Raw genomic sequence first — 57,671 nt, forward strand, 5'->3', positions numbered from 1 at the left:
GGCGCGTCGGTGCTGGCGGTGCTGGCCGCGGGTGCGGGGCTGGCGCTGCTGGGTGGCGTGCTGAGGCGTCGTCGCCCGTCCGGCCGTCACCTGTCGTGACGCCGCGCGCGTGAGGTCGCCGGACCGGTCCTTCTCGCGGGCCGGTCCGGCGGCCGTCCTTCGCCCGTTCCCGTGTGGTTCCTGTGCCGTATGGGGACGGGCCTTCGCGTATCCGGGCCCGTCCGCCCCGTCATCGGGAGCGCCATGCTCGTCACGCGGACCGTGCATTGCGCGGATCATCCGTCACACGGACCGTGCGTCGCATGGGCCGCGGCATCCGGAATCGGTTTGGTTTCAACGTTTTCGGACTCCGCGGCCCGCGTGACGCCCGGTCCGCGTGACGCTCCGTACGCCCCACGTGACGTCCCCGCCCGTGCGCGACGCGGTCCGCCCGTCCCGCGTCCCGTTCGTTCGTCACCGGGAGCGTCATGCCCGTCACGGGGAGCGTCCGCTCCGCGTGACGCGATGCCTGGGATCGGCTTGATTCCGCGGTTTTTGTCCCCTGCGTCACCGGGAGCGTCCGCTCCGCGTGACGCGTCCCACCTTCCCTGATCCGCTCAACCTGTCCCGCAACGTCCTGCAGCTCATTATCTATGGAAAAATGCGCTACAATACATTTTTATCTACATAAAAATGCACTTCATGCCATTTTTCCATAGATAACAGGATCGTGGTGCGTCGCACGGCACATCAGGCAGACACATCGAGCGAACGCATCACGCAGGAACCGAATCGAGGCCAGGAATGCACCGGAACATACTCGCCCGCCTGCAGGAATGGGCCGCATCGCGCGACCGCAAGCCGTTGCTGCTGTACGGTGCGCGGCAGACGGGCAAGACCTATCTGCTTGCGGAACTCGCACGGACCGTCTTCCCCGACAACAGCGTCCGGTTCGATCTGGAACGCGACGACCGCGCGCGCAGGGCGTTCGACGCGGACCTCGACGCGGCCACGCTGGTGCGTCGCCTCGAACAGGTCTCGGGGCAACGCATCGACCCCGGTCGCACCCTGCTGATCCTCGACGAGATCCAGGCGTCCAATCGCGCGCTGGCCGCCCTGAAGTACTTCCGCGAGGACATGCCGCAGCTGCACGTGGCCGCGGCCGGCAGTCTGCTGGGCTTCAGCATGCCCGTGGGCAAGGTGGAGACGCTCACTCTGCATCCGATGGGCTTCGACGAGTTCCTCGACGCCGTAGGGGACGGCGCCATGGTTCCGGAGATCCGCTCATGCTACGAAGGCGCGGAGTCGTGCTATCTCCATGACGCGATGATGGAACGGTTCTGGCAGTACCTGATGGTCGGCGGCATGCCGGAGGCCGTGGCGCGGTTCGCGCGGGACGGCGACTACGCCGCGGTGCGGGACGTCCAGAACACCATCGCCGACCTCTACGTCGCCGACATGGCCAAGTACGCCACACCTACGGAGACCGCGCGCATCCGCGACACGTGGAACAGCGTCCCCGCCCAGCTCGCCAAGGAGAACCACAAGTTCCAGTACAAGCTGGTGCGCAGCGGGGGACGCGCCTCGACGTACGCCGCCGCCATATCCTGGCTGCTCGCGGCGGGGCTGGTGGACCGCTGCGCCTGCGTCTCCAGCGGTCAGCTGCCACTGGCCGTGCATGAGGACGCCTCCGCGTTCAAGATCTACATGGCGGACACGGGTCTGCTCGCGGCGCGCAGCGAGCTGGACGCCGGCATGGTGCTGGATCCGGGGCGCCGCGGCCGTCTCGATCTGGGCGGCATCGTGGAGAACGCCGTCGCGCAGGCGCTGACCGTGAACGACGTGCCGCTGCGCTACTGGACGAGCGGCAACACCGCGGAGGTCGACTTCGTCATGCAGTCCGCGGACATGACGGTCGGTATGCCGATCGAGGTCAAATCGTCGCTCAACACGCGCTCGCGCAGCCTCGCGGTCTACCGCGGCAAGTATGGCCCGGAGACGGCGATGCGTCTGTCGCCCAAGAACTTCGGCACGGACAACGGCACCCGCAGCGTGCCGCTCTACGCCGCGTTCTGCATTGGACGGTGACGCGGGACGGTATGCGTGACGCTCCGCGTCGGTCTTGCGCGGCGTGTTTTCGTCACTGGGCGTCCCGTTCGTTCGTCACCGGGAGCGCCATGCCCGTCACGGGGAGCGTTCGCTCCGCGTGACGCGATGCCTGAGATCGGCTTGATTCCGCGGTTTTGTCCCCTGCGTCACCAGGAGCGTCCGCTCCGCGTGACGTCCTGTCCGCTCCCTGCGACGCACCCCGCGCTCCGCGTGACGACGCAGGGCGTGATGTCCCCGGGGCCGGTGGCGAGACCGCGCAGGCATGAAGAAAGGCTCCCGAACCGGCGGAAGGGGACGGCCGGTCGGGAGCCTTATGGTCGCCGCGCCGCTTGTTGAAGGGGAGGTCTGCGGCTCGGCGGATGGGTACAGGGGTACGTCTGTAGTCGTCGGGGTATCCCACGCGTCGTATGGCGACGCTTCGGACGGCCGACATGCGGTTATAGGACTATGCGGTGTGCACCGCGGTTATGCGCCCGTGGCGCGTCTGCATGATCGAATCGGCAACCCCCGAACGACATCACTGTCGCGCGGACCCGGCCGGATGCGGAACCTCGTGCATCCCGTCGTCGCCGATCCGCTTCCAGTGTAGCGCGGAACCGCCCGTGCCGCGCCCACATATCGCGTGCCGCACCTCAGTCGCGCACCACCTTGCCATCGCCGCGCCCCACGCTCCGCTCCGCGTCCCGCTCCCGTCCCGTCACGCGCCCGCCGCGCCTCGCGCCCCGCGCCCGCCGCGCCTCGCGCCCCGCGCCCGCCGCGCCTCGCGCCCTGCGCCGCGCACGCAAAAGGCCGGCCGGCCCGCCCGCGGAAAACGTCGCGGACGGAACCGACCGGCCCAATGGGGAACGGAACGGAAAGGAACGGATTGATTTGCCTCGCCTTGACTACTGCGCCTTGGCCTACTTCGCCTCGGCGCGCTTCGCCTTGAGCACGGCCACGTTGGAGTCGACGCGCTTCTTGTTGAGCGGGTAGAGGAAAATCAGGATCAGCACGCCGATGAACAGCGTGACGGCCGGGATCATGGTGCTGAAGTTGTAGATGTTGTTGCGCACGGCGTCGGTCTGCACGGCGGTGGCGCCGGACTGGTAGCCCACCCAGGCGAGCGCGTTGCCGGAGATCCAGCCCGCGATGGCCTGGCCCACCTTGCGGCCGAACGAGTACACGGAGTACACGGTGGCGTCCTCGCGCATGTTCTGCGTGACCTCGATGTCGTCGATGGTGTCCGTGGCCATGGCGTAGCAGACCATGTTGCTCAGGCCCACGCCCAGGAAGATGAGCACGTAGCCCACGGTGAACACGATCGGCTGGTCGGTGTGCAGCACGAACAGCAGCGCCACGATGCAGCACGCGAACGCCTGACCGAGCACGGCGCAGCCCTTGTGGCCGATCCTGCGCGAGAGCGGCTTGGCGATGGGCGCGCAGGCGAGCATCGCCAGCGAGCCGCACATCACGGTCAGGGAGATCATGGCCGCGGAGCCGAAGTAGTCGGCGTAGATGTAGTTGACCATCTGCATGAGGAACAGCATGGCGATGGTGGCGGAGAGGGACATGAGGATCAGACCCCACAGGGAGCGGCTCTTCAGCGCGTTGCCGATCATGCCCAGCGTGGACTTGCGCTCGTCGGCTGCGGAGGCGCCGGCCACGTGGTGGTTCTCCGGCTTGACGCGCTCGGTGCACAGCTTGTAGCAGGCGAAGAAGCACAGGATCGCGAGCACCGCGAACACGCCGGAGACGAACGCGAAGACCTGCGTGCCCTCGCCGCCGCGGATGATCTGGTTGCCGTTCTCGTCGGCGGTGTAGATGATGATCGGGGCCACCACGCCGATCACCAGGCTGGCGCAGGTGGAGCCCACGGTGCGGAACGTGGACAGCGACGTGCGGTCCTCCGGCTCGGCGGAGATCAGCGACGCCATGGAGCTGTAGGGGATGTTCACGCAGGAGTACAGGATACCCCAGATGATGTACGTGACGTACATGTAGACGATCTTGAGCCACATCGGGGAGCCGATGGCGAACGTCTGGTACATGAGGAACGAGAAGATGACGACGGGCGGGGCCATCTTCATCATGACCGGACGGTACTTGCCGCCCTTGCCGGCGGGCAGCTTGTCCACTACCACGCCCACGGTCACGTCCGCGAACGCGTCAATGATGCGCGCGATGAGGAACATGGTGCCCACGATGCCGCCGTTGATGCCCATGACCTTGGTGTAGAAGATCAGCAGGAACGAGCTGGCGAACGTGAACATGAAGTCGTTGCCGAAGTCGCCGAACAGGTAGCCGAGCTTGTCGGACATGCCGAACGGCTTGACCTGCTCGCCCTTTCCGGACTCGATGGGGGTTTGCACTGCGGAAGTCATCTCTCTACTCTCCTTCGAATAGCCGCAACATTGTGGTTGGTTCCAATGTACGTGGGCGTGCGCACGCACGATTTTGTTTCACGGGTTTTCATCCGGGGCGGTCCGGCGTTGCTGCGTCCCGGCGACGGCTGCCGCCGCGGGCGCGCAACGGCCCGTTCGTTCGCTGCGATGCGCCCGTCTGCCGTGTGCCGCATCCGATCCGCTCATTCCGTGCGCGCGGAATCATGGAATGAGCAGATCCGATGCCTGAGGGGGCTCAAATCGGTTGTCCGGCATCGGATCTGCTCATTGTGTGGTTGATTGGCATCCGATCCGCTCATTCCATGCGTGTGAGGTCACGGAATGAGCGGATCCGATGCGGGGCGGCCGTTGCGTGACGGCCATCGCGCATTCGTCACGCGCATTCGTCACGCGCATCCGTCGCGCGTACCGCCGTCGCGTATGCGCGATCGCGTCATCGCGCGCCGCGCACTACTCGGCGTCGGCCGCCTTGGCGATCTTCTGCAGCTCGGCGTTGGCGTACGCGAGGCGCTTGGCCATCTCGTCCGGGTCGACCGGCTTGCCGGACATGCCGCCCATCTTGGCGAACAGCTCCTGGACGGTGGAGGTGCCCATCATGCCGAACATGCTGGCCTTGAGGCGCATGCCGGAAAGGCTGGACGCCACGTTCGCGAGGATGCGAGAGGCCTCCTTGTTCTCCAGCACGTCGTTGATGACGTCATTCACCGAGTACTTCGTCGGGTCGATCGGCGCCTCCTCGTCCACGGCGTCCAGGTTCACGTCGTCGAACCAGTTGGCCACGCCCGCGCCGCCGTCCGGATCCACGAAGGTGTACGGCGCGTACGGCTCGGCCACCTTGGTGAACGTCGCGGAGTCGGCCAGCGCAGTGCCGTCGGAGCCGGTGGCGCGCGCCTCGATCACGGTCGCGCCCTCATGCAGCGGCACGTCCCTGAACTCGAACACGCGGTGCGCGGCGAGGGACGCGAACGGCTTGCCGTCCACGAGCAGCTCCACGGAGTCGGCGTTGGAGTAGACCTTGACGCTGATCGTGTCCGCGGCGCGCAGGGCGTAGCGCTTGGAGGCGATGTGGATCATCGGATCCTTGGACCAGTAGGCCTGGTAGACGTAGAACGAGTCCTTCTTCACCGCGCGGTCGATGGTCATGAGGCCCTTGTTGTTGCGGCCCTTCACGCCGCCCTCGTCGCGCGAATCGCAGCCGAAGTCGAACATGTTCCACACGTGCGTGGCCCACAGCCACGGGCGCTCCTCGATGATCCGCGCCATGTGCTCGTGGTACAGCGCCTGGTACTCCTCGGAGTAGTCGCCGCACTGCGGATTGTCGGAGTGGTAGCTGATGATGCCCTCGCAGCCGTACTCCGAGATGCCGGTGGCGCGGTCCGGGTGCATGGCGTGGAACTCGTCCAGCCACTCCTCGTTGTCCTCCAGCTTGCCGCCGTACCAGCCGAAGTAGTGGTTGTAGCTGAGGATGTCGGTGATCTGGTTGTGCTCGGAGTCCTTGGGCGTGTTGGAGACCTGCGCCATGGTGGTGACGCGCGTGGGGTCGAGCTGGTGGCACAGCTCGTTGAGATCCCTGAGGTTCGCGACGAGCTGCGGGCTGTCCCCGCCGATGAGGATCTCGTTGGAGATGCCCCACGTCACGATCGAGGCGTGGTTGAAGCTCTGCACGATGAGCTCGGTCATCTGCTGGCGGCAGTCCTGGTGTGCGGCCGGATCCTCGTTCATGCGCGAGATGAACGGGATCTCCGCCCAGACGATCAGGCCCAGCACGTCGCACAGGTCGTAGAACTCCTGCGCCTGCTGGTAGTGCGCCAGACGCACGGTGTTGGCGCCGAGCTCCCTGATGAGGTAGGCGTCCTCGATGTGGTCGTCCATGCTCAGCGCGTTGCCCTTGCCGAGGCGGTCCTGATGGCGCGAGACGCCGCGCAGCGGGGTGAGCACGCCGTTGAGGAAGAAGCCCTGCTGCGGGTCCATGCGGAACTCGCGCACGCCGTGGTGGATCTCCACCTCGTCGAGCACCTCATTGTGGCGGATGATCGAGGCGACCACGGTGTACAGGTACGGGTCGTCCACGCCCTGCCACAGGTGCGCGTCCGGCAGCTCGATCGTCACGCGCACGCGCTCCGCGGCCACGGTGCCGGCGCCGGCCACCTCCGTGCCGTCCTCGTCGAGCACCTGGAAGTTCACGATGTCGCCCTCCTGCGCGCCCGCCACCCAGGCGCGGGCGTCGATGGTCGCGGCGCCGTCGCCGCCATCGGACGCGAGGTGCGGCTTGGAGGACACGGTGACGCCCGGGCCCACGAAGTAGTCCAGGTCGAAGTGCGTGGGGTTCACGGTGAGCAGCTCCACCGGGCGGTACAGGCCGCCGTAGAACGTGAAGTCGGCCATCTGCGGGTACACGTCGGAGCGCTCCTCGTTGCTCACGCGCACGGCGAGCACGTTCTCGCCGGGGATGAGCATGGAGGTCACGTCCGTGCGGAACGTGGAGAAGCCGCCCTTGTGCTCGGTGGCCTTCACGCCGTTCACGTACACCTCGGCCACGTTGGCGGCGCCGTGGAACTGCAGGTAGGTGAGGGTGCCGGGGGCCTGCTCGCCCACGGTCAGGCGGCGCACGTACCAGCAGGCGCCGCGGTGGTAGTCGGAGCCGCCGTCCTGGCCGTCGAATTTGTTCCAGGTGTGCGGCACGGTGACCTCGGTCCAGCCGGCGCCCGGCGCGTAGGCGGGCACGCCGTCCTGCTCGTCCTTGGTGAACAGCCAGCCGTCGCTCAGGGTGGTGATGGTGCGCATGGTCTTCCTTTCGTCGGAATCCTTCGTGGACTCGGGTCGCGGGTTTTTCTGGTCTGGCGCTGCGGGGCGGGAACGTCACTGTCTCCCGTTATCCCGTGCGGATGGTCTCAGGCTACCGGGTGCGGCGGCGGCGCGGTTTTGTTTCAGGGGTTTTCCATCGCGCCCATCGCGTCCCATCGCGTGGCGTGTCCGCGGCACGGCGGTGCTGCGGCACGGCGGTGCTGCGGCACGACGGAGGACGGACGTCGGACGTCTCCGCGGCTACAGTGGTGCGCATGGCGAAGGTGACGATACGCGACGTGGCCGCTGCGGCCGGGGTGTCCGCGGCGACGGTCTCGCGCGCGCTCAGCCAGCCGGGGCGCGTCACGCTGGAGACGGCGCAGCGGGTGCGGCGCATCGCCGACGAACTCGGCTACCGCGCGCGTGCCGTGGACGTCGATCCGCTCGACGTGCAGCTGGTGGGGGAGATCGGCGCGCTGGTGCCGGACCTACGCTATCCGATCTTCGCGGACTATCTGCACGGCATGCAGGGACAGTGCGACGCGCGCGACTTCGTGCTCACGATCAGCTCCACGCGCGACTCGGGCGAGGTGGAGCGCGCGCTCATCGACCGGGCGATCAGGCGCGTGGACGGGCTGATCCTCGTGGCTCCGCGCGTGCCGGACACCACCATCCGCCGGGCCGCGGGCGTCAGGCCGGTGGTGGTGGTCAACCGTCTGGTGCGCGGCGTGCGGTCCGTGATCGCCGACGACCGTCCGAGCATCGACGAGATGGTGCGCGCGCTGGCGCGGCTGGGGCACCGGTCCGTGGCGTACGTGCCGGGCGGCACGTCGTCGTGGCAGAACGGGCTGCGATGGCAGGGGCTGCTCACCGCGTGCCAGCGCGAGGGGATCCGACTGCGCAGGCTGGAGTGTCCGTACGATTCCGGTCGCGCCGGCACGGACGCCTCGGCCCTGCTGGACGGCACGGTGATCGACAGCTTCCTGGAGCGTCCCGCCACGGCGCTCGTGGCCTACAACGACGCCATCGCGTGCGCGTGCATGCGCGCGCTCGCCTCGCGCGGGGTGCGCGTGCCGGGCGACGTCTCGGTGGTCGGCTTCGACGACACGCAGGAGGGCCGCATGAGCGCGCCGCGGCTCGCCACGGTGGGCGTGGATCGCGAACGCATGGGCGAGCTGGCCGCGGCGAGGCTCATCGAACGCGTGCTGCACGTGGGCGACGCGGTGGACGCGCCCGTGGTGGAGACGGCGCGGTTCATGCCTGCCGCGAGCCTGGGCGCCGCACCCGTGCGCTGAGCGCGTGCCCGCGTCCGCGCGCGGCTGGTGGCACAATGGTGGGCGTGTCCGTGTTCCAGTCCATCAAAGGCATCTTCCAGACCCATGCCGCAGGCGAGCGCGCGTTCGTGATGCCCGAGCGCCTGAACGCGCCGCAGGGGTTCGCGCAGATCAGTCTGCGCCCCATCACCGAGGACGACCAGCAGGAGTGGAACGACGTGCGCTGGGGCAACCGCGACTGGCTGGCGCCGTGGGAGTCCGGCGACCCGATGAGCGGCAGGCTGCTCTCGTTCAACGAGTGGGTGCGTCGGCTGCGTGCGGGGGAGGAGGCCGGCACCGGCGCCGTGTTCCTCATCGAATACCAGATGCGCATCGTGGGGCAGATCTCCATCGGCGCCATCAGCTACGGGTCGCTGCGCACCGGGATGATCGGCTACTGGGTGGCGCGCGACTGCGCCGGACGCGGGTTCGCGCCGCTCGCCGTGGCGATGCTCGCCGACTGGGCGTTCCGCGATCCCACCGGTCCGCGCCTGCACCGCATCGAGATCGCCATCCTGCCGGAGAACGAGCGTTCGCGGCGCGTGGTGGCCAAGCTGGGGCTCACGTACGAGGGGATCCGCCGCCGGTACATGTTCATCGGCGGGCAGTGGCGCGACCACGAGACCTACAGCCTCCTGTCCACCGACCAGCCCGGCAGCCTCACCGCCCGCCTGCGCTAGCCGGCGCCCGCGCTCGCGTCCGCGTCCGTTGATCGCAACGTTGCGGTGATCGGCCATGTTGTGGGCGTGCGGGTGACGCTTCGGTGGTCGCTGATCGCAATGTTGCGATGATCGACCATGTTGGGAGCGTGCGGGTGGTGCCTTGATGGTCGTTGGCCGCAATGCTGTGATGATCGGCCATGTTGGGAAGGTTCGGATGGTGCTTCGGTGGTCGCTGATCGCAACGTTGCGATGTTCGGCCAAATTGGAGCGGTTCGGATGACTCCCCGGTGGTCGTTGGCCGCAATGCTGTAATGATCGACCAAATTGGGAAGGTTCGGATGGTGCTTCGGTGGTCGCTGATCGCAATGTTGCGATGTTCGGCCAAGTTGGAGGTGTGTGGGTAGCGCTTCGGTGGTCGCTGATCGCAACGTTGCGATGATCGACCATGTTGGGGGCGTGCGGGTGGTGCCTTGATGGTCGTTGGCCGCAACGTTGTGATGATCGACCAAATTGGAGCGGTTCGGATGACTCCCCGGTGGTCGTTTACCGCAACGTTGCGGTGATCGGCCATGTTGTGGGCGCGCGGGTGACGCTTCGGTGGTCGCTGATCGCAATGTTGCGACGATGTGACGGGCGGGGGCGACACGCGTCGGGAAACGGCGGGTAATTTATCGTGTCCGCGGCTATGGTTGTCCCTATGGGTTACGAGTCGTTGAGCAGCGTTGTGCTGGTCGCGATCGCCGCTCTGCTGATGTTCGTCTGGGCGCCGCGCAAGGCCCGCAAAGGCATGAAACGGGCCAGCGAGCATCGGTCGGATCGGTTCTCGGCCTCGCTGCACCTCGTGGACGAGTCAGGCGTCACGCGATTCAACGACACGACACCCCCCATTACGAAAGGCTTACTGATGCAGGCAGAACAGCAGCGCAAGGCGTCCAGGCTCACTCCGCAGCGAATCGCGCGGGTCCGCGAGCTGCGCAGGGCGGCGATCCGTCGTCGCCGCATCGTGGTGTGCGCGCTGTTCGTGGCGACCGTCGTGGTGCTCGCCCTCGCCCTGACGCTGCGCTTCAGCCCGCTGTTCGCGCTGATCCCGTTCGTCCTGATGGTCACGGTGCTCGGATTCGGCGCCCACGCCTCCGCGCAGGCGCGTGCGTGGGAGGCCGAGGTGGCCGCCGTGGCCAAGCGCGGCGCCGGCGCCTCGCAGATCCTGCCGCAGACCGTGGGCAAGGCCGCGCGTCCGGTGAGCGCCGCCGCGAAGCCCAATAAGGCCGTCAAGTCCGCCAAGCCGGCACAGTCTGCCGCCGCGGCGCAGCCCGCCGCCAAGCCGTCCGCCGGTGCGGACACGGACGTGATGATGACCAGCGAGATCCGCGCCGTGCTCGATCAGGCACGCGCCGAGCAGGCCGTGGCCAAGGCCGAGCGCGCCGCCGCCCGGGCCGATGCCGCCAAGACCGATGCCGCCCGTGCCGCCGCCGAGCCCGCATCCGCCGCTCCCGCCCAGTCCGCCCAGTCCGCCCAGTCCGCCCAGTCCGCCGAGCCGGATCCCGCCGCCGACGCCGCGGACGTGGCCCGTCAGGCCGCCGCCGTGGCCGCCGAGCCGTCGGACGCCACCAACGAGCTGCAGCGCATCTCGCCCTCGCACGTGCTGGACGCGTTCGAGCTGGCGTCGTCGCAGGACCTCATCTCCTTCACGCTCGGCGCGCCGCGTTCCGGCAAGCCGGTGGCGCAGGCCGAACCGGAGAGCATGGAGATCAAGTCCACCCGTCAGGTCGCCAAGGCCGTGCCGCCCGAGCAGCAGCAGCCGCAGACTCAGGCCCAGTCCCAGTCCGCCCAGTCCGCCGCGCAGGCCCCCGAGTCCGTCACCCTCGCCGCCTCCGCCGCGGAGCCGGTGGAGGTGGAGGCGCCGGAGGTGTCCGCCGAGTCGCTCGGCGTGGACGTGGACGCGGTCATCGCGCGCCGCGGGCACTGAGCCGCATCGCGGAGCGCATCGCATTGCGCCCCGCGAGGAGCGTCGCACGCCGCCCCGCGCGTTTCTCCCACAGCGTTAGCACTCGAGTTGGCAGAGTGCTAAATTCGCGCTACCATGAACCGTAGCGCGTGAGGGTTCGGCTCAAGTGATCGTCAGCCTCTTAGCCCAGGCCTTGGCGCGGGAACTATTGGTTTTCTGTTGCATGAGGAGGCACACAGTGTCCATCGCACTTACGCCGTTGGAAGACAAGATCATCATCAAGCAGGCCGCTGCCGAGACCCAGACCGCTTCCGGCCTGTACATCCCGGACAACGCCAAGGAGAAGCCGCAGCAGGGCGAGGTCCTGGCCGTGGGCCCGGGCCGCCGCGACGACAAGGGCGAGCGCATCCCGATGGACGTCAAGGTGGGCGACAAGGTCCTGTACTCCAAGTACGGCGGCACCGAGGTGCACTACCAGGGCGAGGACTACCTGATCGTCGGCGCCCGCGACGTGCTCGCCATCCTCGGCTGATTCGGTTCGGCTGATTCGGTTCGGCTGATCGCGCGAAGAGCGTTGCGTACGACCCCGGTCGTCTCCTGTGGGAGGCGCCGGGGTCGTCGCGTATGTATGTCGCGTATGTGCGCCGGGCGACGTGCCGCGCGCGTCGTGCGGCGCGCGCTACGCCCGTGGAGAAGACGACCGCGGCGTCCGGGGTGCGCGACGTGGGCGGGCGGTACACTGGGCTCAGGCCTACAGGGGGAGAACGATGATGTCCGAGCAGCCCGACCGAACCGTATCCGCATCCGTTTCCGGCGCCGCATCGACGGCGCCGTCCGCGTCGCCCGCGCCGTCCGTGCCGAGCGTGCAGGACGCCGCGCGCACCGTCAACGCCGTCATCAACGCGCTGGACGGGACGCTCTCCTGCGGGCGCGAGCCCATCGAACTGGCCGTCACCACGCTGGTGGCCGGCGGGCATCTGCTGCTGGAGGATCTGCCCGGCGTGGGCAAGACCACGCTGGCGCGCGCCCTGGGTACGGTGATCCGCGGCGACGTGCACCGCGTGCAGTTCACGCCGGACATGCTGCCTAGCGACCTGACCGGCGTGAGCGTCTACAACCAGTCCACGCACGAGTTCGACTTCCATCCCGGCCCGCTGTTCGCCAACATCGTCATCGCCGACGAGATCAACCGCGCCAACCCCAAGACCCAGTCCGCCATGCTCGAGGCCATGGCCGAGGGGCAGGTGAGCGTGGACGGCGTCACGTACCGGCTGCCGGACCCGTACGTGGTGATCGCCACGCAGAACCCCATCGAGCTGGAGGGCACGTTCCCGCTGCCGGAGGCGCAGATCGACCGCTTCATGACCTGCACGTCGCTCGGCTACCCCAGCGCGTACGCGGAGATCGCCACGCTCACCAGCGCCTACTCCAAGCGTCCGCTCGACCGGCTCAGGCCCGTGTGCTCCACCGACGACATCCGCGGCGTGCGCGCCGCCGCCGATCTGGTGCACCTGAGCGACCCGGTGGCCTCGTACATCGTGGCCATCACCACCGCCACTCGCCGGCGCGACGACGTGCGCTACGGTGCCTCGCCGCGAGCCAGCCTGTTCCTGGCGGCCATGGCCAAGGCACGCGCGCTGGTGGCCGGGCGTGGATTCGTGCTGCCGGACGACGTGAGGACGCTGGCCTCCCCGGTGCTGGCGCATCGTCTGGTGCTGCCGGACACCGCGTTCGGCACGGGCGACTCGGCGGGCGGCAGGGCCGTGATCGCCGACGTGCTCGAGCACGTGCCGGTGCCGCACGTGAACGGAGACTGACATGGGCGGGCGCGCAGACGGGAGTGCACGCAAAGTCCCGCGCAAGGGCCGGCGCAAGGGCTCGCACGAGGGACGCTGGCACCGCCACGGCCTGATGCGCCCCACCGTCGCCGGCCTGCTGGTGCTGGCGATCTGCGCCGGCTGCTGCTTCCTCGCCCTGCTGCTGGACGACCGCGCGCTGAGCGCCGCCACGCTGGCCCTGCTCGTCGTCACCGCCTGCTCGTGGATCGTCGTCGGCGTGCAGCGCCGCATGATGGGCGCGCCGCTGGCGCGTGCGGTGATCGAGTCGAGCACGCTGCCGCGCACGCGCGAAGGCTTCATAGGCTACGTGCCCGCACACGGATGGCGCCGGTTCGTGCTGCCGCACAGCATGACCGTGGCCGTGCAGTGGGAGCGGCTGGACCAGCACGGCGACGTCGTCGACCGCGGTTCGGGCGCCATCCCGCATAAGCGCGGCCGGTACCGCCACCGCGCGCTCGCGGCCACGTGGTCGGACCCGTTCGGCCTGGTGCGCCAGCGCCTGCTGATCCGCGACGACGGCGAGACGCTGATGCTGCCGGCGCCCGATTCCGGCGCGCATGGCGGCCAGTCGCTCGCCGCCGACGCCCGGCTGCAGGACCAGTCAGCCAACGAGGGCGCCAGCGGCATCCGCGAATACGCGCCCGGCGATTCGCCGCGCATGATCTCGTGGCGCCACACCGCGCACCACGGCGAGCTCATGACCCGCGAATCCGACCGCGACGTGCAGGCCATGACGCTGATCGTGGTGGACACCGCGGCCGCGTCCGGCACCGATCTGGACGCCGCGGCGGCGGACGTGATGCGCCGGCTGCGCGCGCTGCAGGGGCGTGGCGCGCCGATCGCGGCGGGCGACGGCACGCGCTTCCACGGCGACCGCCTCGCCATCGCGCGGTTCCTGGCGGCCATGCGCCCGGACGCGCGGGAAGGGCAGGAGACCGATCCGGCGTCCATGGCGGGCCGCACGGCCCGGTTCGCCGCCGCGCAGCATCATCCGCTCACGGTCACGCTCGTCACCGCGGAGACCGGCGGCGCGCTGGAGCGCGCGCTCAGGTCCACGCCGGTGGGTGCCGCACTCGTGGTCCGCGCGGTGGGGCACGCATCGGGATATGCGGCGGATCATGCCCCGGATCGTGCCGCGCGGGACGACGCGTCCCCGTCGCTGCCCGTCGAACCGCTGCCGCTGCCCGCCGCGCACCGCGCCTCCGGCGTCTCCAACGGCTCCAACGGCTCGCCCACGCGCGACCCGTCCGCGGAACGTGGGGCCGCGGCGCTCGCCCCCGAACCGTGGCACCACCCGTGGAGGCGGCATCTGCGCCTCGCGCGCATCGTCACCGTGGCGGCGCTTGCGGTGCTGTACGTCTGCACGCTCGTCGCGCTCAACCCGCTGGTGGGCGTGAGCGGCACGTGGTGGCCGTTCCTGCTGGCGGGGCTCGTTGTGGCCAGCGCCGAGGCCATCCTGCTGCCGCCGAGCACGGCATGGCGTTCCGCGCTGCGCACGCTTGTCGGGGCGCTCGCCGCCGCGCTCGTCGCGTTCGCGCTGATCGTGTTCGCGATCCATGACGCCGCCCGCACCTGGCCGTTCGGATCGGTCACCTCCGTCGTCACGGACGCCTCGGGCGTGGAGACCACGGTCACGCGCTCGAACCTGCGCCTGTTCGCCACCGCCTTCGAGATGGGATTCGACGAGCTGTACGCGCAGCTGCCGCCGGTCACGGTGGGACGGTGGTCGAACGTGGTGCTCATCGCGCTGGCCGCGGCGTTGATCGTGCTGATGCGCTGCCTGCTCACCCAGCCGCTCGCCGTGCCCGTGGTGGCCACGATCCCCGTGGCCGTGATGGGCCTCGCGTTCGCGTTCGTGGGCGCGGTGCCCTCGTTCCCGCTGGTGGGGTTCACCGTGCTCGCCGCGCTCGTGCTGCTGTGGTCGGTGCGTCCGGTGCGCGCGCTCGCGCCGCTGCCGCTGGGCGCGTCCGCGCTGGCCACCGCGCTGGTGCTGGCCCTCACGCCGTCCGCGCAGAGCTTCGCGGTGAGCGTGCCGATCGCCGTGGGCACGCCCGGCGGCCTGTTCACCACCAGCACCGTCAACCCGCTCGTGGATCTCAAGCGCGGACTCAACTCCGGCTCCAGCTCCATCGTGTTCACCTATTCCAGCGCCTCGGGTTCCCCGTACTACTTCCGCATGGCCACGCTCGACGACTTCAACGGCGACACGTGGCGCTACGACCCGCAGCTCGCCACCGACGGCGGCCTCTACGGCGGCCACGTGAACCTGCTGGGGCGTCCGCAGTCCGACGACACCACGGAGACCGGGCAGGGGCGCCGCCTCCAGGGTCGGCTTTCGGTGCTGGGGCTCATGGACGACGACGCGGTGCGCCGCGCCAGCCCCTACGCGCGCACCATCCGCGCGGTGCAGCTGCTGGGGCGGTCGAGCAGCTTCTCCTCGGGATCGCAGTACTACGGCGGCCCGTACTCCGACGGTTCGGGCTACTACGGCGACTATTCCAGCCGGGCCACGTCGCGCGGCACCGGCATCGGCACCGGCTCGGCGGACGGCGCGGGAACGTCCGGCACCTCGTCCGGCACGACCGGCGGCCTGCAGATCAGCGACCTGTTCCAGACGTACGGCATGACCTCGAACACCGGCGTCACCATCCGCACGCTCGGCTCGCGCTTCCTGCCCCTGCCCGGCGAGACGCTGAGCCTGGTCGGGGACGTCTCCGGCGACGGGTGGTACCGCGCGGACGACGGCACGGTCTTCTCCACCGGTCAGCTCACCCGTCAGGACATGGACTACACGAGCGTCGGCGTCTACCTCGCCCCGATCACCTCGGAGGACCAGTTCGGCCGGCTCGACGCCATCGACCAGCTGCGCGAGGCCGCGACCGCGGAGCTCGACTCACGCGTCGTCACGCCGCAGACGCAGGAGGAGGCGCGCCGGGCCTACGCCGAGCAGGGACTCGGCACCGTGGACGGCGACTGGCTGATCGTGCCGCTCCACCTCGAGACGCGGACCGACTACTCCGGTCGCGCGCAGTACCTCGTCTCCGATGCGTCCGGCAGCGCCGTCTCGGACCAGGACTACCCGTTGGTCTCCGGCGGCACCATGGCCATCGAGTTCAACGACGACTTCCGCAACCGCCTGCGCATCGAGGACGGCGAGCTCTACGCGGTCGGCTACGGACGCGACCACACGTTCACGCTCGCGCTCAGGCTCACCGGATTCGACGAGTACGGCGCCGACGCTGCCGACTCCGACTCCGGATCCGCGAGCGACGAGCCCACCGGCACCGGCGACGACCTGAACGGCGACGGCACCGAGGACACGACCGTCTCCGCGGACGCCGCGCGCCGCCGCGCCGCACGCATCGAGGAGCTGGCCCGGCAGCGGGACGAGCTCTTCGACCGCCGCGGCGTGGACACGTCCGACGGCGTGACGATCGGCGCCGTGCGGAGCGACGACACGGACTGGGACGCCGCCGCCGTCAAGGAGCTGAAGGCGAGCGACCTGACCAGCACAGGCACCGGCCTTGCGCTGCGCTCGCGCTACGGCGGACTGCCCTCGCGCCTGCCCGAGCACGTGCAGGCCGTGATCGACCAGGCCAAGGCGGAGGGCGTGCCCACGGACGGGGCGAGCGAGCAGTCGCAGACCGCGGCGATGCGCTGGCTCGTGCGCTACTTCACCCAGCCCGACTTCGTGTATTCGCTGAGCCAGCCGGACGGCAACGGGCGCAACAACCTCGAGGTGGTGGACGACTTCCTCGTGGACCGCTCCGGCTACTGCACGCACTACGCCACCGCGCTGGCCGTGCTGGCGCGCGGGCTGGGGCTGTCCAGCCGCATCGTGCTCGGCTACGGCGACAACGCGCGGCTCACCGGCGCCGACTCCGGATCGTCCTCGTCCGGCTCGCAGGGCTCGTCCGGCACGGACCCCGGCTTCGGCCTCTCCAACGGCGCCATGTACAACGTGATGGCCAAGCAGCTGCACTCGTGGACGGAGGTGTACGTCGACAACATCGGCTGGGTGCCGTTCGACGTGACGCCCGCCGCCGATTACACCACCGCCTCGTCCGGCGCCGACGACTCGTCCACGGCCTCCGCCTCGGCGAGCGCCTCGGACACCGCGTCGTCCTCGGATTCCGCCTCGGCGAGCGCCTCCTCCTCGAACGACGCCTCGGACGAACCCACGGACGAGTCCACGGATGCGACCGAGGATTCTCAGGCCGGGACGGCCGTGCAGCGCCCGGGCGTCACGGCATCGTGGCCCGACTGGGCGGTGGTCGCGCTGCGCGTCGCCGCCGCGCTGCTGGCGTGCGCCGCCGCGCTGCTCGCGCCGTGGGGCGTGCGGCGCCGGCGCAGGACGCGGCGTCTGCGGCTCGTCGACCAGGCGATCGCGGTGGGCGACGACGCGGCGCTGAACCGCCGGGCGTGGACCGCCGCGTGGGCGGAGATGACGGACACGGCGCGCGACGCCGGCGTGGAGTGGCCCGCCACGGCCACGGACGTGCAGATCGGCGAGGCCGTCGAGACCGCCGCGGTCACATGGAACGTCGAAGCGCCGGGGTCGGCGCCGGAACGCGAGGATGTGCACGCGATCGCCGCCAACGCGATGGCCGCCGCATGGGGCGGGCCGGACGCCGGGCCCGAACCGCTCGACGCCGCCGTGCCCCGCGCGCTCGGCCTGCTGCGGGCGCACGTCACGCGCGCACGGCGCCTCCTCCCGCCTTCGCTGTTCGGACATGGGAGGAGACGCGGGCGCGGCTAGCGGACCGGGAACCCGGCCTCGGCCAGCGCGTGGTCGATGTCGCGGATCAGGTCGTCCGTGTCCTCCAGTCCCACGGCCAGACGGAAGAAGCCGCGATGGAACTCGGGCGGGTACAGGTACTGGCGCTCGTCGTCCTCGCCGAGGAACACGATCAGGCTTTCGTCGTGCCCCAGCGACACGGCGGACGTGATGACGTTGAGCTTGGAGACGAAGCGGTTGTGCCCGTCGTGGTCCGCGTCCAGCCCGAACGCGAGCACGCCGCCGAATCCCGCGTCGTCGCGTGCCAGCTGCGAGGCGGCCACGGCGTGCCCCGGATGCGACTCCAGCCCCGGGTAGCTCACGAACCGCACCGCCGGCAGCGACTCCAGATGCCGCGCGATGGCCAGCGCGGACGCGTTGTGCTGCCGCATGCGCAGCGGCAGCGTCACCGAGCCGCGGTTGATGAGCCACGCGTTGAACGGCGAGATGATGCCGCCGTAGTTCACCTGCGCGGTGAAGCGGATCTGGTCGGTGCGCGCCTTGGTGGTGGCGATCGCGCCGCCCAGCGCGTCGCCGTGGCCGTTGATGTACTTGGTGAGCGATTCGATGACGACGTCCGCGCCCAGATCGAGCGGACGCACGTTGAACGGCGAGTTGAACGTGTTGTCCACGCTCACCAGCACGGGGTTGCCGGTCTTCTCGCCGTGCTCGTGCGCCAATGCGGCGATGGCATGGATGTCCGACACCTTGAGCGTGGGGTTGGCCGGTGTCTCGATGTGCACGAGCTTTGTGTTGGGACGCAGCGCGTCCGCCACGTTCCGCGGGGCGGACGTGTCGACGATCGACGTCTCGATGCCGTACTTCTCCGGCAGGATCTGGTTGAGCAGACGGTAGGCCGCGATGTACGTGGTGTCGGAGAAGATCGCGTGGTCGCCGCGATTGAGGAACGTGGTGAACGTGGCCGCCAGCGCCGCGACGCCCGAGGCGAGCACCACCGCGTCCTCGGCGCCTTCGAGGTTGGCGAGCTTCGCCTCCAGATAGCGCTGGTTCGGATGCCCGTTGCGGGTGTACAGGTTGACGTCCGAGCTGGACCAGTTGATGTCGCTCGGGTCGTAGGGCAGCGCGTAGGCGTTGGCCAGCGTGATCGGACGGCGGATCGCGCCCGTCTCCGCGTCCACGCCGTTGCCGAGGTGGATCGACTTGGTGGCGAAGCCCAGCGGCTTGCCGTCGAAGGATTGTCCGTGATGCACGAGATCTGAGGTCATGGCCCAACTGTCGCATGCCCCGCCGTGCGGCGCAACGGGCCGCGGGACGCGAAGAACGGCGGAACCGCAACGTTTTGCAGCCGCGCATAAGACATTGGTATAGCGAATCGCGTCTCGATGTCAACAATGGGCAATTGTTGCCATGAAAGTTTTCCACTGTGCCACAGTGGACCATAGACGCACAGTGCGCCGTCACCATGGACGGCGACGACGATGTATGGAGGATCACGTCATGACTGCAACGACTGCAGGACTGCTGTTCGACGGACGCAACGCCGCGCCCGTCATCGTGGACGCGGCATACCGGGGGGACCGTTTCGCCGAACGCGCCCATCGGCAGGTGCTGCGTGCCGTCACCGATCTGCGTCAGGATCTGGCGATGGTGACCGGCGCGATCGACTGGCGCGCGGTGCAGCGCGCCTTCGTGGATTCCACGGCCGATCGCGAGGCGAGGCTCGCCGAGGCCTCGGACCCCGCGCGATCCGGCGCGGACGCCGCCGCGCGCGTGCCCCGGCTCGCGGTCGCCGAATCCGCCGCGCCGGAACGCGTGCGCGAGGCGCTCGGCGCCGCGTCGGACGTGACCGCGGACGCCGCCGTGCCCTTCGCCGTGATCGTGGGCGTGCTCGGCATGAGCCCGCTCGTCGACGCCATCGCCGCCTCCGGACGCCTTCCCGGCGCCGACCGCATCCGCGGCCGCTGGGAGGCCACCGCCACCGCCGTGGTGGACGATCCGCTCCCCGGCTCCGGCATCGCCTCCGCGCTCGTCATCGCCGGTTCGGACGCCCGCGGCGCCATCTACGGCGTCTACGCGCTCTCCCAGGCCGCCGGCGTCTCCCCGTGGTACTGGTACGCGGACGCGCCCGTCGCCACGCTCGCCCCCGGCGCCGTGCTGGACGCGCGCGCCCTGTTCCCCGAGCCCGTGGTGGACGAGGGCCCGGCCGTGCGCTACCGCGGCATCTTCATCAACGACGAGGAGCGCACCATCGAATGGTGCGAGCGCAAGTTTCCCGCCAGCCCCTCCGCGCACAAGGCGCCCAACGTGGACTTCTACCGCCACGTCTTCGAGCTCATGCTGCGCCTGAGGCTCAACGCCATCTGGCCGGCCATGCACCCCGGCACCGCCGCGTTCAACGAGGCGATCGCCCCGGACGGCACGCCGATCAACGCCGAGGAGGCCGCCCGCTACGGCGTGGTCGTGTCCGCGTCGCACTGCGAGATGATGCTGCGCAACAACGTGGGCGAATGGAGGCCGTGGTTCGAGGCGCACCGGGACGACTACGACTGGAAGGGCGACGACGCCGTGGCCGCCTTCGACTACACGCGCCACAAGGACGCGATCCTCGACTACTGGCGCGGCGCGCTGGAACGCAACCGCGAGTACGAGAACATCTACCCGCTGGGCATCCGCGGCATCCACGACGGCGCCTACCGCTGCGCGGACCTGAGCGAGACGTTCGGCACCGAGGTAGCGATGATGGCGGACGTGATCCGCGAGCAGCGCCGGCTCATCGCCGAGGTGTTCGGCGCCGAGGACGCGGTGGCGCAGGTGTTCGTGCCGTACAAGGAGATCGGCGAGCTGTACAACCACGGGCTCAAGGAGCACGTGCCGGACGACGTGATCCTGATGTGGGCGGAGGACAACTACGGCTACGTGCGCCAGATCCCCACCGCCGAGGAGCGCGAACGCTCCGGCGGCTCCGGCGTCTACTACCACAACTCGTACTGGGGCTACCCCAAGAGCTGGCTGTGGCTCAACTCCATCCAGTACGCGCTCATGGCCGAGGAGCTGCGCCGCTCGTACCTCACCGGCGCCACCGGCTTCTGGATCCTCAACGTGGGCGACATCACGCCCGGACAGATCGGGATGGAGCTGTACGCGCGCATCGCGTGGGACCCCGAGTCCGTGACCGCCGCGCGTCTGCCCGAGCTGTACGCGGCCCACGCGCGCCGCGACTTCCGCGCCACCCCCGCGCAGGCCCGGCGCATCGGGCGCGTCATCGGCGAGTTCTCCCGGCTCAACGGCACCAAGCGCGCCGAGTTCTTCGGCGTGGCCAACCCGGTCTCCACGCAGTCCGTGGGCTTCAACCGCGCGTGGGAATACCCGTTCTCCCCGGTGGCGGACGGCGACGAGGCGCTGCGGCTGGTGCGCCGCTGCGACGCGATCGCCGCGGAGCTGGACGCCGTGTCCGAGACGCTGCCCGAGCCTGCGCGCGACGCGCTGTACCTGGAGCTCGGCCACCACGTGCACAGCTACGCCGCGGTGGCGCGCGAATACGCCTACTTCTGGAAGCATCGCCTCGCGGCCGCGCAGGGGCGCGCCAACAGCGCCGCCGCCTACCGCGAGCTGTCGCTGAAGGCCGCGCGGGAGATCGACGAGCTGGAGCACCGGTTCTGGGCGGTGAACGGCGGCAAGTGGGACCACGCCATCGGCCACGCGCACCCCGTGTCCGGGGATCCGTACAACAGCAACGAGGGCATCCTGGTGCTCGACGCCTCCAAGTTCGCGCCCGTGGAGCCCCTGCCCGCCGGTGCTCCGGCCGCGCTGCGCCTCGGCGCCTCGGCGGAGGGCTCGTGGGGCGCCGGCTCGGGCACGCTGCGCTTCGCGGCGCAGGACGCCGAACCCATGCCGCGCTACTTCGACGTGTTCAACCGCGGCGCCGAACCGGTGGCGTGGCGCGCCGAGGCCGACCCGTGGATCGTGCTCTCGAGCGAGGGCGGCACGGTGCGCGGCGAGCGCCGCGTGGCCGTGGGCGTGGACTTCGGCGCCGACGCGCTCGCCGGGGCGGAGGTTCCGGTCACGGGTGCGATCCGCGTGTACGCCGTGGGCGGCGCGGACGGCGATGCGGCGGGCGACGTGCAGGTCGCGCGCTTCGACGTGACGGCCGACCCGCGCCGCGTGACGTTCGACGGCCTGTCCTTCGCGGAGGCGAATGGGCGCGTGGTCATCGATGCGGCGCACGTGAGCGCCGTGTCGGCGGGCGAGGACGGCTCCACGTGGGCGCCCGTGCCGGGTCTGGGGCCGCGCGGCGGCGCGCTCAAGGCGTATCCGGACACCGCGGCGCGCGTGGATCCCGCCGACTTCGCCGGCACGGCCAGGGCCGTGTACCGCGTGCACTTCACGTCCTCCGGACGCTTCCGCGGCGTGTTCACGCGTATCCCCACGCTCAACGAGGGCCCCGACTGCGACGCCTACGTGAAGGTGGGCGACTACGAGTACGAGGAGGAGCCGCCGTTCACGTGCCGCACCGCCATCGGGCTCGACGGCGCGGTCCCGGATCGCGCGCAGCTCGAGGGCGAGTACCGCTGGCGCGGACCGCGGTGGGCGAGCAACATCATGCGCATGGTGGAGCCGATCGAGTTCACCATCGACGTGCCCACGCCCGGCTGGCACGACCTGACCGTCTACCGTTCCGACGCCTCGATCGCGTTCACGTCCATCATGATCGAGACGGTCCCCGGCGCGCTCGGCGACGGGCTGGTGGGGCCGGAGGAGTCGCCCAATTCGTTCGGCGCCGGCGCGGAGGTCGCCGCCGATCCCGGCGCGTTCGGGGACGACGGCCCGCTCGGCGGCGGCTATGCGCCCGCGTCGACGCCCGAGGAGTGCCGGTGACGTCTGCGCCGTCCATGGTCACGGCCGGTTCCGCATTGCGCGGGCCGGCCGTTCGTCGATAGCATGGGGAGACGCAGAGGACAGAGGAGGTGCCGGTGACGATGAGCGCGGGCGAGGACGGGGAGGAGCGTGCCGTCAGCAAGGCCGAGCGCGCGTATGCGTTCCTGCGGCGGCGCATCGTGTTCTGCGAGGCGCGCCCTGGCGATCTGGTGGACGAGAAGGCCATCGCCGCGGATCTGGGATTCAGCCGCACCCCGGTGCACGAGGCCATCGCCCGGCTCGCGGAGGAGGGGCTGCTGCGCGTCTACCCGCGCCGGGGGATCGTGGTGACGCCCATCTCCGTGGCGGGCATCGACGACATGCTCGACGCGCGTCTGGTGATCGAACCCGCGTCCGTGCGCGCCGCGCTGGCGCGGGGGAGCGTCGACCGCGCCGTGCTGCTCACGTTCCGCGACGACATGGAACGCCGCATCGCCGGGGGCGGCGGCCAGTCCGACACCATCGAGGACGACTTCGACTTCCGCTTCCACATGTACTTCGCGCAGGCCGCCGGCAACCGGTACCTGACCGAGCTCATGGCGCGGCTCATGGCCGTGAGCCAGCGCATCCGCTTCTTCTCCGCGCTGGCGCCGGACCGCATCCTCGCCTCGTACCGCGAGCACGTGGCGATCATCGACGCGGTGCTCTCCGGCGACGCGGACGCCGCCGAGGCCGCGCTCAGGGCGCATCTGGACGCCACGCGCGAGGGGTATCTGGCGATCGCCGATTCGCGCGCGGACTTCTTCGCCGAATAGGCACCGAGGCGCCACGCAAGCAAGTCGTGGCAACGCATGAAACGGCGGCGGTCGCCGCGTCTATCATCTGATATATCAGTTGATATATCAGACATGGAATCCCAAGGAGGGGATCGTCATGACCGCCACCATCGCCGCACCCACCTTCACCGCGCCGCCCGAACCCGAATCCGGGCCTGACGCCGACGCCCTCGACCCGTTCGCCATGCAGGCGCCGGAGGACGCGGACGCCCGTCGCCGCTACGACCCGGCGAAGCTGCGCGAACTCGTCGCCGGCATCATGGGCGCATGGGGCTACACGCGCGAGGAGGGGCTCGTCGTGGCCGACGTGCTCGGCTTCGCGGACCTGCACGGCATCGACTCGCACGGCCTGCAGCGCTTCCAGCTGTATGCCTCCCAGATGGGCGGCAAGATCGACCCCGCCGCCCGCGCCGAGACCGTGCTCGACACCCCGGTCTCGCGCATCATCGACGGCCACCGCCGCATGGGCCAGCTCAACGGCGTGGACGCCATGAACGCCTGCATCGCCAAGGCCAGGACCACCGGCATCGGCATCGCCGCCGTGCGCCGCTCCTGCCACTACGGCGCCGCCGGCTACTACGCGCACATGGCCGCCGAGCAGGGGCTCATCGGCATGTCCATGACCAACACCGAGCCGATCGTGCTGCCGCTGTACGCCAGCCGCCCGTTCCTCGGCACCAACCCCATCGCCGTGGCCATCCCCGCGGACCCGCACCCCTTCTTCTTCGACGCCTCCACCTCCGTGGTGGCCTACGGCAAGGTGGAGCTCTACGCCAAGCAGGGCAGACGCCTGCCGGCCACGTGGGTGGTGGACCCGGACAACGAGCCGATGAACGACTCGGCGGACGCGCTCGCGCATCTGCTGCGCTACAACGACGAGGCCGGCATCGTGCCGGTGGGCGGCAACGCCGAGTGCACGGGCGGACACAAGGGATACGGCTTCTCCATGCTCGTGGAGTTCTTCTCCGCCATCGTCTCCGGCGGCGCCACCACCGACTCCACGGCCAAGGGCGACCCGGTCAACGGCATCTGCCACGCCTTCGTGGCCATCGACCCCCGGATCTACGGCGACCCCGAGGCGATCCGCGCCCGCTTCTCCGCCTATCTGGACGAGATCCGCGCGCTGCCCTCGGTCCCCGGCCGCCGCGTGCTGGTCCACGGCGACAAGGAGGCCGCGGCCTACGAGGACCGTCTCGAGCGCGGCGTTCCGCTGTACCGCAAGACCGTCTCCGAGCTGAAGGCCATCGCCGAGGGCGTCGGCGTGGACTGGAGGGACGCGCTGGGCTGAGGCCCCGCCGGCGTTCCCGTCGGCGCCCGGCCGTGGCGTTCGGCCGCGGCGCCCGGCGCTCCTCCGACGTCTCCGCCGTGTACGCTGTGCTGGTACGGGGCCGGCGAACCGGCCCAACGGACGACGTCGAAGGAGCCGCGAATCATGGCACGCCGCGCACGCGTGAACCTCACGGATGTGGCCAGGGCCGCGGGAGTGTCCGTGGCCACGGCATCGAAGGCGCTCAACGACGCCCCGCAGGTGCGCGCCTCCACGCGAGAGCGCGTGATCCGCTGCGCGCAGGCGCTCGGCTTCGAGCCGCGCAACGCCTCCGCCGCCGCGGTGGCCGGCGTGCGCCCCATCGGCATGGTGGCCTCCGACCGCATGGGCCTCATGGCCATGCCGGTGCTGGCCGGCGCCGAACGCTACTTCAGTTCGCGCGGCGTGCCCGTCTTCTTCGCCAACGCGTACGGCGACCCCGAGCTGCGCAACCGGTACGTGGACTCGCTGGTGCGCTACGGCGTGCGCGGCCTGCTGATGATGGGCGACAACGCGAACCCCAGCGAGCCCTCGGTGGACTGTCCGGTGCCGGTGGTGTACGCGCGCCGGCGTTCCACGGACCCGAACGACTTCGCCGTGCTGCACGACGACTGCGGCGTGGGCGCGATGCAGGTGGACCATCTGGTGGAACGCGGCTGCACGTCCGTGGGCATCGTGGTGGGCGATCTGACGCGCCGGTCCGCCGTCGAGCGGCTCAGGGGCGCGCGCGACCGCCTGCGCGAGCTGGGGCTCTCCCCGGCCTTCGTCTCCGTGGGGGAGACATGGCGCGAGGAGGGCGGCCGGCGCGCGGTGGCGGACGCGATGGCGCGCGGCGCCGCGTTCGACGGGCTGGCGTGCGGCAACGACGAGCTGGCCCGCGGCGCCCTGGACGCCCTGCGCGAGCGCGGCGTGCGCGTGCCGGACGAGGTGCAGGTGATCGGCGTGGACAACCGCGAGACCGAGGTGCGCAACGCGCGCCCCACGCTCACCAGCGTGGACCTGCGGCTCGTGGAGCTGGGCGCCTTGGCCGCGCAGCGGCTGGTGGAGCTCATCGACGGCGCGGGGCACCGCGGCGTGGAGCGCTTCGGCGGCACGGTGGTGCAGCGGTCCTCCACGCGCGGTGTCTGACCGCCCGATCGTCCGGTCAGACGGTCGCCTGGCGCTCCGCGACCTCGCCGAACACCTCCTTGACCGCGTCGTACGCCATCTTCGGGCGGCGGAACTCGTCCACGATGCCCTTGTCGTTGCGGCGCTTGGCGCGCACGCGCCACCATTCGCGGTCCACGCGCACGTCGCAGAACTGCCAGATGAACACGCCGGTCACCGCGGGCTCATCGAACGCCTCCGTGAGCTGCTTGCGCAGCGTGTTCGCCTGGTACTCCTCGGTCCAGATCTCCTCGTCGCGGTTGCGGAAGCCGTAGATCGCGCCGGCGCCGATCTCCGAGATGATGAGCGGCTTGCCCGCCCCGCCGTGCTCGCGCGTGTAGGCGAGCTGGTCGGTGATCATCCGCGTGGCGCTCTTGGCCTCGTACCAGTACGGATAGATGTTCCACGAGACCACGTCGGGCAGGTCGAGGCACATGTCGTCGCGCATGTGGCAGGTGGCGGAGGTGACGGGGCGCGAGACGTCGAGCTCGCGGATGAGCGCGTACTGGCGCTCGTAGCATTCGCGGCCGTACGCGGTGTTGCTGGCGCACTCGTTGAGGATGCCCCAGATCACGATGGACGGGTGGTTGTAGTGCGTCTCGATCATCTCGCGGATCACCTGCGCCGCCTGCGCCTGGAAGTGCGGGTTGCGCATGTGCTCCTCGTCCATGCCGCGCGCGTGGTTCTCCTCCCACACCAGCAGGCCGCGCTCGTCGCACATGTCCAGGAAGCGCTCGTCGTTGGGGTAGTGGCTGGTGCGCACCGCGTTGCCGTGCATGTCCTCGATGAGGTCGAGGTCGACCTGCATGGCCTGCGGGGGCAGCGCGTTGCCGAACGCGGGGTGGTCCTCGTGGCGGCAGAAGCCTCGGATGACGATCGGTTTGCCGTTGAGCTCGATGCGGTCGCCGTTCACGCGCACGGTGCGGAAGCCCACGCGGTCGATGAGGTCGTCCGCCGGCCTGCCGTTGACGAGCAGCGTGGCGGTGACCGGGTACAGCGCCGGGTCTTCGCAGGTCCACGGGCGGACGCCGGGGCACTCCACGGTGGTGGCCAGCGCCAGGTACTCGTACTCGCCTTCGCAGGGCGTCACGTCGGCCTCGACGGTCTGACCCGCCAGCTCCACGCGCAGCGCCATGCGGGTGCCGGCGCGCGGCTTGCGCAGGGTGCGGCACCAGACCTCCACGTGCGCCTTCCAGACGCCCTCGCCGTCGCCGTTCCCGTTGCCGTCGCCGTGCGCGGGCGTGACGGGCGTGACGTGGACGCGTTCGATGGACGTGTCCGGCACGAGGTCGAGCGCCACCGGGCGCGAGATGCCGCCGTACGACATGTAGTCGTTGGGGAAGTTGAGCGCGTAGTCCTCGCGGAAGGCGTTGTCCACCGTCACGTCGAGCCGGTGCTCGCCGGCGGCGAGCGCGGGGACCGCGAAGACGAAGGGGGTGTAGGCGTTGTAGTGCTCGCCGAGGAGCCTGCCGTCCAGCTCCACGCGCGCGAAGTGGCTCACGCCCTTGAACTCGAGGCGCACGTTGCCCTCGGCCTCGAACGTGGTGGAGTAGCGCGCGCGGCCGCGGTAGTTCTCCAGGCCGGGGTAGGTCTGCCAGCAGGAGGGGACGGTGACCTTGCGCGATGCGGCGGGCGCGGGTTCGGATGCGGCGGGTTCGGTGGCGCCTTCCGCTGGTTCCTCGGGCAGGACGGTGAAATCCCACAGGCCGCCCAGTTCGGTGGTGCGGCGGATGCGGTGGGTGTCGAAGGTGCGGAGCATGGGGACCTCGGTTTCTTGGGGTTCGGGCGGCGTCGGCGCGGCGCTGCGTCGGGTGGGGTGGTCCGCGTCGGCTCCGGCGTGCCGTGCCGTCGTCCTCGGCGAACCTCATGACCGCAACGCTACCGGGGCTTCCGGGGGTCCGCATCGGGGCGTCGGCGCATGCCCGGCGGCGTGTCGCCTTGGGACGACGCCGATTCGCACGCCGACCGAAAAATTTCGGTATGTCTTTCGCGAATCGTGTGTTTCGCGGCGCGGGGCGCGATGCGCGGACGACCGGAAAGCCAAGCGCCGCAACGGTTCTCGGGCCGTTGCGGCGCGCGTCGCGGAGACGTGCGGCGCGATCGCGGGGCCGTCGCGCGACTGCCGCGTGCCGCCGACCTTCCGTCCGACCGCATCGGCGCGGTCCGGCCGAAGGAACGATGGCGTGAGATCCGCGTCGTTCCAAGGGTTTCGCGGCATGGCGACCGCCGCGCGCCGCGTCCCGTGAGGCTCCGTCGGCCCCGGCCCGCGCCGCGTCGCCGCGCGCCTCGGACTCCGTCTCCGGGACCGTCGCGCAGCCGTTACGATGACAGCCATCAGAACGCCGCACGGTCGCTGCATCGATCCCGCATCGCATCGATTCCGTGCACGGCGTCATCTGAGACATTTCAAGGAAGAAAGGTCACGATCATGAACAACCATGTCAGGAAGGCCATCGCCGTGGCGGCGATCGGCGCGATGTCCGTCTCCCTCGCCGCATGCGGCGGCGGGTCCTCGAACGGCTCGTCCGATTCCGGCAAGCTCACCATCGCGTGGTGGGGCAACCAGACGCGCAACGAGCGCCAGCGCAAGGTGGACGACCTGTTCGCCGGCAAGCACGACGGGCTGACCATCGACGGCCAGTTCTCCCAGTACAACGACTACTGGCAGAAGATGGCCACCAACGCCGCCGGCAAGACCCTGCCGGACATCATCCAGATGGACTTCTCCTACCTGAGCCAGTACATCGACAACAAGCTGCTCGAGCCGCTGGACGACTACGTCTCCTCCGGCAAGATCGACCTTTCGGACGTGGACGACAACACCGTGTCCTCCGGCCGCGGCACCGACGGCAAGCTGTACGCGCTGCCCAGCGCCGTCAACGCGCCCACCATGGTCTACAACAAGACCCTGCTCGACTCGCTCGGCATCACGATCCCGGACAACTGGACGCTCGACGACTTCCAGAACATCGCCCGCGAGGTGTACGCCAAGGCCGGCGTGCGCACCCACTTCGGCTACATGGGCGACGCCTACAACCTCGAGTACAACCTGCGCGCCCACGACGTCTCGCTGTTCGACGGCGACGCCCTCGGCACCACCGATCCCAAGTACTACGAGGAGTACTTCAAGGTCTTCGAGAACGGCTACAAGGAAGGCTGGCACCTGACCGCCGAGTTCTACACCGGCATCACGCTCAACTCGCAGGAGCAGTCCCCGCTGGTCAACTACTCGTCGCCGGACACGCAGTCCTGGGTCTCGCTGTCCTGGTCCAACCAGATCGTCTCCTTCGCCAACGTCAGCGACAAGAACGAGCTCGCCCTCGCCCCGTGGCCCAGCGCGAACGTGAAGAAGTCGAACTACGTGCACCCGAGCCAGTACTGGGCCATCTCCAGGACCTCCAAGAACAAGGACCTGGCCGCCGACTTCATCAACTTCTACACCAATGACGCCGAGGCCGCCAAGATCATGCTCACCGACCGCGGCATCCCGATCTCCAGCAAGATGATCGACGCCATCACCCCGTCCCTCACCAAGTACGAGAAGGTGGCCGCCGACTACCAGAAGACCGTGGGCGAGAACAGCTCCCCGATCAACCAGCCCATGCCCGCCAAGGCCGCCGAGATCAACTCCACCGTCATCCCCACCATCGAGGAATCGATCATGTACGGCAAGCTCGACGCCGCCGGCGCCGCCCAGGAGTTCATCGCCAAGGCCCAGGACGCCCTGAAGTAAGGGCTCCGCGGCCGCCGGCCCGGTTTCCGCGACGGCCCGGTCCATGGGACGGAGGTCTCTTCGCCCCGTGGGCCGGGCCGTCCGCGCATGGGACGCCGAACGGCGCAAGAAAAGCGAACGACTGAGCCAGAAACGTCAATGCGCAGCTGATATATCAATGCCGTCGGCGGGTATATTGGCAACCATCCATGAAGTACACCGATGTACGGGGAGCTGATCGAGAATGACGGAACACGCGAAGCGCATGCGGACCGGCGACGCCGAGCTGGTCGCGCCGGACGGCGGGCCCGTGGCGTACGACGCGGCCCGCGGCTGGGGTCTCGTCACGCCGCAGGTGCGCGCCGACGGCGCGGTGCCGCCCGACGCCGAGCTCAACGGCGGCTTCGGGCCGTTCGGCTGGTACCGGCCGGGCATGGCGTTCCGCGCCGGGCAGACCTCCGGATTCGTGCCGTCCGTGGTGCGCGTGGACGTGCCGGCGCACGGCAGCTACCGGGTCCGTCTCGTCATCGACGGCCACGGGCCGGACGCCCGTCACGGCGACGTGTCCGACACGGGTCTGGACGGGCGCGACGTGCTGGTCTTCGCCGGCGACAGGCAGCTGGCGTACCGCGGCGAACTGCCCGCGGACGGCTCGCCGCTGGAGGTGGAGGCCGTCGTCAACGTCTCCGACTTCGTGCCTCGCGGTCATCAGGCGCCGCAGGCCGTAGGCTTCGTCGCGCTGGCGGTGGTCGGCGCCCACGCGCGTCCGGTGCGCGTCCATGTGGAGCCCATGGACGACGGCTCCGGGCCCGCGTGCGGCGCCGACGGCACGCGCCGCACGCCGGTCGTGTGGATCGCCGGCGACTCCACCGTCACCGACGAGGGCGCCCAGTACCCGTACGCCCCCTCCGACCCGTACTGCGGCTGGGGCGCGATGCTCCCCGCCTGGCTGGACCTCGGCGTGGCCGTCTCCAACCACGCCCGCTCCGGCCTGACCACGCTCACCTTCCGCTCCGGGCGCCACTACGAGCCCGTGCGCGCGGACTGGCGCCCCGGCGACTATCTGGTCATCCAGTTCGGGCACAACGACCAGAAGCGCCCGGAGCTCGACGCGCGCGGCGGCTACCGGCGCGAGCTCGCCCGCTACGTGGCCGAGGCGCGCGCGGCCGGCGTCCGCCCGATCCTCGTCACATCCCTCGCCCGCAACACGTGGAACCCGGACGGCACCTACCACGACCTGCTCCGCGACTGGGCGCAGGCCGTGATCGAGCTCGGCCGCGACGAGCACGTGCCGGTGGTCGACCTGCATGCCCTGAGCATGGCGCTGGTCACCGGCCTCGGCGACGAGGGGGCGCGCCCGATGTACCACGCCGGCGACCGCACCCACATGCACGACGTGGGCGCGTACCGCATCGCCGGCATGGTGGCCGGCGAGCTGCGGCGCGTGCTGGGCTCGTGGGACGCCGGCGCCGATTCCGCCGAGGCGCGCGACTACCGCGCGCTCGCCGGGCACGTGACCCGCGGCTTCGGCGACTGGCCGCTGCCCCCGCGCGCCCACGACGTGGACCGCCCCCAGCTCGTGGTGGACCAGTACCTCGACCCGCTGTACCTCAAGTACACGGCCGAACCGTACGTCGCCGGCGACATCTCGCCGTTCCGCAAGGTCCGCCTGCTCACGCCGATCCCCGGCGCCGCGTCCGCCGATGCCGCCGCTCCTGCCCGCCGCCCCCTCGACGTGCTGCTCTACGTCGGCGAGGCGATCGACCCCGAGCCGGTCGTCGCCGCGCGCCCCGCGCTCGCCGACGCGCTGGCCGCAGGTCACGTCGTGGCCCTCGTCGCCTACCGCACCGAGGAGATCACGCAGGATCCGGCGCTGCCCATCGTGCCCGTGGCCGCGATGGGGTACCTCGCCGCGAACGCCGACCGCTTCGGCATCGACCCGCGCCCCGCGTCCATCACGCTGGCGGGGCCGCTGCCCTGAGTCCCCGTCCGTCGCCCCGCCTTGTTCCTCCCGTCTCGCTTCCGCCCGCCGCATCTTCCGAACGCCCGCTCACCCCACCGATCCCCGAAAGGACCCCCATGGACTACGTCATCACCGACTTCGGCGCCGTGCCCGACGGCGTCACCAACAACCGCGAGGCCATCCAGACCGCCGTGGACAGGGCGCACGAGGCCGGCGGCGGCCGCGTCGTGGTGCCCACCGGGCGCTTCCTGTCCGGCGCGATCGTGCTCAGGAGCCACGTCACGCTGCATCTGGAGACCGGCGCGTGGCTCATCAGCAGCCTCAGGTCGGAGGACGGCATCGACTTCGCCGCCGAATTCGACGACGACACCGAGAACGCCGGCTGGGAGGGCGGCTGCTTCCTGTTCGCCCGCCACGCCGAGGACATCGTCATCGAAGGCCACGGCACCATCTACGGCCAGGGCGACAAGGTGTTCTGGGACGACGACTCGGACAACGGCTTCCACGAGTGCCCGCTCGCCGTCAGGGGCGAGCTGTGGGGGCGCCCGCGCACCACGTACTTCGAGGACGTCACCGACCTCACGGTGCGCGACGTCACCTTCCGCGACGCCGCGTTCTGGACGCTGCACATGGCCGGCTGCAACCGCGTGCGCGTGGAGGGCGTGCGCATCCTCAACGACCAGCGCGCCCCCAACAACGACGGCATCGACCCGGACACCTGCAAGGACGTGGTCATCTCCAACTGCATCGTGGTCACCGGCGACGACGCGATCGTGGTCAAGAACACGCCGCCCATGGCCAAGCGCTACGGCGCCTGCGAGAACGTGGTCATCTCCAACTGCGTGCTCGCCTCGCGCGACTCCGCGCTCAAGGTGGGCACGGAGACCGGCTCGGCGATCCGCAACGTGATCCTGTCCGACTGCGTGTTCCGCGACTGCTCGCGCGGCGTGGGCATCTGGGTGCGCGACGGCGCGACCGTGGAGGACATCCACGTGCACCACGTCTCCGGCGCCACGAGGCAGTACGCCGACTCCTACCGCGACGGGCGGCGCGGCGGCTGGTGGGGCAAGGGCGAGCCGATCTTCGTCTCCGCCACGCCGCGCGCGCGTCCCACCGTGCCACGTCCGGGCGTGATCCGCAACGTCACGTTCGACCACATCGCCATGACGTGTGAGTCGTGCGTGTTCATCGCGGGGGAGGAGGACGCGGTGATCGAGAACGTGCGCGTCTCCGATCTCGACCTGACGATGCGCGCGCAGGGCACGCAGCCGGCGAGGTGGTTCGACGAGCAGCCGAGCGCCCGCGGCCTGTACGAGCACGAGATCCCGGCGGTCTACGTGCGACACGCCGACGACGTGCGGATCGAGGGCACGCTCAGGCGCGAGGGCGCGTACGCCGACACGCCGATCGTGCTCGCCGAATCGGCGCGCAGGGTGCATGTGAACCTGGCCGAACGGTGATCCCGGCGAGGGGCGCCCGATGCGAGGGGTGCCCCAAAACGGCGGAATTTCACCGCGTGTCGCGGAATTTGCATTATTCCGGATTCCATGGCATGATGGTCAAGTTGCCGCGCACGGCCTTGGTCAAGTGCGGCAATGGCGGATTTCCCAAGCGGTCAAAGGGAGCTGACTGTAAATCAGCCGCTTCGTGCTTCAGTGGTTCGAATCCACTATCCGCCACGCCCCGATAGCTCAGTGGTAGAGCACTTCCTTGGTAAGGAAGAGGTCGTGAGTCCGATTCTCACTCGGGGCTCTCCATGGCGGGGTAGCTCAGCTGGCTAGAGCGTGCGACTCATAATCGCAAGGTCAAGAGTTCGAGTCTCTTCCTCGCTACAAAGGCCGACGGCAGTCGGTGAACACACGAAGACAGAGGTGACAAGACATGGCAAGCAAGAGCGCCGACATTCGCCCGGGCATCACGCTCGCATGCACTGAGTGCAAGGAGCGCAACTACATTACGACCAAGAACCGTCGTAACACCCCGGATCGTCTCGAGCTCAAGAAGTTCTGCCCGCGCTGCGGCAAGCAGACCGTGCACCGCGAGACCCGCTGAGTCTCCGTCTGTTCCAAGACTTTCGAAACCCGACCCTCACCGGTCGGGTTTTCTTGTATCCGCGCCCGGCGTCGGTGCCGGCGCCCGGGCGCCCGCTGTGAGGCATCTCACGCGCCCGGCTCTGGCCGGACTTCCCGCGCGGGCACTAGGGTGGTGACCATGACTTCGTTCGCAGACATCACCACCATCGGCGTGGGCGGCCGCATCGCCCGGTTCATCGAGCCCACCTCCCGCGTGGGCGTGATCGAGACGGTGGAGGACGCCGACGAGCGCGGCCTGCCGCTGTACGTGATCGGCGGCGGCTCCAACACGCTCGCCTCGGACGACGACTTCATGGGCTTCGTGGTGCGCGACGCGCGCCGCCTGATCACCGTGCCGGACGAGGCCGCGCCCGTGGAGGGCGCCGACCGCACCGTGCACGTCAACGCCGAGGCCGGCGCCAACTGGGACGATCTGGTGGAGTTCTGCGTGCGCATCGGACTCGAGGGCGTGGAGGGTCTCTCCGGCATCCCCGGCACCGTGGGCGCCAGCGTGGTGCAGAACATCGGCGCGTACGGCCAGGAGGTGGGCGACGTGGTCGAATCCGTGGAGGTGTGGGACCGCGCGGAGAAGAAGACCCGCGACCTTGCGCACGACGAACTCGGCTTCGGCTACCGCACGTCCGCGCTCAAGGCCAGCATGTACGCCGCGCCGGCGGTGCCCGCCGACCGGTTCTTCCCCACGCCGCGCTACGTGGTGCTCTCCGTCACGTTCGCGCTGCGCCACAGCGCCACCGGCACGGTGGGCTACGGCCAGCTCGCCAAGGCGCTCGGCGTGGAGGTGGGCGACCGTCTGGAGACCCGCGCGATCCGCGACGCCGTGCTGCGCGTGCGCGCGTCCAAGGGCATGCTCGAGGACCCCAACCGCTACCTCGCCGCGGACATGGCCGGCACCAAGCGCGAGGCCAACGTGGCCGCCGACCTGGCCGCCCTGCGCGAAGCGAACGGGAACGACGAGAAGGACTTCGACCGCCACAGCTGCGGCAGCTTCTTCATGAATCCGGTGCTGCCCGCCGATTCGCCCGCGCTCGCGACGCTGCCCGCCGACGCCCCGCGCTTCGCCGCGACGCTGCCGGACGGCACGCCCGGCATCAAGACCTCCGCCGCCTGGCTCATCGACCACGCCGGATTCCCCAAGGGGTTCGCCGCGGACGGGCGCACCGCCGCGGACGCCCCCGCGTCGCTGTCCACGCGCCACACGCTGGCGCTCACCAACCGCGGACGCGCCACCGCCGCGGACGTGGCCGCGCTGGCCCGCACCATCCGGGACGGCGTGCAGGAGCGCTTCGGCATCCGCCTCGTGCCCGAGCCGGTCGTCATCGGCATGGATCTGGCGTAGTCGCGCGGCACCCGTGACGGCGCAGCTGCAACGCGTGGCAATGGGTTGCGCCGTCGCGCCATGACCGCCCTAGTCTGGAGACACCAGACGAAAGGAACACACCAGTCATGGAAAAGCTCAATGCCAATGTCGCCATCGAGCGGGGACTCACCACCGCCGATGCGGCCAACCGCCCGATCAAGCTCGTCCAGTTCGGCGAAGGCAACTTCCTGCGCGCCTTCGTGGATTGGATCGTGCAGCAGCTGAACAACAACGGCCTGTTCAACGGCAACGTCGCCATCGTGCAGCCGCTGCCCACCGGCCGCGTCGCCGAGCTCGAGCAGCAGGACCGTCTGTACACGGTCATCCTCGAGGGCCTCAAGGACGGCAAGGAGGTCCAGTCGCGCGAGGTCATCGACTCCGTGGGTCTCACCGTGGACCCGTACGCCGACTTCGACGCCTACCTGGCGCTCGCCGACGACCCGAACGTGCAGATCATCGTGTCCAACACCACCGAGGCCGGTATCGCGCTGTCCGACGAGGACGCCGCCGACGCCCGCCCCGCCAAGAGCTACCCGGGCAAGCTCGCCCAGCTGCTCAAGCGCCGCTTCGACAACGGCCTGCCCGGCTTCCTCATCGTGCCGTGCGAGCTCATCGCGGACAACGGCGTGGCGCTGAAGCAGTGCCTGAAGGAGACCTCCGAGAAGTTCGGCTACGGCGAGGACTTCGTGGCGTGGCTGGAGAACGAGAACACGTTCGTCTCCACGCTCGTGGACCGCATCGTCCCCGGCTTCCCGCGCGACAACGCGGACGCCCTGTGGGACGAGCTGGGCTACCGCGACGACAACATGGTCAAGGCCGAGCCGTTCCTGCTGTGGGCCGTGGCCGGCTCCAAGGAGGCGCAGGCCAAGGTCAACGAGCTGCTGCCCGCCCGCAAGCTGGGCATCGACCTGGTCACGGCCGACGCCGTGCAGCCGTACCGCGAGCGCAAGGTCTACCTGCTCAACGGCCCGCACACCACCATGGCGCAGGTGGCGCGTCTGGCCGGCTTCGCCACGGTGGGCGAGGTGATGAACGACCCGACCATGCGCTCGTTCATCGTCAGGGAGATGCACGAGGACATCATCCCGGTGCTCACGCTGCCCGAGGACGAGCTCAACGCCTTCGCCGACGCGGTGTGCGAGCGTTACGCCAACCCGTTCGTCAGGCATGCGCTGGATTCGATCGGTCTGAACTCCGTCTCCAAGTTCGCCGCGCGCCTGATGCCGGTGGTCCACGCCAACGTGGACGCGGGCAAGGGCCTGCCGCCGCGCATCACGCTCGCGCTGGCCGCGCTGCTGGCCACGTACGGCGGCCTGACCGACGTGGAGGTGCGCATCAACGACTCCGACGACGTGGTGGCCGCGATCAGGAACGCCGCGCAGGACCGCGCCTCGTTCGTGACGACCGTGCTGTCCGACGCGTCCCTGTGGGGCGAGGACCTGACGGCGGTCGAGGGGCTGGCCGAGGCCGTGGAGGCCGACGTGAAGGCGATCGAGGACGGCGGCATCAAGCCGCTCATCGAGGCGCTCGCCTGAGAGGGCCCGGCATCTAAAAATTTCCTTCCCGCATTGCCGAGGATCGGCGGGGTCGGTGTCACGTCCGCAGCGGCGTGGCGGCGGCCCCGCCTTTTTGTCCCCATATGCTCCCAACATGTGGGATGGCTCGCCATAATTCGGCGTCGTGTGCGACACGCGCGAAAATCCCGTGCAAACGCTGGCAACGCGTTCGATGTAAAAGTTTCGCCGGTGTGATGATATTCTTAACTCAAGCGAAACGATCGGCGTCGATCGGGCCGCGAGATTCGGCAAGGCAAGGCAGCCTGCCGGCAGGGAAAGGAAACATCATGCATACGTTCAAGAAGGCGCTCGCCATCGTGGCGGCCGGCGCGGCCTGTCTGTCCATGGCGGCGTGCGGCGGATCCTCCAACGACTCCAAGTCCGGCGAGGGCAACCTCACCGTGTTCTGGTGGGGCAACCAGCAGCGCAACGAGCGCACCGCCCAGATCAATGACATGTTCATGAAGGAGAACCCGGACATCAAGGTCACCGGCCAGTTCGCCGAGTTCGCCGACTACTGGCAGAAGCTCTCCACCAACGCCGCCGGCAAGACCATGCCGGACATCATCCAGATGGACGTCAGCTACATCTCCCAGTACATCGACAACGGCCAGCTGCTCGACCTCAAGCCGTACATCGACAACGGCTCCCTGGACGTCTCCGACGTCGACCCGAACATCCTCAAGGCCGGCGAGTCCGACGGCAAGATCTACGCGCTGACCGCCGCCACCAACGTGCCGGTCATCATCTACGACAAGACCCTGCTCGACGAGGCCGGCATCACCATGCCCGAGCAGCCCACCGTGGACGAGTTCGAGGCCGTGGCCAAGCAGGTCTACGAGAAGACCGGCTACAAGACCAACTTCCGCTACTACGAGGGCTACCAGCTGCCCGAGTACATGCTGCGCGCCGAGGGCAAGACCCTGATGGAGAAGGGCAAGCTCGGCGTGGACTCCGCGTCCGACCTGCAGCCGTACTTCGAGGTGTACGAGAAGGGCATCAAGGAGGGCTGGCACATGAGCCCCGAGACCTTCTCCGAGGTGAAGATCGGCTCCGTGGAGCAGGATCCGCTGGTCTACGGCACCGCGCCCGAGCGCATGAGCTGGTGCACCTTCCGCTACTCCTCGCAGTTCGCCGCCTACACCAAGCTCGCCCAGAACGGCCACGAGCTCGCCATGGCCACCTGGCCCAGCACGGACGTGAAGAAGTCCAACTACATCCGCACCTCGATGTACTGGGCCATCTCCGCCACCTCCAAGAACAAGGACCAGGCCGTCAAGTGGCTCAACTGGTACACCAACAACGTGGACGCCGCCAAGGTGATGCTCACCGACCGCGGCCTGCCGATCAGCACCAAGGTGCTCGACGCCATCAAGTCCGACCTGCCCGACGCCGACCAGAAGGCCCTCGACTTCCAGCAGAACGTCGTCACCCCGAACAGCTCCCCGGCCAACCCGCCCGTCCCGGTGGGCGCCTCCGAGCTCAACACCAAGATCTATCCGACCCAGACCGAGGACCTCTGCTACGGCAAGATCGATGCCGCGACCGCCGCGCAGAACGTCTTCGACCAGGGCAACGCGGCCCTCGCCAAGGCGGCCAAGTAGCCCGACCCGCGGGGCGCTCCGCATGGCGACGTGACCCGATGCGCGGAATCCACTGCCCGCGCGTCGGCGCTCGCCGCCCAAGACATGCGCCGCGCCCCGCATCCCCATAACCAGAAACCGTGCGCCGGCGGTTCCCCTTCCCGCCGGCGCCACCCCTTTCTTCATCTCCTCTCTCCTTCCTTCCTCAGGTCGCCCCGGACGTATGCCGCGCCCGGGGCGACCTGTTTTCGTATGCCGGCACCTGGTCGCCCGGCATGACGGCGCGGCGCGGTGGCACGGCGGGGCAGCGACGAGGTGGCGGCGAGGCAGCGATGCGACGAGGCGGAGGGGCGGCGCGGTGGCGAGGTGCCGCGCCGGTCCGCCGGGCGGGGCCGTGCGGGTTTCGGCCGGCCCTTTGTGTCTTCTTCCCGTTCTCTTCCGTCTCGTTGCGCGCCGGTCGGCCGGGTATCTGCATAGTCGGGGTGATTTTCCGAGGTCTGCTGGCAGATATCTGCGGAGTCAGGGTGCCTCGGAGACCGATACCCCGGATATCGGCGGAACGGGGTCGTTGCAATGACGCCATTTCTCGGGTGTCGTCACCGTCCGTTTCCCCGTCGAGGCACCCTGACTCCGCAGATACCTGCCGACGGAAGGCGAAAAGTACCCCTGACTATGCAGATACCCTCGTCGGCGCATGGCCCGGACGTGCGATTGTGTGGAAAACGTGAACTCGGGCATAGTTAATTCAATGAGTGAACGAAGTATGCTATGGTGGGAACCGTTCGGAATCGGGGAAACGGTCCGGGCCGGCGGTGCGGAGCCGCACGGCGCGGAACTCAGGCTGCGAACCCGCATTCCGGCGCATAACCAACCACATCATCAGCGCGGCCGCTATCGCCGTGTGCGTCACGGTTGGACGCATGCGTCTCGACTCGGTCGAAGAAGCACCTGGGGTGCCGGCAAGGATGTCGGCATGCTGCAGGGCGGATCGCGCGAACATCACAGTCCAATGCAACGCAAGGGAAGTCGTCGCGTCGCCTCGTCGCGGCACGGCGGCCGCCGCGACGTCGAAGCCGACGGCGCGGACGAAGTGAAGGGAAAGACACACGATGTTGAAGCAGCATCTGCGCAAGGCCATGGCGGTCGCGGCGGCCGCGGCGGCGGTATTCGGCATGGGGGCCTGCGGCGGCGGATCCGCCTCCGGCGACGCCAACCATCTGGTGATCACCTGGTGGGGCAACCAGCAGCGCAACGACCGCACCAACAAGATCAACGAGATGTTCGAACAGCAGAACGAGGGCGTGACCGTGGACGGCCAGTTCTCGGAGATGAGCGACTACTTCCAGAAGCTCTCCACCTCCGCCGCCGGCGGCCACCTGCCCGACGTGATGCAGACCGGTCTGGGCTACCTCGACCAGTATGAGCAGAACGGCCTGCTGCTCGACCTCAAGCCGTACATCGACGACGGCACGATCGACGTGAGCGACGTGGACCCGAACATCATCGAGTCGGTCACACGCGACGACGGCGCCGTGTACGCCATCACCAACGCCATGGCCGCCCCGGCGCTCATCTACAACAAGACGCTGCTCGACTCCGCCGGCATCACCGTGCCCGAGCGCCCCACCGTGGCTCAGTTCCTCGACATCTGCCGTCAGGTGTACGCCAAGACCGGCGTGAAGACCAACTTCCGCTACTACGAGTACGGCGAGCTGCTCGAGTACTTCGTCAAGAAGGACGGCACCAAGCTCTACGACGTGAAGAACAACAAGCTCGGCGTCGACTCGCCCGAGCAGCTCGAGCAGTACTTCGACGTGTACGAGACCGGCATCAAGGAAGGCTGGCACGTGGCCCCCGAGGTGTTCACCGACATCAAGGCCGGCTCCGTGGAGCAGGATCCGCTGGTCTACGGCTCCGATCCGTCCCGCCGCTCGTGGTGCACGTTCAAGTACACCTCCCAGTTCGGCGCCTACCAGACGCAGGCCAACAACAACGGCGACACGCTGGGGCTCGCCACCTGGCCGTCGGACAACGTGAAGAACTCCAACTACGTGTACCCAAGCCAGTTCTGGACCGTGGCCAAGACGTCCAAGAACCCCAAGCTGGCCGCGCAGTGGATCAACTTCTACACCAACAACGTGGAGGCCAACAAGGTCCTGCTGACCGACCGCGGCATCCCGATCAGCTCCAAGGTGGCCACCGCCATCGAGTCCGACCTGTCCGACTCGGACAAGGAGGCCGTGGACTTCATCAACAACGTGGTCAAGCCGGAGAGCTCGCCGAACTCGCTGCAGACCCCGGCCGCCGCCACCGACGTGAACACCAAGGTGCTCCTGCCCATCGAGGAGAGCCTGCTGTACGGCAAGATCGACGCGAAGACCGCCGCGCAGCAGTACTTCGACCAGGCGAACGAGTACCTCGCCAAGGGCGCGAAGTGACGCGCCGCACGACGTGCGCGAGCCGCGACGCGCCGTCGGAGCGGTGATCCCGAGGCCCGGTTCCCTCCCGCGCGGGAACCGGGCCTCGCCCGCATCCGCGTGCCATCGGGACGGCAGGCATCGGCACGGAGAGACCACGCAGGCAGACCGCGCAGAGAGACCACGCATACAGACCGCACAGGGGGCAACCGGCATCATGTCCGCACAGACACCCGACGATCCCGTCATCGTCAATCCGATCCTCCGGGGCTTCAACCCGGATCCGAACATCGTCTTCGACGGCGAGCGCTACCTCATCGCCGTGTCCACCTTCGAATGGATGCCCGCCGTGCGCATCTACTCGTCCACGGACCTCGTGCGCTGGCGCTACGAGACGTCCGCGCTGGGCGCGCCCGGGTCGCTGGACCTGTCCGGCAACGGCGACAACTGCTCGGTGTGGGCGCCGTCGATGACCTACCGCAACGGCGTGTACCACCTCATCTACACCGACGTCAAGGCGTTCCGCGGCCCCTTCGCCGACCAGAACAACTACGTCGTCACCGCGCGGGACATCCACGGGCCGTGGAGCGAACCGGCGTACGTGAACGGCTCCGGATTCGATCCCTCGCTGTTCTTCGACGACGACGGCCGCCTCTACGTGGTCAACGCGCTGTGGGACTGGCGCGTGGAGACCAAGAACAAGTCCGACGGCATCGCGCTGACCGAGCTCGACCCGTCGACCTTTGCGCCCGTGGGCGAGCCGGTCAGGATCTACGCCGGCACCGAGGCGCGCATGACCGAGGCGCCGCAGCTCTACAAGCGCGACGGCTGGTACTACCTCATGACCGCCGAGGGCGGCACCGGGCTCGGGCATCAGGTGACGGTGGCGCGGTCGCGCGCGGTGACCGGCCCGTACGAGACCGACCCCGCCACGCCGCTGCTCACCTCCAGCCGCAACCCGGAGCTGGACCTGCAGTGCTCCGGGCATGCCTCGCTGGTGGAGACTCCCGACGGCGAGTGGTATCTGGCGCACCTGTCCACGCGCCCGCTGTCCGGCAACCACCCGATCCTGGGGCGCGAGACCGCGCTGCAGCGCGTGGAATGGACCGACGACGGCTGGCTGCGGCTCGCGGGCGGGGGATATCTGCCCAGGGACGTGGTGCCCGCGCCCAGAGCCGCGCGGACGTCGGGCGCGGCGCCGGCCGCCGAATCCCGCGCCTTCCGCGACCCGCTCACGCAGGGCCCGCTCGACTTCGCCCGCTGGAACACGCTGCGCGCGCTGCCCGACCGTTCCTGGCTCACCTTCTCCGAGCGGGGCATGACGATCCGCGGCGGCATGTCGCCCCGGTCGGACTTCGACCAGCACGTGGTGGGCACCCGTCAGACCGACTTCGCCGTCCGCGCCGGGGTGACCATGGACTACGCGCCCACCAACCTGTTCCAGATGGCCGGGCTCATGCTCTACCTCAACACCGGCCGCTACCTGTTCATGGCGGTGATGCGGGACGGCGGGCGCACCGTGGCGCGCCTGATCGGCTGCGAGGCCGGTGACCGCACGCCGCTGCTGTGGGATCCGGTGCCGGTGGAGGGGAGCACGTTCCGCCTCGGCGTGGACGTGGACCACGACCGTGCGACCTTCACCATCCGTGAGCGCGTCGGCGGCGGGGGAAGTGCCGGCGGCGACGCGGCCTGCGGCGCGCACGAGCCGTTCGGCGCCCCGCGCGTCGTGGCCTCCGACGTGGACGTCTCGTTCCTCTCGGTCGGCTTCACCGGCAACTTCATCGCCGTGGACTGCGTGGACATGAACCGCCGCAACGCCTCGGCCGCCACATTCCGTGACTTCGTCTACGATCCGGACGAGATGTCCGTCTGCGGCAGAAAGGGCACGCTATGAGCAACGGCAGCAACGTCGGCAACGGCGGCATCGACCTTGACGGCCACCGCACGTCGGTCACGTTCCACACCGCGAACGACCTGGAGGAGCGCCTGTTCCACGAGGCCGAGCGCAAGTGCCTCGCCAACGTGCGCGACTTCGCCGGGCGGGACGTGCTGGTGGAGGGCGCCGGCTACGAGAAGGTGTGGCTGGAGACGCAGCCGATGGGCGGCGAGATGTATGCCAGGCGCAACGTGGAGGTGGGGTTGAACAACCAGCTCATCTTCATGGACTGCCAGCGCGACGACGGCCGCCTGCCCGGGGCGATCGAACGGCTGGCGGACGGGTCGATCGAGCCGCAGTACCGCCAGTTCCAGGGCTTCTGCTTCGCCGAGCCGGCGCTCAACATGTACTATCTCACCGGCCGCAGCGACGACTACCTGCACCGCCTGTACGACGTGCTGCGGCGCTTCGACGCCTACATGTGGGCCACGCGCGATTCGGACGGCGACGGATGCCTGGAGGCGTGGTGCCAGTACGACACCGGCGAGGACCACGCGATGCGCTTCCGCGACGCCCCACTCAACTGGCCGGCCGCCGAGCCGCCGGAGGGCTACGCGGCGGTGCCCATCGCCTCCATGGACTTCATGGGCTACTCCTACGCCTCGCGCGCCGTGCTGAGCCGCATCTGCCGCATTGCCGGGCATCTCGAGGAGTCCGTGGAGTGGCAGCGGCGCGCGGACGAGGTGCTCGCCCGGATGCGCGACTATCTGTGGGACGACGCGCGCGGCGCCTACTTCGACCGCGACCGCGAGCACCGTGTGATGCCCGAGCTCATCCACAACACGCTGCGCACGATGTACTGGGGCGCCATCGCGCCCGACATGGCCGAACGGTTCGTGGACGAGCATCTCACCAACCCGGAGGAGTTCTGGACGCCGATGCCGCTGCCCAGCGTGGCCGCGAACGACCCGTTGTTCCGCAACGTGCCCACCAACAACTGGAGCGGGCAGGCCGAGGCGCTCACCTACCAGCGGGCCATCGCCGCGCTGGAACGCTACGGCTACCAGCGACTGATCCCCCTGCTGGGGGAGCGGCTCATGCGCGCGATCGGGCCGGAATGCGTGTTCGTGCAGCAGTACGATCCGTTCACCGCCCGGCCATCCATCTGCGAGGGGCAGGGCGGCAGCGACGCCTACGGTCCCGCGATGCTCTCCGTGCTGGAATACTGCGCGTGCATGCACGGCGTGCGCATCCAGGGCGAGCGCGTGCTCTGGGGATCGTACGGGGATGCGGCCTGCGAATACGAGCAGACGTGGGGCGAGCGCCGGTTCGCGCTGCGCAGCGACGGCACGTACGCGGAGGGGCTGGCGGACGGACGGCGCGTGTTCCGCGTGCCCGTGGGCACCCGCGTCGTCACCGACTACGAGGGGACGGTGATCCGCGCCGACTCCCTGCTGTGACCGCGCGGGGTCGGTTGTCGCGGCGCCGTCACGCCGCCGCTCGCCCGTGCGGCGTGTCCGTATGCGGCGCGGCGGCCCGTGGCACGGCGCGTGCGGGTCCCGGCTGGCCGTCCTGCCCGTTCGTACGCGAGTTGATCGTGGGGTATCTGCATAGTCGGGGTGATTTTCCGAGGTCTGCTGGCAGATATCTGCGGAGTCAGGGTGCCTTGGGACCCGATATCCCGGGTATCCGGGCAACGGGCTCGTTGCAATGACGCCGTTTTGTCGGCGCCGATGCGGACCGTTTCCCGCGCCAGACACCCTGACTCTGCAGATACCTGTCTGCAGACCGCCGAAAGTACCCCTGACTCTGCAGATACCTCGTCCGTTACCTCGTCCGTGCGGCGACCGAACGGGTCGCAATGCCTCATCGGGTGATGAATGACCGGTCCGCCGGGTCTTCGCATGGGCGGAGCTGGGGGCCTTCACCGAATCTCCATGCAAACGCTGGCAACGCACCACGAAACCTACTTAGTTAATACTCTAAACTAACTAAGTAGGTTCGGAACGGCGCTCCGGGGACGGAAGACCGGGGCGAGGCAAACCGTCCGGACCGGCGAACGCGGCGACGCAGCCGCGACGGGAGACGCCCACGGCGGGCGTCCCGTGGAATCGCATACAGGGAAAGGTGTTACCGATGAAGGCAATGCAGAAGGCCCTCGCCCTCGTGGCGGCGGGCGCCACCGTGATGTCGATGGCGGCGTGCGGCGGGTCGAACGACTCGTCCGCCGCGAGCAACAAGCTCACCATCTCCTGGTGGGGCAACCAGCAGCGCAACGACCGCACCAAGCAGGTGAACGACATGTTCTCCGCCGCCAACGACGGCGTGAGCGTGGACGGCCAGTTCTCCGAGTTCTCCGACTACTGGCAGAAGCTCTCCACCAACGCGGCCGGCAAGTCGCTGCCGGACGTGATGCAGATGGACATGGGCTACATCCAGCAGTACGTGGACAACGGCCTGCTCTACGACCTGTCCGACTTCGTGAAGAACGGCACGATCGACCTGTCCGATGTGGACCCGAACGTGGCCGCCGCCGGCCAGTTCGACGGCAAGACCTACGCCGTCGTCAACGCCACCAACGCCCCGGCGCTCATCTACGACAAGACGCTGCTCGACGGCGCCGGCATCACCGTGCCGGACACCATGACCGTGGACGACTTCATCTCCATCTCCAAGCAGGTCTACGAGAAGACCGGCGTCAAGACCAACATCCGCTACTACGAGGCCTCCGAGTACATGGAATACCTGCTGCGCGCCGACGGCAAGACGCTGCTCGAGAAGGGCAAGCTCGGCGTGGACTCCGCCTCCGACCTCGAACCGTACTTCCAGATGTACGAGCAGGGCATCAAGGAAGGCTGGCACCTGGCCCCGGAGGTGTTCGCCGACCTCAAGATCAGCTCCGTGGAGCAGGATCCGCTGGTCTACGGCACCGCGGCCGACCGCATGAGCTGGTGCACGTTCAAGTACTCCTCGCAGTTCGGCGCCTACCAGAAGGCCGCCACCAACGGCCACGAGCTCGCCATGGCCGCCTGGCCGTCCGACGACGTGAAGAAGTCCAACTACGTCAAGCCCAGCCAGTACTGGGTGATCTCCAAGACCAGCAAGAACCCCGAGCTGGCCGCCAAGTGGATCAACTTCTACACCAACGACGTGGACGCCAACAAGATCCTCCTGACCGACCGCGGCCTGCCGATCAGCACCAAGGTGCTCTCCGCCATCAAGTCCGACCTGTCCGACGCGGACCTCGCCGGCCTCGACTTCATGGAGAACGTGGTCACCCCGAACTCCAGCACCATCAACCCGCCGAGCCCCGCCGGCTCCTCTGAGATCAACTCCAAGGTGCTGCCGCAGATCGAGGAGTCGCTCTGCTACGGCAAGATCGACGCCGCCGCGGCCGCCCAGCAGTTCTTCGACGAGGCGAACGACGCGCTCGCCAAGGCCAAGTGACGCCGGGGCCGGCGGCGAATGACGGCACCCGGCCGGCGGATCGGCCGGTGAGCCGACCGGCGGCGCTGGAACGGCGCGTCGTCTGACGGCCCGGGGAAGATGTGCGGATGGATCAGGCCCATCCGCACATCTTCGCGTATCCGCCCCATAACCACCGCCGCGATGCGGACGGCGGATAACGTACAGCGGACGGCGGTCCGCACGAACATCGTCAGGGAGGACGAACATGGCAGGCATTCCCCGCGCCACCGGCTGCAGGGTCACGAAGGAGGCGCTCGCCAACGCGGCGCGCGTCGAGGACATGGTCTCGATCGAGGCGTTCGGCGCCGAGCCGGGCGGCGACCCGCAGACCAACACGCTCGCGGTCAACCGCGCCATCGCGCGGACGGCGGCGGACGGCGGCGGCACCGTGCGCGTGCCGGCGGGCCGCTTCGCCGTCTACACGGTGATGCTGGCCAGCGGCGTCAACCTGTACCTCGACGAGGGTGCCGTGCTGGCCGCCGCGCGCCACGAGGGCCACGACCACGCCGCGCTGTACGACGTGACCGGCCCGGTGGCGGGCGCGATGGGCGGCGGCAACTACGCCGAGCCGGAGGTCAACCGCTACGTGGGCCTGCAGGACCACGCGCATACCTACCTGCGCAACAGCTTCGTGCTCGGCGTGGGGCTGCGCGACGTGATGGTCTACGGCCCGGGCCGCTTCGACGGCAGCTGGACGGATCCCGTCACCGGCATGCGCCAGGAGGTGCTCACCTACGCCGACCCGGAGGAGCCCGAGCGCCGCGACCGGCCGGGGCATCGCAACGGCTGGTGGGGCGACAAGGGCATCGCGCTGGTGGACTGCGAGCACGTGGTGCTGCAGGGCTTCGAGATGCTGCTGTGCGGCCACTTCGCGATCATCGCCACCGGCTGCCGCGACCTGCTGGTGGACGGCGTGACCGTGGACTCGCAGCGCGACGGCATCGACGTGGACGGCTGCGAGGACGTGACCGTGCGCGGCTCGCTCTTCAACACGCTGCACGACGACGCGCTCGTCATCAAGGCGTCCTACGGCGCGCAGCGGTTCGCGCACACCCGCAACGTGCTGGTGGAGGACTGCACGGTGTCCGGCTACGACGCGGGGTCGGTGCTCGCCGGCGCGCCCGCCACGGACCGTCAGGTGGCGGAGGGCGGCTGCGGGCCGATGGGCCGCGTGAAGCTCGGCACCGAGTCCACCTGCGGCTACAGCCTGGTGACCGTCCGCAACGTGCGCTTCGAGCGCTGCATGGGCCTCGCCATAGAGGCGGTGGACGGCTCCGACGTGTACGACGTCGTGGCTGAGCATCTGACGATGGACGGCGTGACCACCGCGCCGATCTACATCCGCTGTGGCGACCGCGGCCGCTATCCGGTCACCGGCGTGCACGGGCTCGACGGCGGCCAGTGGGTGCGCCCGCAGCATGACGTGCGCCTCGATGCCGCCCAGTGGGTGCTGCCCGACGGCGAGGGCTACGAGCGGCATCCGGCCAGACGATATGCGCCGGCCTACCGTCGCCGCGCGGTGAGCGTGGACGGCTTCGCGTCCTTCCCCGTGGTGGACGGCCCCGACCCGGTGCACGTCAACCCCGCCAACGTGCACGTGGACGCGGACGGCGCCGCGCATCCGATGGTCTACGACGATGCGGAAGGCCGCTACGTGCCGGACATGGCCGTGACGCTGGATGCGCGCGGGGTGGCCGCGCGCGGCAACGCGTTCGGCTGCGAGCGGATCGCCCGCTGCCGCAACATCGAGATCAGCGACGTGCGGGCGCGCGACGTGGATCCGCGCTATCCGATCATCATCGCCGGCCTCGTGGATGCCAGGGCGCAGAACGTCACGCTGCGCGACATCGACGTTGAGTACCGCGGCGGCCTGACCATGCGCGACGCCGTGGAGCAGCGCATGGTGCGCACGCCGTGGACGTACCGTGAGTCCGACATGGTGCCCGACGAGCAGCTCGTCTCTTGGCTCGTCAACCCCGGCCATGCGCACAACGAGACGCTGCTGCCGCGCGTGAGCTGGGATCCGGACGCGGCGGACGGCGCGGGCGCGTGGCGCGACGACCCGTGCAACGTGCCCGAGGGTGTGAGCAACTATCCGGATCCGGACGAGTTCGGCATCCTGCCCGCGTGGGGCCTGTATGCGCGCCACGTGGAGGGACTGGACGTGCAGGGGCTCTCCGTGCGCGCGCTGACGCCGGAGGGGCGCTATGCCATGGTGCTCGACGACGTGTCCGGCGGCGTGCTGCGTGACGTCGCCGCGGCCGGCGGCAGGCTCGACGGTGAGGGCTCCGTGCCCGACGTGGCCGTGGTGCGCCATCATCGCAAGCGTCCCACCGGCTACGAGTATCTGCCGGACGAGCCGTACCGCGTGACCGACGTGACCGACGTGACGCTGCCGCGCGGCGCCGTGGTGGAGTGCGTGGACGTGACCGCGCCCGAGCCGGGCACGCCCGCCGATTCGCTGTACGCGCTGCCCACGGTGGCCACGCGGGAGAACGGGTTCGCCTACTCCGCGCTGCGCTCGCCGTCCGAGGGCGGCGATCTGCCCGCCACGGTGTACATGCCGTATCTGACGGCCGTGCCCGCCGCGCTGCGCCGCCTGACCGTGGGCGTGCGCGCCGCGCTGCACCTGTCCGGACGCGACCCGATCGATCCGCGCGGACTCGAGCCGCCGACCGTCGAGATGCCGAATCCGCCCGAGGGCGCCTCGTTCGACGGCTCCGAGTTCGTCTGGACGCCGGCCCCGGAGCAGGAGGGCGCGCACGACGTGGAGGTGCTGCTGCGTGCGCACGGGCGTACGGCGCGCGGCGTGCTGCGCCTGACGGTGGCGTGACGGTGACGTGACGTCGGGACGCGGGTGACGTGGCAACGTTGCGATGATCGGCCGGATTGGCGTCCTCTCGGGGGTCCTTCGATGGTCGTTCGTCGCAACGTTGCGACGGCGTGACGTGTCGTGCCGCAGCGCGCCGCGATGTCCGTGACGATCATCCGTGATCGTTACATCGTTGTTGTGAACATTCGGCCGGATGCGGTGGCGCATCCGGCCGATTTCGTCAACGAAACGCAGTTTCTCTGCAAAATAAGCTAATAATTATCCACAACTACTTAGTTCATGCGTGTAACATAACAGTCGTCGGTCGATGTGGAAGACGGAGTCGCGGAAGCGGAATGTCCCCTCCCGTCCGCATCGCGGCCGACGCCACGACCGGGCCGCAAGGAAGCGTCCCGGACCGCCGCGAGGAAGCGGCGGATGCACACATGGAACAAGGAGAGAACCATGCACGGGCATATCCAGATCAGGAAGGCCATCGCCATCGCGGCCGCAGCGGCCGCCGTCGTAGCAGTGGGAGCGTGCGGATCGAGCTCCGGCTCCGGGCAGGACGCGGGCAAGCTCACCGTCGCGTGGTGGGGCAACCAGCAGCGCAACGAACGCCAGCAGAAGGTGGACGACATGTTCGCCCAGCAGAACGGCATCACCATCGACGGCCAGTACTCGCAGTTCGCCGACTACTGGCAGAAGCTCGCCACCAACGCCGCCGGCCGCCAGATGCCGGACGTCATCGCCATGGACTTCGCCTACCTCAACCAGTACATCGAGAACGGCCTGCTCGAGCCGCTGGACGACTACGTCTCCTCCGGCAAGCTGAACCTGAAGGACGTGGACGACAACACCGTCTCCGCCGGCCGCGGCGACGACGGCAAGCTGTACGCGCTGCCCAGCGGCGTGAACGCCCCCGCGGTGATCTACAACAAGACCCTGCTCGACTCGCTCGGCATCACGATCCCGGACAACTGGACGCTCGACGACTTCCAGAACATCGCCCGCGAGGTGTACGCCAAGACCGGCGTGAGGACCGCGTACGGCTACCTCGACAACACGTACAACCTCGAGTACAACCTGCGCGCGCACGACGTCGAGCTCTTCAAGGACGGCAAGCTCGGCACCGAGGACACCACCTACTACGCCGAGTACTTCAAGGTCTTCGAGAACGGCTACAAGGAAGGCTGGCATCTGCCCGCCGAGCTGTACACCGAGATCACGCTCAACGCCATCGAGCAGGATCCGCTGGTCTCCTTCACCTCCACCGACCGCCAGTCGTGGTGCTCGCTGATGTTCTCCAGCCAGGTCACCTCGTTCGCCAGCGTCAACGACTCCAACGAGCTCGCCCTCGCGCCGTGGCCCAGCGCCAACGTCACCAAGTCCAACTACGTGCACCCGAGCATGTACTGGGCCGTCACCAAGTCGTCCAAGAACAAGGACATGGCCGTCAAGTTCGTGGACTTCTACACCAACAACACCGACGCGGCGGACATCATGCTCACCGACCGCGGCATCCCGGTGTCCAGCGCGATCATCGACCACATCTCGCCCAAGCTCACCAAGTACGAGAAGGTGGCCGCCGACTTCCAGAAGGCGACCGTGGCGAACTCCTCGCCGATCAACCCGCCCGCGCCGGCCAAGGCCGCCGAGATCAACTCCCGCGTGATCAAGGAGGTCGAGGAGCAGATCATGTACGGCAAGATGGACGCCCAGCAGGCCGCCGCCGACTTCGTCAGGCAGTCCGCCGAGGTCCTGGGCTGAGTCCTGGGCTGTCCGATCCCGCGAGGGGATGGTCGCCGCGTGATCGCATGATAGTCGCCGTTCGGGTCCGCGCATACTCAGGCGGCCGGGCCCGGACGGCGATCGCATGTCCGGGGCGGACGCGCGCCGTCCGTGTGCCGTCCGTGGCCATCGCGCGCCGGTTCCCGGCAGTCTCCGGCCCGGTCCGCCATCGCCGCGATCGATCATCCCCGATCCCACAGGAGTTCCCGACGAGATGAACATCGTCATCGGCCTGGCCCCCGCCGTGTTCTGGGGCATCCTGCCGCTGTTCCTGCGCAAGGTGGGCGGCGGCTCGTTCCGCAGCCAGCTCGTGGGCACCGCCCTCGGCATCCTCATCGTGGCCGCCGCCATCCACGTGGCCAGCGGCTACAGCGCGCCCGCCGCCGTGTGGGTGCCGTTCCTGCTGTCCGGCTTCTGCTGGAGCTTCGGGCAGGCCGGGCAGTACCACTGCTACGAGCGGCTCGGCGTGAGCGTCACCATGCCCGCGTCCACTGCGCTGCAAGTGATCGGCAACAGCCTCATCGGCGGCCTGTTCTTCCACGAATGGGACGGCATGCACGACATCGCGCTGAGCCTCGGAGCCGTGGTGCTCATCGTCATCGGCGTGTTCGCGGCCAACGGCCGGGGCGCGTCCGGAGGCGGTTCGGCGGTGGGCGCGGCGCGTGCGCGCGACTGGGCGGTCCTCGTGCTGTCCACCGCCGGATACTGGCTGTACTCCGCGTTTCCGCTCACCGTGACCGTCGACTCCAAGCTCGAGGGCTTCCTGCCGCAGGCGCTCGGCATGCTCGCCTCCGCGGTGCTCATCGGGCTCACCCATGCGCGCGACATCGTGGACGGCGCGAGCATGCGCAACATCGGCGGCGGGCTCATCTTCTCAGTCGCCGCCGCCACCTACCTCATGTCGATGACGCTCAACGGCATGGTGAACGCCTTCGTGCTTTCCCAGCTCAACGTCGTCGTCTCCACGCTCACCGGCGCGATCGTGCTCAGGGAGACCCCGCGCGAGAAGATCCCCGGCATCGCGATCGGGCTGGCGATCCTCATGGCGGGCGCCACGCTCATGGTGCTCTAGCGCCCGGCGCCCCGTTCGCGGCGCTCCGCAAGATTCCCCGACGTCCAAGGAAGGACCGATTCCCATGACCGACTTCATCTACGCCAATCCCGTGTCCGACGACCCGTCCGGCTACGCCGCCGGCCTGCAGGCGCTGCTCGACCGCTGCTCCGGCGAAGGCGGCGGCACCGTGTCCGTCACCGCCCCCGGCGTGCACCTGTGCGACGGACTGCGCCTGCGCAGCCGCGTGACGCTCGAGCTCGCCGAGGGCGTCACGCTCAGGGCCAGCGGCGACGAATCCACGTACGAGCACCGCCCCGGCCCGTTCGAGCTCAACGCCAACGAGACGCCCATCTGCGCGTTCGTCCACGGCAAGGGGCTCACCGGCGCGGCCATCCGCGGCAAAGGCGTGATCGACGGCAACTACGAGCGCTTCGTCCTGCCCGGGCAGGGCCCCGAGGTGCAGCACATCGCCACGTTCGCGTATCCGCGTCCCATGACCGTCTACCTCGAGGACTGCGAGGACGCCGTCATCGAGGGCGTGACCGTGGGCAACTCGCCGTTCTGGACCATCCATCTGGTCGGCTGCCGCAACACGGTGGTGCGCGACGTGGCCATCCGCAACGAGATGCGCATGCCCAACACCGACGGCATCGACGTGGACCGCTGCGACAACACGCTCATCGAGCGCTGCGACATCGTCACCGGCGACGACGGCGTGTGCCCCAAGTGCACCGAGGAGACCGCGCGCTACGGCGGCTGTTCCAACCTCACGGTGCGCGACTGCCGGATCGTCACCCGCAGCTCCGCCGTCAAGCTCGGCTCGTCCAGCTTCGCCGACTTCGAGAACATGACGTTCGAGCGCCTCACGATCCGCGACTCGAACCGCGGCCTGGCGTTCCAGCTGCGCGACCCGGGCTCGGCGCGCAACATCGTGTTCCGCGACGTGACGATCACCACGGCCACGTTCTCGCGCGAATGGTGGGGCTCCGCCGAGGCGATCTACCTGACGATCCTGCCGCGCACCGACGCCACGGACATGACCGGACGCGTGATCGAACACGTGCGCTTCGAGCGGGTGACCGGCACCTGCGGGCTGCCGGTGGTGGCCGTGGGCCATGCGCCCGGCGCGATCCGCGACGTGACGCTCGACGGCGTGGAACTCGAGGCGAGCGGCGGCGCGGGCGGCGACGGCGATGCGGGCGGTGCCGGCGCGGACGGCGTCTCGTACGACGTGGACGTGCGCCCGTGGCGCGGCGGCGACGCCAAGGTGCCGGTGCCCGCCGCGGACATGCTGGGCGACGGTCCCGCGTTCCGCAGGGAGGCGTGCCGCATCCGCTTCCGGTGACCGCCGCGGCATGGCATTTGCGTGCCGGTTGGGCGGGTATCTGCAGAGTCGGGGTGATTTTCCGAGGTCTGCGGGCAGATATCTGCCGACGGAAGGCGAAAAGTACCCCTGACTCTGCAGATACCCCGTTCGGGTGGTGCGCGGACGCGGTGTGATGCGCCTCGCCGCCGACGAGACGCCCCGTCCGGGCGGTCGGTGGTCGGTCTGCGGGCGGGCTCGATGCCGCGTGCGACGGAACGGCAGGCCGGCGGTCCGCCGACGATTTGTCCCTACGGTCATTCGCGGCAGCGTTGCGGCCGACGGCCGGATTGCGGGGCCATGCATGGGCTTTCGGTGGCCATCCGTCGCAACGTTGCGATGATGAGCCAAGTTGTGGTTCTTTCGGAGACTCTTCGTTGGTCGTCTGTCGCAACGTTGCGATGAGTGGAGAGGTGCGGTGAGCGGAGGGGCGCGATGAGTGGGGCGTTGCGATGAGTGGAGACGTCGCGCGATGATGCGTCAGGGCCGACGCCCGACGAGGCGGGACCGGCGGCCCGTCGCGGCGCCCGCCCGTCCCGCATCGTGTGCAACGATTGACGCGGCACATGGTTCGCTGATCGTACAATGAACGGTATGGCAGATCAGGTGAAGGCCGCCGCGGGCGGCGAGGACGAGTCCGTGGATCCGAAGACCCCGACCGAGGCGGCCTCGACCCCGGAGGCTCCGGAGACCCCGGCCAAGGTGACCATCCGCGACGTGGCGAAGCTGGCCGGCGTCTCGCCGTCCACGGTCTCGCGCGCGTTCGCCAAGCCGGACCGCGTGTCCGCCGCCACCACCAAGCGCATCTTCGCGGCGGCCGACCGGCTCGGTTATCACGCGGAGCCGGTGGAGACCGTGCCGAGCCGCGGCCAGCGCGGGCTCATCGCCATCATCGTGCCGGACATCGCCAACGAGTTCTTCTCCGACATCATCCGCGGCGTGGAGCGCGAGTGCGCCACGCACGGCCTGGCGCTCATCGTCTCCGAGTCGCGCGAGAACGCCTCGATGGAGCGCGCCGCGTTCGACAAGGTCGTGGGCTACGCCGACGGCGTGATCCTTACCTCCTCGCGCATGCCGGACGCCATGATCCGCAAGTGCGCGCAGTCGCGCCCGGTGGTGGTGGTCAATCGCGCGGTGCGCGGCGTGCCGAGCGTGCTCATCGACAACGCGCCCGGCGTGGAGCAGGCCATCGAGTACCTGCACGGCCGCGGCGTGGAGGGCGTCACGTACCTTGACGGCCCGGCCGTCTCGTGGTCGGTGGGCGTGCGTTGGAACACCATCGCCGCCGCCTGCCGCGCGCACGAGATGGACGTGCATCGCCTGTGGCCCGGTTCGCCCACGTTCGAGGGCGGCTTCGCCTTCGCGGACAAGTTCATGCAGCATCCCACGCAGGCGGTGATCGCGCACAACGACCTCATGGCCATCGGCTTCATGGCGGCCATGCGTCGCCGCGGCATGGAGGCGCCGCGCGACTTCCGGATCATCGGCTTCGACGACGACATCGTGGCGCGCGTGAGCGAGCCGACGCTGACGTCGATCCGCGTCTCGCTGCCCATCCTCGCCGCGCGCGCCGCGCGACTGCTGTTCGCGCGCATCAACGGCGAGCATCAGGATGCGGAGGTGTTCCGCGTGCCCTCGTCGCTCGTGCTGCGCGGCAGCACCGGGCGCTGATCCGCTCCGGCGCCGGGCCGGCCGGGCGCCGGCCGGGCACTGGCGGACACGGCACGGCGGACGCGTGCCGTGCGCGACACGCGCGGCCGGTACAACGCTGAAACGAACATCGTAAATGTTCATTTCCTGTTCATGTTGACGCCAATGCACATGTTCGGTGTGCGATCGCTCACCTAATCGCACGGTTTCGCTCGCGGATGTTCGCTTTCGTGCGCCGGTGCGGCAAACGGTGGCTCGCAATGCGTCCGTAACGTGTGGTGGCGGTAGGGTTGGGCCGTGTCGGGCGGGGCGGAAGACCTTCGGGAGCCGTCTCGGATGTGCGATCGAACCGCGCAGGGTTCCGTTTCCTGCATGTGAGATGTAACATCGAATCGTTCATGACCGGCATGGCGACCGTCCCCACGGACGGTCGAGACGACCAACGAAAGCGGGGAGCGACATGGTGTTCGCGATGACGACCAACGCACTGAAGGGCATGCTCAGGGACGCGCACGAGCACGGGTACGCGTACCCGGCCATCAACGTGAGCAACCTCGACACCGGCATCGCCGCCATGGCGGGACTCGAGCAGGCGAAGTCCGCCGGGTTCATCCAGATCAGCGTGGGCGCGGCCAAGCAGGCCGGTCCCACCGGCGACCCGGTGGAGGGCTCCATCATCCTGGGACGCACCCTGCGCGATCTGCGCAAGGCCCAGCACGTCCCGATCGCCATCCACACCGACCACTGCCACGCCGACATGGTGGACGCGTGGCTCGTCCCGCTGCTCAGGGAGCTCAAGGTCCTCAAGGACGCCGGCGAGGAGAAGATCTTCGACTCGTTCATGTTCGACGGCTCGCACGACGAGATCCACGACAACGTGGCCACCATCCGGCGTCTCCTGCCGCTCGTCAGGGACGTCGACGGCGTGCTGGAGGTCGAGGCCGGCGGCAAGTGGGGCGGCATGGAGGACGGCGTGGCCGACAAGGCCGTGTTCTCCACCCCGGAGGACGTCAAGGAGATCCAGCGCACGTTCGAGGACGCCGGCCTCACCGCCGACGACTACCTGCTGGCCGTCGCCTTCGGCAACGCGCACGGCACCGCCGTGGTGCCGGACCTCCACCCCGAGCTGCTCAGCGAGATCGCCGAGAAGACCGGCGAGCGCAACCTGTACGTGTTCCACGGCGGCTCCGGTTCCCCGGACGACGACGTGCGCGCCGCGGTCGCCAACGGCGTCGTCAAGATGAACGTGGACACCGACACGCAGTACGCCTACACCGCCGGCGTGGACGGGTTCCTCACGGACGCGAACGGCGTGCAGCGCTCGCACCGCGAGGGCAAGAAGTTCTTCGACCCGCGCCACTGGAACGCCGCGGGCCGCAAGTCGATGACCGCCAAGGTCGTCGAGGTCGCCGAACTGCTCGGCTCCGCCGGGCGCGCCGAGGCCGTCGAGTACCGCTCGGTGCTCGACCCCGTCGTCGCCTGACGCCTCGCTTCGCCGCACGTCGCACCATCAGCACCAACACCACCATCATCAAGGGAGATGCATCACCACATGACCGGACAGCTTTACCTTCTCCGCCACGGACAGACCTACTGGGCCCTCTCGGGGCAGCACACCGGACTCGCCGACGTGCCGCTCACCGCCAAGGGCGTGGAGCAGGCCGCGGACGCCGGAATCCGCGTCAAGGCGCGCCACCCCGGCGACTTCGCCGCCGTCTACGTCTCGCCGCTGCTGCGCGCCCAGCAGACCGCCGAGGCCGCGGGGCTCGACGCGGAGACGCTCGACGACCTGCACGAATGGGACTACGGGCGCGCCGAGGGCCGCACGCGCGCCGACCTGTCCGCCGCGCTCGGACGCCCCTGGGACCTGTGGGAGGACGGCCCGGCCGTGCTGCCGCGCGAGCTGGGCGGCGAGCGCGTGGAGACGCTGCCCGACGGCACGCCCGTGACCGTGGCCGGCAAGGACGGCGAGACGCTCGACGAGGTGTACGCGCGCGCCGGCCGCGTGGTCGCCAGGGTGCGCCCGCTCATCGACGAGGGGCGGGACGTGCTGCTGGTGGCGCACTCGCACATCATCCGCGAGGTGACCGTCGCGTGGCTCGGCCTGCCGGGCATCGCCGGACGCAGCCTCGAACTCGGCACCGCGCAGTTCTCGGTGCTGGGCGTGCACAAGGGCCAGCCCGTCATCCAGCACTGGGGGCTGTGATGCCCGCACGTCCCCGCCGCCGGCCCCTGGTGATGGGCAACTGGAAGATGAACCTCAACCATCGCGAGGCCGCGCGCTGGATGGTCGACTACTCGGGCATGAACGACGACTGGGAGCGGCGCATGGCCGCCTCCGGCCAGCCGCTCGACCGGCCCGAGATCGGCATCCTGCCGCCGTTCACCTCCATCCAGTCGTTCATCGACACCATCGACGAGCGCGGCATGGACGGGGACCTCGCGGTGGGCGCGCAGACCGTGAGCGACGTGGCCAAGGGCGCCTACACCGGCGACATCTCGGCCGACATGCTCTCCGCACTCGGCTGCAGATACGTGCTGGTGGGCCACTCCGAGCAACGGCGCTACCACCCGGAGGACGACGACACGTTCGCCACGAAGATGCGCGTGGTGCTCGACAACGGCATGCTGCCGATCCTGTGCATCGGCGAGACCGCGCTCGGCCGCGAGCACGGCATCGGCATCGACTACGCGCTGCGCCAGCTCGCCGAGGCCGTCAGCCGGATGAGCTGCGAGGACATGAGGCGCGTCACCATCGCCTACGAGCCGGTGTGGAGCATCGGCACCGGCAACGTGCCGGACCTCAACGTCATCGAGTCGGCGCTTGCGGACATCCGTGACTTCATCAACGCGTCGTTCGGCGCGGACATCGCCGCGGACGTGCGCATCCTGTACGGCGGCTCGGTCAAGCCCGACAACGCCGCCGCGATCATCCGCCTCAACGACATCGACGGCTTCCTGGTGGGCGGCGCGAGCCTGGACCCGCGCTCGTTCGCCAAGATCTGTCACCGCGTCGCCGAGTCGTCGGTCAACCGCCGCCAGCGTCCGGCTTCGCGCGGGTTCAAGCGCCCGGGGCGCATGACGA

General features: G+C 69.3%; 34 protein-coding genes and 3 tRNA genes (1 of these 37 running past the window's edge). 33 read left to right on the forward strand and 4 right to left on the reverse strand.

Annotated elements, in window-relative coordinates; genetic code table 11:
- Positions 1-783: 783 nt before the first annotated feature.
- Positions 784-2,067: an ATP-binding protein gene (locus G1C96_RS07740; RefSeq protein ID WP_169276020.1), complete on the forward strand. Its 1,284-nt coding sequence runs from the start codon at positions 784-786 to the stop codon at positions 2,065-2,067.
- Positions 2,068-2,987: 920 nt separating this feature from the next.
- On the opposite strand, the gene G1C96_RS07745 is transcribed toward G1C96_RS07740, so the two are convergent.
- A complete protein-coding gene (locus G1C96_RS07745; protein ID WP_169276021.1) occupies positions 2,988-4,448 on the reverse strand; it encodes an MFS transporter in 1,461 nt (486 codons plus the stop codon).
- A 471-nt stretch (positions 4,449-4,919) separates the two neighbouring features.
- On the reverse strand, positions 4,920-7,253 hold the full coding sequence (locus G1C96_RS07750; RefSeq protein ID WP_169276022.1) for a glycoside hydrolase family 2 protein: 2,334 nt from the start codon (positions 7,251-7,253) through the stop codon (positions 4,920-4,922).
- Positions 7,254-7,528: 275 nt separating this feature from the next.
- Between G1C96_RS07750 and G1C96_RS07755 the strand changes: the two genes are divergently transcribed.
- The 6 genes from G1C96_RS07755 to G1C96_RS10380 all read left to right on the forward strand — a co-directional run bounded on the left by G1C96_RS07755 (position 7,529) and on the right by G1C96_RS10380 (position 17,770).
- The gene (locus G1C96_RS07755; RefSeq protein WP_169276023.1) at positions 7,529-8,548 is read left to right on the forward strand and encodes a LacI family DNA-binding transcriptional regulator; all 1,020 of its coding nucleotides are present in this window, start codon (positions 7,529-7,531) and stop codon (positions 8,546-8,548) included.
- Positions 8,549-8,592: 44 nt separating this feature from the next.
- On the forward strand, positions 8,593-9,246 hold the full coding sequence (locus G1C96_RS07760; RefSeq protein ID WP_417852181.1) for a GNAT family N-acetyltransferase: 654 nt from the start codon (positions 8,593-8,595) through the stop codon (positions 9,244-9,246).
- 886 nt (positions 9,247-10,132) lie between these two features.
- A complete protein-coding gene (locus tag G1C96_RS07765) occupies positions 10,133-11,194 on the forward strand; it encodes a hypothetical protein (protein ID WP_169276024.1) in 1,062 nt (353 codons plus the stop codon).
- A gap of 217 nt (positions 11,195-11,411) precedes the next feature.
- Positions 11,412-11,705 carry a co-chaperone GroES gene (gene groES / locus G1C96_RS07770; RefSeq protein ID WP_169276025.1) on the forward strand — a complete coding sequence of 98 codons (294 nt, stop codon included), beginning with the start codon at positions 11,412-11,414 and terminating at the stop codon, positions 11,703-11,705.
- A 235-nt stretch (positions 11,706-11,940) separates the two neighbouring features.
- Positions 11,941-12,990 carry an AAA family ATPase gene (locus G1C96_RS07775; RefSeq protein WP_240945165.1) on the forward strand — a complete coding sequence of 350 codons (1,050 nt, stop codon included), beginning with the start codon at positions 11,941-11,943 and terminating at the stop codon, positions 12,988-12,990.
- A gap of 1 nt (position 12,991) precedes the next feature.
- A complete protein-coding gene (locus G1C96_RS10380; RefSeq protein WP_169276026.1) occupies positions 12,992-17,770 on the forward strand; it encodes a transglutaminaseTgpA domain-containing protein in 4,779 nt (1,592 codons plus the stop codon).
- Here G1C96_RS10380 and G1C96_RS07785 read toward each other — a convergent pair.
- The gene (locus G1C96_RS07785) at positions 17,767-19,014 is read right to left on the reverse strand and encodes a trans-sulfuration enzyme family protein (protein ID WP_169276027.1); all 1,248 of its coding nucleotides are present in this window, start codon (positions 19,012-19,014) and stop codon (positions 17,767-17,769) included. The genes G1C96_RS10380 and G1C96_RS07785 overlap by 4 nt on opposite strands.
- A gap of 232 nt (positions 19,015-19,246) precedes the next feature.
- Between G1C96_RS07785 and G1C96_RS07790 the strand changes: the two genes are divergently transcribed.
- The 4 genes from G1C96_RS07790 (at position 19,247) to G1C96_RS07805 (ending at position 25,873) form a co-directional block, all read left to right on the forward strand.
- Complete coding sequence (locus tag G1C96_RS07790; RefSeq protein WP_169276028.1) at positions 19,247-22,624, forward strand: glycosyl hydrolase 115 family protein; 3,378 nt, start codon at positions 19,247-19,249, stop codon at positions 22,622-22,624.
- Between the two features lie 101 nt (positions 22,625-22,725).
- Positions 22,726-23,418: a GntR family transcriptional regulator gene (locus tag G1C96_RS07795; protein WP_240945169.1), complete on the forward strand. Its 693-nt coding sequence runs from the start codon at positions 22,726-22,728 to the stop codon at positions 23,416-23,418.
- A 118-nt stretch (positions 23,419-23,536) separates the two neighbouring features.
- Entirely contained in the window at positions 23,537-24,727 is a 1,191-nt protein-coding gene (locus G1C96_RS07800) for an Ldh family oxidoreductase (RefSeq protein ID WP_169276030.1), read from the forward strand.
- Positions 24,728-24,871: 144 nt separating this feature from the next.
- Positions 24,872-25,873: a LacI family DNA-binding transcriptional regulator gene (locus G1C96_RS07805; protein ID WP_169276031.1), complete on the forward strand. Its 1,002-nt coding sequence runs from the start codon at positions 24,872-24,874 to the stop codon at positions 25,871-25,873.
- Between the two features lie 16 nt (positions 25,874-25,889).
- Here the strand turns inward: G1C96_RS07805 and G1C96_RS07810 are convergent, their stop codons facing one another.
- Positions 25,890-27,650 (reverse strand): glycoside hydrolase family 2 protein, encoded by a 1,761-nt coding sequence (locus G1C96_RS07810; protein ID WP_169276032.1) that lies wholly within the window; start codon positions 27,648-27,650, stop codon positions 25,890-25,892.
- A gap of 669 nt (positions 27,651-28,319) precedes the next feature.
- Here G1C96_RS07810 and G1C96_RS07815 point away from each other — a divergent pair.
- From G1C96_RS07815 to tpiA, 22 genes are all read left to right on the forward strand, one after another.
- Positions 28,320-29,624, forward strand: coding sequence for an ABC transporter substrate-binding protein (locus G1C96_RS07815; RefSeq protein ID WP_169276033.1), 1,305 nt, complete (start codon positions 28,320-28,322; stop codon positions 29,622-29,624).
- A gap of 223 nt (positions 29,625-29,847) precedes the next feature.
- On the forward strand, positions 29,848-31,584 hold the full coding sequence (locus G1C96_RS07820; RefSeq protein WP_169276034.1) for a rhamnogalacturonan acetylesterase: 1,737 nt from the start codon (positions 29,848-29,850) through the stop codon (positions 31,582-31,584).
- A gap of 98 nt (positions 31,585-31,682) precedes the next feature.
- Positions 31,683-33,026: a glycoside hydrolase family 28 protein gene (locus G1C96_RS07825; protein ID WP_169276035.1), complete on the forward strand. Its 1,344-nt coding sequence runs from the start codon at positions 31,683-31,685 to the stop codon at positions 33,024-33,026.
- 137 nt (positions 33,027-33,163) lie between these two features.
- A tRNA-Tyr gene (locus tag G1C96_RS07830) sits at positions 33,164-33,245 on the forward strand.
- A 1-nt stretch (position 33,246) separates the two neighbouring features.
- A tRNA-Thr gene (locus G1C96_RS07835) sits at positions 33,247-33,318 on the forward strand.
- 6 nt (positions 33,319-33,324) lie between these two features.
- A tRNA-Met gene (locus G1C96_RS07840) sits at positions 33,325-33,398 on the forward strand.
- A 49-nt stretch (positions 33,399-33,447) separates the two neighbouring features.
- Entirely contained in the window at positions 33,448-33,618 is a 171-nt protein-coding gene (gene rpmG, locus G1C96_RS07845; RefSeq protein ID WP_003814458.1) for a 50S ribosomal protein L33, read from the forward strand.
- Between the two features lie 159 nt (positions 33,619-33,777).
- On the forward strand, positions 33,778-34,995 hold the full coding sequence (locus G1C96_RS07850) for an FAD-binding protein (RefSeq protein ID WP_169276036.1): 1,218 nt from the start codon (positions 33,778-33,780) through the stop codon (positions 34,993-34,995).
- 107 nt (positions 34,996-35,102) lie between these two features.
- Positions 35,103-36,551 carry a tagaturonate reductase gene (locus G1C96_RS07855; RefSeq protein WP_169276037.1) on the forward strand — a complete coding sequence of 483 codons (1,449 nt, stop codon included), beginning with the start codon at positions 35,103-35,105 and terminating at the stop codon, positions 36,549-36,551.
- Between the two features lie 308 nt (positions 36,552-36,859).
- Complete coding sequence (locus G1C96_RS07860; protein WP_169276038.1) at positions 36,860-38,176, forward strand: ABC transporter substrate-binding protein; 1,317 nt, start codon at positions 36,860-36,862, stop codon at positions 38,174-38,176.
- A gap of 1,088 nt (positions 38,177-39,264) precedes the next feature.
- The gene (locus G1C96_RS07865; protein ID WP_169276039.1) at positions 39,265-40,593 is read left to right on the forward strand and encodes an ABC transporter substrate-binding protein; all 1,329 of its coding nucleotides are present in this window, start codon (positions 39,265-39,267) and stop codon (positions 40,591-40,593) included.
- Positions 40,594-40,789: 196 nt separating this feature from the next.
- On the forward strand, positions 40,790-42,466 hold the full coding sequence (locus G1C96_RS07870; protein WP_169276040.1) for a family 43 glycosylhydrolase: 1,677 nt from the start codon (positions 40,790-40,792) through the stop codon (positions 42,464-42,466).
- Positions 42,463-43,908, forward strand: coding sequence for an MGH1-like glycoside hydrolase domain-containing protein (locus G1C96_RS07875; protein WP_169276041.1), 1,446 nt, complete (start codon positions 42,463-42,465; stop codon positions 43,906-43,908). Before G1C96_RS07870 ends, G1C96_RS07875 begins: the two co-directional genes overlap by 4 nt.
- Before the next feature lie 676 nt (positions 43,909-44,584).
- Positions 44,585-45,895, forward strand: a complete 1,311-nt coding sequence (locus G1C96_RS07880; RefSeq protein WP_169276042.1) for an ABC transporter substrate-binding protein — start codon at positions 44,585-44,587, stop codon at positions 45,893-45,895.
- Positions 45,896-46,121: 226 nt separating this feature from the next.
- Positions 46,122-48,749, forward strand: a complete 2,628-nt coding sequence (locus G1C96_RS07885; RefSeq protein WP_169276043.1) for a glycoside hydrolase family 28 protein — start codon at positions 46,122-46,124, stop codon at positions 48,747-48,749.
- Between the two features lie 444 nt (positions 48,750-49,193).
- Complete coding sequence (locus G1C96_RS07890; protein WP_169276044.1) at positions 49,194-50,498, forward strand: ABC transporter substrate-binding protein; 1,305 nt, start codon at positions 49,194-49,196, stop codon at positions 50,496-50,498.
- A 235-nt stretch (positions 50,499-50,733) separates the two neighbouring features.
- On the forward strand, positions 50,734-51,591 hold the full coding sequence (locus G1C96_RS07895; protein ID WP_169276045.1) for a GRP family sugar transporter: 858 nt from the start codon (positions 50,734-50,736) through the stop codon (positions 51,589-51,591).
- A 64-nt stretch (positions 51,592-51,655) separates the two neighbouring features.
- Positions 51,656-52,918 (forward strand): glycoside hydrolase family 28 protein, encoded by a 1,263-nt coding sequence (locus tag G1C96_RS07900; protein ID WP_169276046.1) that lies wholly within the window; start codon positions 51,656-51,658, stop codon positions 52,916-52,918.
- A gap of 612 nt (positions 52,919-53,530) precedes the next feature.
- Positions 53,531-54,607: a LacI family DNA-binding transcriptional regulator gene (locus tag G1C96_RS07905; protein ID WP_169276047.1), complete on the forward strand. Its 1,077-nt coding sequence runs from the start codon at positions 53,531-53,533 to the stop codon at positions 54,605-54,607.
- Between the two features lie 451 nt (positions 54,608-55,058).
- Positions 55,059-56,069, forward strand: a complete 1,011-nt coding sequence (locus G1C96_RS07910) for a class II fructose-bisphosphate aldolase (protein ID WP_169276048.1) — start codon at positions 55,059-55,061, stop codon at positions 56,067-56,069.
- 69 nt (positions 56,070-56,138) lie between these two features.
- A complete protein-coding gene (locus tag G1C96_RS07915) occupies positions 56,139-56,792 on the forward strand; it encodes a histidine phosphatase family protein (protein ID WP_240945166.1) in 654 nt (217 codons plus the stop codon).
- A protein-coding gene (gene tpiA, locus G1C96_RS07920; RefSeq protein WP_169276050.1) for a triose-phosphate isomerase crosses the window boundary here: on the forward strand, positions 56,792-57,671 show its 5' portion. 578 nt of this gene lie beyond the right edge of the window; 880 of the gene's 1,458 nt are visible here — the first part of the coding sequence; it begins with the start codon at positions 56,792-56,794; its stop codon lies beyond the right edge, outside the window. Before G1C96_RS07915 ends, tpiA begins: the two co-directional genes overlap by 1 nt.

This window comes from Bifidobacterium moraviense, from assembly GCF_012932365.1.
In the GTDB taxonomy this organism is placed as follows: domain Bacteria; phylum Actinomycetota; class Actinomycetes; order Actinomycetales; family Bifidobacteriaceae; genus Bifidobacterium; species Bifidobacterium moraviense.

What these genes read in the sequence shown, in the direction of transcription:
- G1C96_RS07785 (WP_169276027.1), bottom strand. Translation starts at nt 19,014, where the DNA reads ATGACCTCAGATCTCGTGCATCACGGACAATCCTTCGACGGCAAGCCG.
- G1C96_RS07900 (WP_169276046.1), top strand. Translation starts at nt 51,656, where the DNA reads ATGACCGACTTCATCTACGCCAATCCCGTGTCCGACGACCCGTCCGGC.
- G1C96_RS07815 (WP_169276033.1), top strand. Translation starts at nt 28,320, where the DNA reads ATGAACAACCATGTCAGGAAGGCCATCGCCGTGGCGGCGATCGGCGCG.
- G1C96_RS07820 (WP_169276034.1), top strand. Translation starts at nt 29,848, where the DNA reads ATGACGGAACACGCGAAGCGCATGCGGACCGGCGACGCCGAGCTGGTC.
- G1C96_RS07860 (WP_169276038.1), top strand. Translation starts at nt 36,860, where the DNA reads ATGCATACGTTCAAGAAGGCGCTCGCCATCGTGGCGGCCGGCGCGGCC.
- G1C96_RS07805 (WP_169276031.1), top strand. Translation starts at nt 24,872, where the DNA reads ATGGCACGCCGCGCACGCGTGAACCTCACGGATGTGGCCAGGGCCGCG.
- G1C96_RS07810 (WP_169276032.1), bottom strand. Translation starts at nt 27,650, where the DNA reads ATGCTCCGCACCTTCGACACCCACCGCATCCGCCGCACCACCGAACTG.
- G1C96_RS07905 (WP_169276047.1), top strand. Translation starts at nt 53,531, where the DNA reads ATGGCAGATCAGGTGAAGGCCGCCGCGGGCGGCGAGGACGAGTCCGTG.
- G1C96_RS07800 (WP_169276030.1), top strand. Translation starts at nt 23,537, where the DNA reads ATGACCGCCACCATCGCCGCACCCACCTTCACCGCGCCGCCCGAACCC.
- G1C96_RS07880 (WP_169276042.1), top strand. Translation starts at nt 44,585, where the DNA reads ATGAAGGCAATGCAGAAGGCCCTCGCCCTCGTGGCGGCGGGCGCCACC.
- G1C96_RS07895 (WP_169276045.1), top strand. Translation starts at nt 50,734, where the DNA reads ATGAACATCGTCATCGGCCTGGCCCCCGCCGTGTTCTGGGGCATCCTG.
- G1C96_RS07755 (WP_169276023.1), top strand. Translation starts at nt 7,529, where the DNA reads ATGGCGAAGGTGACGATACGCGACGTGGCCGCTGCGGCCGGGGTGTCC.
- G1C96_RS07765 (WP_169276024.1), top strand. Translation starts at nt 10,133, where the DNA reads ATGCAGGCAGAACAGCAGCGCAAGGCGTCCAGGCTCACTCCGCAGCGA.
- rpmG (WP_003814458.1), top strand. Translation starts at nt 33,448, where the DNA reads ATGGCAAGCAAGAGCGCCGACATTCGCCCGGGCATCACGCTCGCATGC.
- G1C96_RS07795 (WP_240945169.1), top strand. Translation starts at nt 22,726, where the DNA reads ATGAGCGCGGGCGAGGACGGGGAGGAGCGTGCCGTCAGCAAGGCCGAG.
- G1C96_RS07855 (WP_169276037.1), top strand. Translation starts at nt 35,103, where the DNA reads ATGGAAAAGCTCAATGCCAATGTCGCCATCGAGCGGGGACTCACCACC.
- G1C96_RS07740 (WP_169276020.1), top strand. Translation starts at nt 784, where the DNA reads ATGCACCGGAACATACTCGCCCGCCTGCAGGAATGGGCCGCATCGCGC.
- G1C96_RS07865 (WP_169276039.1), top strand. Translation starts at nt 39,265, where the DNA reads ATGTTGAAGCAGCATCTGCGCAAGGCCATGGCGGTCGCGGCGGCCGCG.
- G1C96_RS07775 (WP_240945165.1), top strand. Translation starts at nt 11,941, where the DNA reads ATGATGTCCGAGCAGCCCGACCGAACCGTATCCGCATCCGTTTCCGGC.
- G1C96_RS07790 (WP_169276028.1), top strand. Translation starts at nt 19,247, where the DNA reads ATGACTGCAACGACTGCAGGACTGCTGTTCGACGGACGCAACGCCGCG.
- G1C96_RS07885 (WP_169276043.1), top strand. Translation starts at nt 46,122, where the DNA reads ATGGCAGGCATTCCCCGCGCCACCGGCTGCAGGGTCACGAAGGAGGCG.
- G1C96_RS07890 (WP_169276044.1), top strand. Translation starts at nt 49,194, where the DNA reads ATGCACGGGCATATCCAGATCAGGAAGGCCATCGCCATCGCGGCCGCA.
- G1C96_RS07750 (WP_169276022.1), bottom strand. Translation starts at nt 7,253, where the DNA reads ATGCGCACCATCACCACCCTGAGCGACGGCTGGCTGTTCACCAAGGAC.
- G1C96_RS07825 (WP_169276035.1), top strand. Translation starts at nt 31,683, where the DNA reads ATGGACTACGTCATCACCGACTTCGGCGCCGTGCCCGACGGCGTCACC.
- G1C96_RS07850 (WP_169276036.1), top strand. Translation starts at nt 33,778, where the DNA reads ATGACTTCGTTCGCAGACATCACCACCATCGGCGTGGGCGGCCGCATC.
- G1C96_RS07745 (WP_169276021.1), bottom strand. Translation starts at nt 4,448, where the DNA reads ATGACTTCCGCAGTGCAAACCCCCATCGAGTCCGGAAAGGGCGAGCAG.
- G1C96_RS07915 (WP_240945166.1), top strand. Translation starts at nt 56,139, where the DNA reads ATGACCGGACAGCTTTACCTTCTCCGCCACGGACAGACCTACTGGGCC.
- G1C96_RS07875 (WP_169276041.1), top strand. Translation starts at nt 42,463, where the DNA reads ATGAGCAACGGCAGCAACGTCGGCAACGGCGGCATCGACCTTGACGGC.
- G1C96_RS07870 (WP_169276040.1), top strand. Translation starts at nt 40,790, where the DNA reads ATGTCCGCACAGACACCCGACGATCCCGTCATCGTCAATCCGATCCTC.
- G1C96_RS07910 (WP_169276048.1), top strand. Translation starts at nt 55,059, where the DNA reads ATGACGACCAACGCACTGAAGGGCATGCTCAGGGACGCGCACGAGCAC.
- G1C96_RS10380 (WP_169276026.1), top strand. Translation starts at nt 12,992, where the DNA reads ATGGGCGGGCGCGCAGACGGGAGTGCACGCAAAGTCCCGCGCAAGGGC.